Source organism: Paraburkholderia phenoliruptrix (assembly GCF_047325075.1).
Lineage (GTDB): Bacteria > Pseudomonadota > Gammaproteobacteria > Burkholderiales > Burkholderiaceae > Paraburkholderia > Paraburkholderia phenoliruptrix.
Genome location: NZ_CP168530.1, coordinates 172,338 through 227,281, shown reverse-complemented (window position 1 = coordinate 227,281; position 54,944 = coordinate 172,338). Strand labels below are relative to the sequence as shown.

Genomic DNA, 54,944 nt, shown 5'->3' with positions numbered 1-54,944 from the left:
GCATTGCAGAACGACGTGTTCCGGTGCCGTGTCGCCGAGCAGCGCATGGAACTCGTCGCGCAGCGTATGGGCCGGCTTGAAGCGGCCGTCGGCAGTGAGGTTGTCCTTGAAGAAGCGATTGAGCGCGCCCGGAATATGGCCGCCGACGCGATCCAGGGTCTCGTTTTCGCCGCGGTAGCGGTCGGCGGCACGCGCGTCGACGACCACGCGCTCTTTCGAGCCGAGATTGCGCTCGACCATCTGCGCGTCCACGGTGACGGAAAGCGGGGCGCCTGCTTTGAAGTCGCCGGTGTTTTGCGGCGGCACATCCTGCGTGAGCGGCTGGCCCGCGGCTTCCCACGCCTGCAGTCCGCCGTCGAGCAGCGCCACGGCGTCGTGGCCGAGCCAGCGCAGCAGCCACCAGGCGCGCGCGGCGTACATGCCGCCTTGCGCGTCATAGGCGACGACTTGCTGACCTTGCTTCAGCCCGCGCGACTCCAGTGTTTCGACGAGCCGCGCGCGATCCGGCAACGGATGACGCCCGTTGCTGCCGTTCTTCGGCCCCGACAGATCGCGGTCGAGATGCAGATAATGCGCGCCGGGCAGATGTCCGGCGAGATAGGCCTTTTCGCCGGCTTCAGGGTCGGCCAGATCGAAACGGCAGTCGATGACGAACACGCTGCCCGGCGCATCGGCGAGCCGTTCCGCGAGGTTCGTCGCGGAGATCAACGTGGTGTAGTGAGTGTGGGGCATGACGTCTCCTCGATGCGGGCGATGGCGGCCCGGTTGCCGGCGGCCTCGTGACGCGGCCGGATGGCCGGCCTACCTTGTAAGTCTAAACAAAAAAGACGGGCCGAAGCCCGTCTTTCGATGTTGATGCAAACGCGAGTGAAGTTGCGTGAGCGCGCGGCGCCTCAGAGGGTGCCCAGCTCGCGCCGCAGAAACTCGTGAAAGTGCTGCATGCCGTCTTCCATCGGGCTCTGGTACGGACCCACCTGCGACTCGCCGCGTTCCATCAGCGCGCGGCGGCCCGCGTCCATGCGCTCGGCGATTTCGTCGTCTTCGCGAGCCGTTTCCATATAGGCGGCGCGCTCGGCTTCGACGAACTCGCGCTCGAAAAGCGCAATTTCTTCAGGGTAATAGAACTCCACGACGTTGGTGGTTTTCTGCGGACCGCGCGGAAGCAGCCATGACACGACGAGCACGTGCGGATACCACTCGATCATGATGCCCGGGTAGTACACCATCCAGATCGCGCCGAACTCGGGCGGATTGCCGCCGCGAAAGCGCAGCACCTCGTCATGCCATTTGCGGTACGTGGGGCTGCCCGGCTGCTCCAGGTCCTTGTGCACGCCGACGGTTTGCACGCTGTACCAGTCGCCGAATTCCCACGTGAGGTCGTCGCAATTGACGAAGCTGCCGAGGCCCGGATGGAACGGCGCGACGTGGTAGTCCTCCAGATAGACCTCGATGAAGGTCTTCCAGTTGTAGTTGCACTCGTGCACTTCGACGTGGTCGAACATGAAGCCCGAGAAGTCGAAATGTTGCCGGGTGCCGAGGTTGGCCAGATCGCGCGCGACGTTGCGGCCCTGTGCTTCGAACAGCAGCCCCTGCCAGTTCTGCAGCGAGGTGGCGCCGAGATTCAGGCACGGGTTGTCCGCGAAATGCGGAGCGCCGAGAAGTTCGCCTTTGAGGTCGTACGTCCAGCGATGCAGCGGGCAGACGATATTCTCCGCATGGCCACGGCCGTTCAGCATGATGGCCTGGCGGTGACGGCACACGTTGGAGAGCAGCTCGACTTGCGATTGCTGGTTGCGAACGAGCACCCGCCCCTCGCGCTCGCTCGGCAAGGCAAAATAATTCCCCACCTCCGGCACCATGAGATCGTGCCCGACGTAACGGGGACCTTTCTTGAAAAGGGTTTCGATTTCGCGCGTTAGAAGCGCTTCGTCAAAGTAAGCCGTGACTGGCAGCTGGCTGTGAACAGACCGCAACTGCAATGCATTGCTCAGATTGGACATTCCCACTCCCGATGAAGACGTGAAAGCAGTGAACAACCCAACCATCGAAGATTCGATTTAGGGAGCCCGAGATTATACCTGTTTCCCCTTCCTTGGGGCGGTTAAGTCACTGATTTGGGTCAAAAATGTCGGGAAAGTTCGGCTTTTCGGCACAGACCGATCGATTTTTTTCTGCGAGACTGGCGGGGCGCCCGCGGGCGGCCGACCGGGCAGAAGGCGGGCTGGCAAATCCCATTTGTCGCTTTTGCCGTAGAATGTCCGACTTGTTTTAATTTTTGCGACCATTCATGGCGAAGACCGCGTCGAACGATGCCGCTGCGGGCCCGGCCGAGGGCGTCGACAACACGCCCCTGCCCGACAATTACGAGGCGGCGCAGGCAGAGCTGGAAGGGCTCGTCGCGCGCATGGAAAGCGGCAATCTGAGCCTCGAGGAGTCGCTCTCCGCCTATCGGCGCGGCGCGGCTCTCGTGGCGTTTTGCCAGCAGCAGCTCGAGAAGGTCGAGCAGCAGGTGCGCGTGCTCGACGGCGAGACGCTCAAGCCCTTGCCCGTGAATACAGCAGGAACAGCCGCTACTGAGAGCGGGGACGACCTATGACATTCGAACAATGGATGCGCTCGGTGCTCGGGCGCGTGGAAGCGGCACTCGAACATTATTTGCCGGCTGAAATTATCGAGCCCGCCAAACTGCACGAGGCCATGCGCTACGCGGTGCTGGGCGGCGGCAAGCGGGTCCGCCCGTTGCTGTGCCATGCAGCAGGCGAGCTGACCGGTGCGCGCGCCGAGTGCCTCGACGCGGCCGCCGCGGCGCTCGAAATGATCCACGTGTATTCGCTCGTGCACGACGACATGCCCTGTATGGACGACGACGCGCTGCGTCGCGGCAAGCCCACGGTGCACGTCAAGTATGACGAAGCCACGGCGCTGCTGGTCGGCGACGCGCTGCAATCGCAGGCATTCGTCGCGCTGACGTCGGACGTTCTTGCGCCGGCGCAACAGGCCGCGCTCGTGCGCGAGCTGGCTCTTGCGAGCGGTTCGATCGGCATGTGCGGCGGTCAGGCCATCGACCTGGCGAGCGTCGGCCACACACTCACGCGCGAGCAACTCGAAACCATGCACCGCATGAAGACCGGCGCGCTGCTGCGCGCCGCGGTGCGCATGGGCGCGCTGGCGGGCGAAGCGCCGGACGCGAACGCCATGCGTTCGCTCGACGCTTACTCGGCCGCGGTCGGCCTCGCGTTTCAGGTCGTCGACGACATTCTCGACGTCACGACCGACTCCGCGACGCTCGGCAAGACAGCAGGCAAGGACGCGAAGGACGGCAAGCCGACCTACGTGTCGATTATTGGGCTCGACGCTTCGCGTGCGCTCGCCGCGCAGTTGCGCAGCGACGCGCACGCTGCGCTCGCGCCGTTCGGCGCGCGCGCGCAGCGTCTGGCCGAATTGGCCGACCTGGTGGTGAACCGGGTCAGCTGAACGCGAAAGCCCGCCGCCGCGCGCCGTCCCCACAAGGCGCGTGTATGAAGTGCGGGCGCGTAAGTTTTCCTACAATGGAACGACGATGTACGACTTGCTGAAAACCATCGACGACCCGGCCGCCCTGCGCCGCCTCGATCGCCGCCAATTGCAACCGCTTGCCGACGAGTTGCGCGCTTTTGTGCTCGACAGCGTGTCGCAGACGGGCGGCCATCTCTCGTCCAACCTCGGCACGGTCGAGTTGACCATTGCTCTGCATTACGTCTTCGATACGCCGCACGACCGCATCGTGTGGGACGTCGGCCATCAGACGTATCCGCACAAGATCCTGACCGGCCGCCGCGACCGCATGAGCACGCTGCGTCAGTTGGGCGGCATTTCGGGCTTTCCGAAGCGCGACGAGTCGGAATACGACACGTTCGGCACGGCGCACTCCAGCACGTCGATTTCGGCGGCGCTCGGCATGGCGATCGCGAGCAAGCTGCAGGGCGACAACCGCATGGGCATTGCGGTGATCGGCGACGGTGCGATGACGGCGGGCATGGCTTTCGAGGCGATGAACAACGCCGGCGTCGAAGACGACGTGCCGCTGCTCGTCATCCTCAACGACAACGACATGTCGATCTCGCCGCCGGTCGGCGCGCTCAACCGCCATCTGGCGCGGCTCATGTCGGGCCGCTTCTACGCGGCCGCGCGCGCGGGCGTCGAGCGCGTGCTGCGCGTCGCTCCGCCCATGCTCGATCTGGCCCGCAAGCTGGAGGAGCACGCGAAGGGCATGATCGTGCCGGCTACGCTGTTCGAGGAATTCGGCTTCAACTACATCGGGCCGATCGACGGTCACGACCTGGATTCGCTCATTCCCACGCTGCAGAACATCAAGGAACTGCGCGGTCCGCAATTCCTGCACGTGGTGACGAAGAAGGGCCAGGGCTACAAGCTTGCCGAGGCCGATCCGGTGCTGTACCACGGCCCGGGCAAGTTCAACCCGGCCGAGGGCATCAAGCCGGCTGTCTCGCCGTCGAAGAAAACCTACACGCAGGTGTTCGGCGAGTGGCTGTGCGACGCCGCCGAGCTGGACTCGCGCGTAGTCGGCATCACGCCGGCCATGCGTGAAGGCTCGGGCATGGTCGAGTTCGAGAAGCGCTTCCCGGATCGCTACTTCGACGTCGGCATCGCGGAGCAGCATGCGGTTACGTTCGCGGGCGGCCTCGCCGCCGAGGGCATGAAGCCGGTCGTCGCGATCTACTCCACGTTCCTGCAACGCGCCTATGACCAGCTGATTCACGACGTCGCGCTGCAGAACCTGCCGGTGGTGTTCGCCATCGACCGTGCGGGTCTGGTCGGCGCGGACGGCGCGACGCACGCGGGCGCGTACGACCTCGCGTTCATGCGCTGCATCCCGAACATGATGGTGATGGTGCCGTCGGACGAAAACGAGTCTCGCCAGATGCTGTACACGGCGCTGCAGCAGTCTTGCCCGACGGCGGTTCGCTATCCGCGCGGCGCCGGGACCGGCGTCGCGACGGTCAAGCAAATGGCCGCGCTGCCGGTCGGCAAGGGCGAAGTGCGCCGCGAAACCTCGCAGCCTGCGGGCAAGCGCATTGCGATCCTCGCGTTCGGCACGATGGTCGCGCCGTCACTCGCCGCGGCTGAACAGCTGGACGCCACGGTGGCCAACATGCGTTTCGTCAAGCCGCTCGACGCCGAACTCGTGCGCGAACTGGCAGAGACGCACGACGCCATTGTCACTGTCGAAGAAGGCTGCGTGATGGGCGGCGCCGGCTCGGCATGCGTCGAAGCCCTGCTCGAGAGTGGGGTTATGCGGCCCGTACTACAATTGGGCCTCCCTGACCGCTTCATCGACCATGGTGATCCGGCCAAGCTGCTTGCCGCATGCGGGCTGGACGCCGCGGGCATCGCCAAGTCGATTCGCGAGCGCTTTCTGTCGAGCGGTGCGGTCGGCGGTCAATCGTCGGTGAAGCGGGTCGCTTAAGCACGTTGCTTAGCCTCCTGGTTAAGCAACCGGTTAGCGCCTCGATCTGCCACGCGGCGCGGCTCGCGATAAACGGCGCGGGCGGCGAGGGAAATCACAAGTGACCCGGTGGGCTGTGCCCACCATGGAACGCCGGCAGGGGCCGGCGTTTGCCGTTGCGATTTCTGCTTCGCGCGGCAACTGGCGCCTCCCGAACCCGTCGCTTCGCGAACGCCGTCAATCGGGCGTTCGTCTAACGGGGCAAGTTTCCTCTTTCAACGAAACTCCCGTGAAGCGAACCACTGGGGAGCGGGCCGGCGTCTTCCTGAAAGGACAACAACATGAATCAGATGAATCCCGCCTTTGTGATGCCCGACGTGCAAAGCACGCCCGATACCCGACAGATTCCGATTCAGCGGGTTGGCGTCAAGGCGGTGCGCCATCCGCTGACGGTGCGTACATCCAGTGGCGACGTGCAGCCGACGGTCGGCACGTGGAATCTCGACGTGCATTTGCCTGCCGATCAGAAAGGCACGCACATGTCGCGCTTCGTTGCGTTGCTCGAAGAAAACAAGGCGCCGCTCGAACCGGCCACCTTCCGCGCGATGCTCGCGGCGATGCTCGAAAAACTCGAGGCCGAGGCGGGCCGCATCGAAGTGTCGTTCCCCTACTTCGTGAACAAGACGGCGCCCGTGTCGGGCGTGCAAAGCCTGCTCGACTACGAAGTCACGCTGAGCGGCGAGACGCGCAATGGCGCGACGCGCCTGTTCCTCAAAGTGATGGTGCCGGTCACGAGCCTCTGCCCGTGTTCGAAGAAGATTTCGCAGTACGGCGCGCACAACCAGCGCTCGCACGTCACCATCAACGCGGAACTGGCGGGCGAGATCGCGGTGGAAGACCTGATCCGTATCGCCGAGGAAGAAGCGTCGTGCGAACTGTGGGGCCTGCTCAAGCGTCCGGATGAGAAGTTCGTGACCGAGCGCGCCTACGAAAATCCGAAATTCGTGGAGGACCTGGTGCGCGACGTCGCACAGCGTCTGAATGCGGACGAGCGGATCGTCGCGTATGTGCTGGAAGCGGAAAACTTCGAGTCGATCCACAATCACAGCGCCTATGCCGTGATCGAGCGTGACAAGCGCGTGGTCTGAAGCCGGCAGTCGGTTCTCTGCAGCGACAGATCCGATCTCGAACGTCAGAATGACCTCATGAAAAAGCCGCTCTTTCGAGCGGCTTTTGTATGTTCGGCTGTCAGATCGTGGCGCGTAATCCGACGCCTAATCCGACGCCTAGCGCGCAAGCGACGTCAGATCCCAGCGCGGCTTAACCGTAAAAGCGTAGTCTTTGCCCGATTGCTCGGGCCAACGCTGCAGCCGCAATGCGCCGGCTAGCGCGATCATGGCGCCGTTGTCCGTGCACAGCGACAGATCGGGGTAGTGCACATAGAAGTTGCGCTTGTGCGCCGCCGCCGAAAGCGCCTCGCGCAATTGCCGGTTCGCGCCCACACCGCCCGCGACCACGAGCCGGTTCAGCTTCGTGCGCTTGAGCGCGGCCAGCGACTTCGTGGCCAGCACGTCGACGGCGGCGTCGACGAAACCGCGTGCCAGATCCGCCTTCGCCTGCTCGCAGATGTTGGCGCCGCCGAGCTTTTTGGCGTGCGTGAGCACGGCGGTCTTCAGGCCGCTGAAGCTGAAATCGAGGTCGCCGGAATGCAGCATGGGCCGCGGCAGGACCACCGCGCCCGGCGTGCCGAACTCCGCCATGCGCGAAACTTCCGGCCCGCCCGGATAGCCGAGGCCGAGCAGCTTGGCGGTTTTGTCGAAAGCTTCGCCGGCGGCGTCGTCGAGCGTTTCGCCGAGCGTTTCGTACACGCCCACGTCGGTTACGCGCATGAGCTGCGTATGGCCGCCCGACACCAGCAGCGCCACGAACGGAAACGGCGGTGGCTCGTTGACGAGCAGCGGCGACAGCAAGTGCCCTTCCAGATGATGGATGCCGATGGTCGGCTTGTCCCACGCCATGGCGAGCGAATTCGCCACGCTCGCGCCGACCAGCAGCGCGCCCGCGAGCCCCGGGCCTTGCGTATAGGCAATGGCGTCGATGTCGCCGCGTGCGGCGCCCGCGCGCTGCATCACCTCTTCGAGCAAGGGCAGCGCGCGCCGGATATGGTCGCGCGAGGCCAGTTCGGGCACGACGCCGCCGTACTCGCGGTGCATGGCGATCTGCGAATGCAGCGCGTGCGCGAGCAGGCCACGCTCCGTGTCGTAGAGCGCGAGGCCGGTTTCGTCGCAGGAGCTTTCGATGCCGAGAACGAGCATGTGAGATGGGTTTGGCAGGCTCTGCCGAGCAGCCCGAAAACGCAAAAAGATAAGCCTGAAAGTATAGCAGCGCGGCCAAGCCCTCGCAGACGCGCAGGTACAATGCGGCCCCATGGAATCCTTCGATATCGCGGTGATCGGCGCAGGCGCGGCCGGCATGATGTGCGCGGCGGTGGCCGGGCAATTGGGCCGGCGCGTGGTGCTGATCGATCACTCGCAGCGTCTCGCGGAAAAGATCCGCATTTCCGGCGGCGGCCGCTGCAACTTCACGAATCTGTATGCGGGGCCCGGCAATTATTTGTCGGCGAATCCGCATTTTTGCCGCTCGGCGCTCGCCCGCTACACGCCGCGCGACTTCATGGCCTTGCTCAAGCGCCATCATGTGACCTGGCATGAGAAGCACAAGGGGCAGCTGTTTTGCAACGAATCGAGCGACGCGGTCATCAATGTGCTGAAGAACGAGTGCGACGCGGGGCGCGTCGCCTGGCGCACGCCGTTGTCCGTCCAGGAGGTGAGGCAGGACGCGGAAGGCCGCTTTACGCTCGACACGAACGCCGGTGCGATTGCGGCGCGGGCGCTCGTCGTGGCCACCGGCGGCTTGTCGATTCCGAAAATCGGCGCGACGGATTTCGCGTTCCGTCTCGCGAAGCAGTTCGGCCACAAGCTGATCGACACGCGCCCGGCGCTCGTCCCGCTGACGTTTGCCGCCGCCGACTGGGAGCCCTTTTCGGCGCTCTCGGGTGTGTCGCTGGAGGTGCGGATCGCGACCGGCAACAAAAAGACCGGCGCCGAATTCGAAGAAGATCTGCTGCTCACCCACCGCGGCCTGTCCGGGCCCGGCGTGTTGCAGATATCGAGCTACTGGCAGCCGGGCGAGCCGATTCACATCGATTTGCTGCCGAACCGGGACGCCGCTGCCGCGCTGCTCGAAGCGAAGACCGGAACGCGCCGGCAGATCGCGAATCTGTTGTCGGAATGGGTGCCGCAGCGGCTCGCGCACGTGTGGCTCGAGACCCACCAGATTCCCGCGGAGGCGCGCGTCGCCGATCTGCCGGACAAGTCGCTGCGGCGTATCGGCGAGGCGCTGTCGCGCTGGACGCTCACGCCGAACGGCACGGAAGGCTACCGCAAGGCCGAAGTGACGCGCGGCGGCGTGGACACGCGCGATCTTTCGTCGGCGACCATGATGAGCGCCCGCGCGCCGGGCCTGTACTTTATCGGCGAGGCGGTGGACGTGACCGGCTGGCTCGGCGGCTACAATTTTCAGTGGGCCTGGGCGTCGGGCGTGGCGGCCGGCCAGGCCGCCGCCGAGTATGTTCGTGGGGCTTGACGGCGCGGTGGCTTTGTGTAAAAGCTCTGCTATACTCCTGAACCTTTACAAAGTTCCGTTATTGAAAAATGACGACCATCCGCGTAAAAGACAACGAGCCGTTTGAAGTCGCCATGCGCCGTTTCAAGCGCACCATGGAGAAAAACGGCTTGCTGACTGAACTTCGTGCGCGCGAGTTTTACGAAAAGCCTACAGCTGAGCGCAAGCGCAAGAAGGCAGCCGCGGTCAAGCGTCATTTCAAGCGTCTGCGCAGTCAGATGCTGCCAAAGAAGTTCTACTAATTCTGGTGTTGCCGCCGTTCCGGGCCAACGGGCAGCGGCATCCAACCGGTGACGGTACAACGGGTACTGTCACCGAAAACACGGTCTCTTCAGACCAGCCGGCAGGGTCGCATCCACTACGCATATTGCGCCAACCCGCTTGAGGAAGCCGTCCCAAGCGGGTGTTTGTGTTCATGCGCATGCTGATGTGTGGGCCGACGCGGCCGGTTCTCAACTTTCAACGCATTCAGGTGAGTGATGAGCCTCAAAGACCGGATCAACGACGATATGAAAGCCGCCATGCGCGCACGCGAGACTGAGCGTCTTGGCACGATCCGGCTCTTGCTCGCCGCGATCAAGCAACGTGAAGTCGACGAGCGCGTCACCCTCGACGACGCCGCGGTGACCGCCGTCGTCGACAAGATGATCAAGCAGCGCAAGGACTCGATCAGCCAGTTCGAAGGCGCGGGCCGCATGGATCTCGCGGACAAGGAAAAGGCCGAGCTGGCGATTCTTTCCACGTATATGCCCGAGCAGATGTCGGAGGCGGAAATCTTGGCCGAGGTGCAGGCCGCCGTCGCGCAAACCGGCGCCGCCGGTCCGCAGGACATGGGCAAGGTGATGGGCGTGCTGAAGCCGAAACTCGCCGGTCGCGCCGACATGACGGCGGTTTCCGCGCAGGTCAAAGCCGCGCTCGCCAAATAGCGCGCGATTCGTCCGTCTGGTCCGCGTGCCCGCCATAGACGGCGGCGCGCGGCGTTGAGTCCTTCAGGCAGCGTCATTTACCGTGATTCCTCCGTCATTCCTGCAGGACCTGCTCAACCGCGTCGATATCGTCGACGTGGTGGGCCGGTATGTGCAGTTGAAGAAGGGCGGCGCGAACTTCATGGGGCTCTGCCCGTTCCATAACGAGAAAAGCCCGTCGTTCACGGTGAGTCCGACCAAGCAGTTCTATCACTGCTTCGGCTGCGGCGCCCATGGGACGGCGATCGGCTTCCTGATGGAACACGTCGGCGCGTCATTCCCCGAGGCCGTCAACGAACTCGCGCAGTCAGTCGGCCTGACGGTGCCGAACGAGCCTTCGCCCGGCTATGGAGGCGGAGGAGTCGGCGGCTATTCCCCGGCGGCTTCGAAGGCGGTCACCACGGCGCTCTCCGACGTGATGCAGACGGCCTGCGACTACTATCGCAAGCAGCTGCGCGGCGCGCCGGTCGCGATCCAGTACCTGAAAAAACGCGGCCTGACCGGCGAGATCGCGGCGCGTTTCGGCCTCGGCTACGCGCCCGACGGCTGGCAGAACCTCGAGGCCGCTTTTCCGAACTATCGGGACGACTCGCTGGTCGAATCAGGTCTTGTGATCGTCAGCGAAAAATCGGACGGGCAGGGCCAGAACCGCCGCTACGACCGCTTTCGCGAGCGGATCATGTTCCCGATACGCAACGTAAAGGGACAGGTCATCGGCTTCGGCGGCCGCGTGCTGGACGGCGGCGAGCCGAAGTATTTGAATTCGCCGGAAACGCCGCTATTTAACAAAGGCAGCGAACTGTACGGGCTCTTCGAGGCGCGGCTCGCGATTCGGGAACAGGGCTACGTGCTCGTCGTCGAAGGCTATATGGACGTGGTCGCGCTGGCCCAATTGGGGTTCCAGAACGCGGTCGCCACGCTCGGCACGGCCTGCACGCCGGTCCATGTGCAGAAACTGATGCGCCAGACCGACACGGTCATTTTCAGTTTCGACGGCGACTCGGCCGGCCGGCGCGCCGCGCGGCGCGCGTTGGACGCCTGTTTGCCGCACGCGGCGGACAACCGGACCATCCGCTTCCTGTTTCTGCCCGCGGAGCACGACCCGGACAGCTACGTGCGCGAATTCGGCACCGAGGCGTTCGCCGAGCAGGTCGAGCGCGCCATGCCGCTGTCGCAGTTCATGCTGAACGAGGTGCTCGCCGGCAAGGAGCTGGACCAGCCGGAAGGCAAGGCCCGCGCGCTGTTCGACGCCAAGCCGCTCTTGCAGGCGCTACCGGCCAACGCACTGCGCGCGCAGATCATGCATATGTTCGCCGACCGGCTCGACGTGCCGTTTGACGAGGTGGCCGCGCTCTGCGAGGTCGATGCGCGCATTGCGGCGGCCGCGCGCTCGGCCCCGGCGCGCAAGGACCGGCGCAGCGTGACCGGCATCGAGGAAAAGACGCTGCGCAATCTTGTGATGTATCCGCGCACCGTCGCCGTGCTGGACGAAGAAGCGGAACAGGCGCTCCTCACCGTGACGCGGCACGGCGAACTGTTCGAGGAAGTGACCACGCACGCGCGCGCACTTGGCGAGTCGGCGGAGTTCCAGTTGCTCTCCGACCTATTGCGAAACGGGGCAAACGCCCCAACTTTCGAGGAAATCTTTCGCAAAATTCTGGACTATGATGAAAATGTCCGGGATTTGTTGCTGAAGGACCCGGAAGATGCGACCGTCATCGAGGAGCGGCGCGAGCAGGAAAGGATTGTCGGAGAGGAACTGAAAGCGGCGATTCTGAAGATGCGTTATGACGCTTATTGCGATCGTCTCGAGCAGCTTTCGCGGCAATCCCGGCACACGCCGGAGGAGTTCGCGGAACTCGCGGAGCTCAATCGGAAGCGGGCTGACATGAAGCGCCAGCTCGGCTTGTAGACGGAGGCGCAGAAACCTGAGTGGTATAATAAAAGGTTTCCAGCGGTTTGTTTTTCAAAGGGTTTTCCTAGCAAAGGCGAAAAGGCGATGCGATGGCAAAGACGACAGGCGGAAAGAGCAAAACAGGCCCACGCTCCACGGAGCAGACCGGAAAGGTCACCTCGGCCAAGTTAGTTTCTTCCGCCCGGAAAGCGTCTGCTGCCAGCGTTACCCCGGCTGCCGGGAAGAAGTCCTCGACCACTTCGGCCGCGCGAGCGGCGCCAACAGGAGTGGCAAAGGCGGTGGAGAAGTCGGCGCAAGCCGTACCACCTCCGGCTGAGAGGCGGCCGGGTGTCAGAAGCGCAAGGGAAGCGGCTGTCGCGCAGGACGATGCGGCAGTGCGCGAGACTCCAGTATCCACGGTTCAACCGGCTGTTGTCCACCAGCCGCGAGTCGAGACTACAGCCGGTACGGCGAACTCCATGACGAAAAAGCTGAATGAAGTACCCGTCGATGACGACGCAACCCAGAGCGAAGAAACCCCTGTGGCCGCTTCCGGCAAAGTGGAAAAGGCCAGGGCACGCGACCGTCGCGCCAAGGAAAAGGCGCTGCTGAAAGACGCGTTTTCGTCGTCGCAGCCCGGCACGGTCGAGGAACTCGAGGAGCGCCGTTCGAAACTCCGCGCGCTCATCAAGCTCGGCAAGGAGCGCGGCTTCCTCACGTACGCTGAAATCAACGATCACCTGCCGGACAACTTTACCGAGACCGAGGCGATCGAAGGCATTATCAGCACGTTCAACGACATGGGCGTGGCGGTCTACGAGCAGGCCCCGGACGCCGAAACGCTGCTGCTGAACGACAACGCGCCCGCCGCTTCGTCCGACGACGAAGTGGAAGAGGAAGCCGAAGTCGCGCTGTCCACCGTCGACTCCGAATTCGGCCGCACGACCGACCCGGTGCGCATGTACATGCGCGAAATGGGCACGGTCGAGCTGCTCACGCGCGAAGGCGAAATCGAAATCGCCAAGCGGATTGAAGACGGCCTGAAGCACATGGTCATGGCCATCTCCGCGTGCCCGACCACGATCGCCGACATTCTGGCCATGGCCGAGCGCGTCGCGAACGAGGAAATCCGCATCGACGAACTGGTCGACGGGCTGATCGACGCCGACGCGGAAGACGCCGACGGCTTCTCCGTGCAGGAAGCGGAAGCGATCGAAAGCGAAGACGAGGAAGAAGAGGAAGAGGACGAAGAGGACGAGGAAGAAGACGACGGCACGGCGCAGGCCACGGCCAACGCGGCGCAAATGGAAGCGCTCAAGCGTGCGTCCCTCGAAAAATTCGCCCTGATCAGCGAATGGTTCGACAAGATGCGTCGCGCGTTCGAGAAGGAAGGCTACAAGTCCAAGTCGTATCTGAAGGCGCAGGAAACCATCCAGAACGAGCTGATGACCATTCGCTTCACCGCGCGCACCGTCGAGCGTCTGTGCGACACGCTGCGTGCGCAAGTGGACGAAGTGCGTCAGGTCGAGCGTCAGATTCTGCATACGGTGGTCGACAAGTGCGGCATGCCGCGCGCGGAATTCATCGCGCGTTTTCCGGGTAGCGAAACGGACCTGGAGTGGGCCGACAAGATCGTCGCCGAAGGTCATTCGTACAGCGCGATCCTCACGCGGAACATTCCGGCCATTCGCGAGCAGCAACAGCGTCTGCTGGATTTGCAGGCGCGCGTGGTGCTGCCGCTGAAGGACCTGAAGGAAACCAACCGTCAGATGGCGGCCGGCGAACTGAAGGCGCGTCAGGCCAAGCGCGAAATGACCGAGGCGAACCTGCGTCTCGTGATTTCGATTGCGAAGAAGTACACGAACCGCGGTCTGCAGTTCCTCGACCTGATTCAGGAAGGCAACATCGGCCTGATGAAGGCGGTGGACAAGTTCGAATACCGTCGCGGCTACAAGTTCTCCACGTATGCAACGTGGTGGATCCGCCAGGCCATTACGCGTTCGATCGCGGACCAGGCGCGCACCATCCGTATTCCGGTTCACATGATCGAAACGATCAACAAGATGAACCGCATCTCGCGTCAGATTCTGCAGGAAACCGGCCTTGAGCCGGATCCGGCCACGCTCGCCGAGAAGATGGAAATGCCGGAAGACAAGATCCGCAAGATCATGAAGATCGCGAAGGAGCCGATCTCCATGGAAACGCCGATCGGCGACGACGACGATTCGCATCTCGGCGACTTCATCGAAGACACGAATACGGTGGCGCCCGCAGACGCCGCGTTGCACGCGAGCATGCGCGACGTCGTGAAGGACGTGCTCGATTCGTTGACGCCGCGCGAAGCGAAGGTGTTGCGCATGCGCTTCGGTATCGAAATGAGCACCGATCACACGCTTGAAGAAGTCGGCAAGCAGTTTGACGTGACGCGTGAGCGGATCCGCCAGATCGAGGCGAAGGCGCTGCGCAAGCTGCGTCATCCGAGCCGCTCGGACAAGCTGAAGTCGTTCCTCGAAGGGAACTGATCGGTGCGGTAACCCGAGCGCTTTCGGCGGCACGTGAAGCAGCGTCCGCCGGCAGCGATTCAAAGGGGCCTCCGGCCGTTTCGCCAAGAAGGCGAAGCGGTTGCGGAGGCCCCTTTTTCGTGTAGTATGGCGGCCACTCGGCGAAGCGGTCCGCTCTGCGCAGGTCCTTTCGCTGATCGTCTTGAATTAATCGTGTTGAGATACGGTAAAATCTCAAGTTCTCAGGGCCTCTAGCTCATGCCTGGTTAGAGCAGCGGACTTAGCAAAGACTCACCTAAACCATGCGGCTCGGCATGGTGAGTCATGAATGGGTTGCCTTGGGGTAAGTTAGCTCTGCCCCCTGGTAGAACTGCTCAAATTCGGGGAAACCTCTGCTGTCATGCAGCGTGGCAATCCCGAGCGAAGCTCTCTTCGAGAGAACGTGTAGAGACTGAACGGGCAGGTCGTAAAGACAAGAGACAGTCCAGACCACAAACCCGAAAGGGGCGGCGAAAGCCGTAGCTGGTTAGCATAATCCGTTGGTGCCGTGTTCGACTCACGGGAGGCCCACCAAATATCTGAAAGCCACTCCTTGCGAGTGGCTTTTTTTCGCCTGTGAAGCGAAGCACAACGGGCTACGCGTTGAAGAGTTCGCTGCGCGCGGCGTCGATGATCATCGCCACAGCCGGATGGCTGATGCGCCGTTCGATCGAGATTGCGAAGAACTCCTCAACAATCGTGTTGATCTGGCCGACGGTCGTCAGTTTGTGCTCTGCGTGGAGCTGATTTTCCAGCACGGTCGGCGCGAACAGCAGGCCGCGTCCTTCGCGGCCGAACGCAAGCGCCATCGCACTGTCGTCGAATTCGCCGACGATGCGCGGTGAAATGGCGCGCGACGCGAGCCAGTGGTCCAGCTTGCGGCGCACCGCCGACTCGGTGCCCGGCAACAGCAGCGGCAACTGCCCGAGCGACATCGGGAAGCGCTTGCGCACGCCCTGCAGCAGCGACGCCGCGCCGAAGCAGCTCAGCGTGGAACGGCCGAGCCGGTGATTGAACGCCTTGATGTTGACGTCCGCGGGAATGGGCGCATCCGCGATGATCAGGTCGAGGCGATGCACCGCCAGTTGTGCGAGCAGCGCGTGCAGCTTGCCCTCGTGGCAGATCACGCGCAGTGAAACCGGCGCGCTCAGCGCAGGCTCCAGCAGCCGGTACGCAATCGCCTTCGGCACCGAGTCGGCAATACCCACGCGAAACCGCGATTGCGTGCCGACCTCCTGCTCCCGGCGCACTGCGCTTTCCAGTTCTGAGCCGAGGGAAAAAATCTCGTCCGCGTAGTCGAGCGCGAGCCGCCCGGCATCGGTGAGTTCGAGCGTGCGGCCGCTCTTTTTGAAGAGCTTTTTATCCAGCGCTTCCTCAAGCAGCTTGATCTGACCGCTCAGCGTTTGCGGCGTGACGTGCAGTTGCTCGCCCGCGCGCACAATCCCGCCCGCGTGCGCCGCGACCCAGAAGTAATAGAGATGCTTGAAATTCACGCGTCCTCCGTCGATTCATCAACGTTACGGTTTTTACGAAGGATCAGCAATAAAAATACGAATTTTCCGTCGTCGAGAGTTCGGCTAGATTGAAGGCTCACAGGTCGGACATTGAAATTGGCCGGCAGACCAGCGGCAGCGTCGATGACCGAAGAAAATTACCGTCCGTAAGGCATTCGCGCGCGAAACATGACGCGCGCGGCGGGCGCCCTGATTCATACGGAGAGGTTGATATGCATACCCAAGCCATCACTCAGTTCCGGCGTGTCGCCAGCAGGTTGACGCGCGGTACGGCGGCACTCGGTCTCGCGGCAGTGCTCGCGCTCGGTGCGCTCTCGGCCAACGACGCCGAAGCGAAGCGCGTGGGCGGCAGCCAGAGCATCGGGCGACAGTCGCAGATGGCGTCGCCATCCGCGCCCGCGCAGCGCAGCCAACAAGCTCAGCCGACGCAGCAGGCCGCGCAGGCGCCGGCCGCCGCACCCGCGCGCAACCGCTGGCTCGGCCCCCTCGCCGGTCTTGCTGCCGGCTTCGGCATTGCCGCACTGCTGTCGTCGCTCGGCCTCGGCGCCGGGCTCGCGCAAATGCTGTCGAACCTGCTGCTGATCGGCCTCGTCGTCATGGCCGGCGTGATGCTGTTCCGCTTTATCGCGAATCGGCGTCGTCCGGACCTGGCTTATGGTCACGGTACCGCGAACCGCTCGCAGGGCAACGGCTCGCCGTTCATGAACCAGACGGGTCACGCGCAGTCCGACAGTCACTTCTTCGGCACGCAGCGCGCTGCGACCAATCCGACGGGCGCGGCGGGCGCAGCGGGTACATTCAATGCGCCGGTGCAGCCGCTCGGGCTCGACCAGGCGGAGCTGGTCGCGTCGGCGAAAAGCCTGTTCATGCGTCTTCAGGCGGCCTGGGACCGCAACGAGCAAGGCGACCTGTTCGAGCTGACCACGCCCGAGATGTTCGCGCAGCTCAAGCGCGACCTGGAAGACCGCGGCAGCCAGCCGAATCGCACCGAGGTGCCGCAACTGGAGGCCGAAGTGCTCGGCGTGGAAAGCACGGCGGATGAAACATTCGTCAGCGTGCGCTTCTACGGCCAGATGCGCGAAGACGATGCGCCGACCGCCCAGCCGTTCCAGGAAGTGTGGAGCATGGTCCGCAGCGCGCGCGGCGGTGACGCCTGGCGACTCGCCGGCATTCAGCAGCTCGACCACTGAGCAAGCCGGGCGATGGGATTGCGCGCGACCGATGCGATCGGTCGCGCGTGTCCGCGAGGGCGTGCATCAAGACATGCGCGCGGTTTTCATCGGCAGTTCCTTCCAGCCGGCATGCGCCAACCGACGCATGCTTCCCTGGAGAGGCAGCAACGCTGCCTGTCGCCGGCTTGGCGCCAAGTCGCACCGGAGCGCCAGCTTCGTCCGTCTCACGCTTCAGCTCACCTCCACCTCGTCACCGACCGTGACCGCGCCCGCGGCCCTCTGCGGCGCGCGCGGATGAGGCACCGCCGCCTCGGCTCGCGCGAGTAACCGAGGCGCTGCCAGCACGGTCAGGCCGTCTCCGGCCGTCCCGCACCGTCAGCTTCACCGACCGCCTCCGACGGTGTATACCCCATTGCCATCATTTTTTTCCCATGAAACACTGGGCGCTATCTGCTGCATCGGACACAAGTCCGATATATCAGACAGTCGGGCTCCACCGCGCAATTGCTTCCGTCCGTGAGACCGTGCATGCCGCGCAGGCCATGCTGATTGTCGTTCCTTCCACGCACGAAGCTCCATCACCAGATTGGGATCGAAAATGAGATTTGTCAGGGAAAGCACAAAATTCGCCTCTTTGTTCGCCGTGGCGGCGTTGCTCGCGCTCGTGGGCTGTACCAAGGTGGCGCAGCCGGAGCAGAGCGCCGGCACGGATTCGACGCTCAAGCAGGTCTTGCAGCGCGGCACGCTGCGAGTCGGCGACTGTCTCACGTTCGCGCCGTTCGGCTTCTACAACAAGGACGGCCAGCCTGACGGTTACGACGTCGATCTCGCGAAAGAACTGGCCAAGCAGATGGGCGTCAAGCTCGAAGTCGTGAATACGACGAGCGCGAACCGCATCCCGAACCTGCAGACCAGCAAGGTCGACGTGGTGTTCTGCAACTTCACGCGCAACCTGGAACGCGCGAAGGAAATTGCGTTCACCAATCCCTACGTGGTGGCGAGCGAGGCGCTGCTGGTCAAGAAGAGCAGCGGTATCAAATCGATCAACGACATGGCCAATCGCACCATTGCGACCGTCAAGGGTTCGACGAACGGCGACGAAGTGCGTTCGCTGAACATGCAGGTGAAGATTCAGGAATTCGACAGCTCGCAGGCGGCGATCCTCGCAGTCAAGCAGGGCCAGGCTGACGCAATGATCGAGGACAACAACTTCCTCGCGTATCAGGCGTCGCTCGATCCGGATCTCACTGTCACGAATGAGGCGCTGGTTCCCCTCGAATACAACGCCTTCGGCGTGAAGGCGGGCGACCAGGTGTGGCTCAATTACCTGAACCTGTTCCTCTTCAACATCAACGCGTCGAAGCAGAACGCGCAGCTTTACAAAAAGTGGTTCGGTGCCGAGCCGCGTTTTCCGCTTAATCCGCAGTACTAACTGCATGCACGCGCCGTGATGCGCGACGGACGGAGGAACCATGAGCTATGAATGGGTCACCCTCGCGGGTTATCTGAACGATTTCGTTCGCGCGTCGTGGCTGACGCTTCAGGTTACGCTGCTGGCCTTCGTCCTCGCGATGCTGCTCGGCTTGCTCACCGCATTGGCGAGTGCGTCCCGCGTGAGGCTGCTGCGCGGCATGGCGAGTGTTTATATCGAGGCGATCCGCAATACGCCGGTGCTGTTGCAGATTTTTATCGTGTTCTTCGGTTTGCCGTCGCTCGGCGTCACGCTCAATGCTTACACAGCGGGTGTGATTGCGTTGGGTGTGAATGTCGGCGCCTATCTGGCCGAGGTGTTTCGCGCGGGCATCCAGTCGGTACCGCGCGGGCAAGTCGAGGCAGCGTCCATTCTAGGTCTCGAGCGCTCGCAGATTTTTATGGAAGTCGTGTTGCCGCAGGCCGCGCGTGCGGTTTATCCGGCAATCGTCAATAACCTGATCCAGTTGCTGCTGGGCACGTCGTTGTTGTCGGCGATTGCGCTGCCTGAATTGAGCGGAACCGCAACGGTCATCAACGCGCGCACGCTGCTCTATATCCAGACGTTCACCATCACGCTGATCGCCTATCTGTTCCTCAGCAACGTGCTTTCGTGGGTCGCAGGCCAGATTGGGGCGCGCATGTTTCATCCGCCGCTCGAGGTGAAAAAACGCACGCGGCGGCTCTTCCTTGTCGCACGCCAGGCCGACCGCACCTGAGCGCCGAAACCGGAGATTGAACATGTCGAGCGAATTGTTGATGACGAGCCTCGCGATCCTGTTTCAGGGACTGCTGGCAACACTGCTACTGTCGGCGGCGGCGATCGTCGGCGGAACACTGATCGGCCTGCTTGCGGCCGTGCTGCGGTCATTTGGGCCGTGGGGCACGCCGACCTTGGCGCGGCTTTATACCGAACTCTTTCGCGGCACGCCGGTGCTCATCACGCTGATGTTCATCTACTTCGGCGTGTCGTATTTCGGCTATGCAATCGACGTGTTCGCAGCGGGCGTCGTCGGTTTGAGCGTCTATCAGGGCGCCTATATCGCAGAGGTGTTCCGCTCGGGTATCGAGGCGGTGCCGAAAGGCCAATGGGAAGTCTCGCAGATTCTCGGCCTCAGCAAGACGCAGACGTTCTTCTCCGTGATCCTGCCGCAGACCGGCAAGATCGTGATGCCGCCGCTTATCGGCCAGTACCTGTCGCTGATCAAGGACACGTCGATTGTCAGCATGATCGGCATGTCGGAATTGATGCACGGCGGGCAGGCCATTGTCGACCGGGTCGGCAAACCGGTCGAGATTTATGGACTCGTTGCCGTGCTTTATTTCATCGTGTGCTTTCCACTGTCGCAGTGGGTGCGCCACCATGACCGAAGAAGGAGCCTGCTGTCATGACCACTGTCACTACGTCGAAGCCGATCATCAAACTCACCCGCGTCGGCAAATCATTTGGCGCTACTCAAGTGCTGAAGGAAATCGATCTCGACGTGCGGCCGGGCGAAGTGCTCGTGCTGATCGGCGCGTCGGGCTCCGGCAAGAGCACGGTGCTGCGCATCATGAGCGGCCTCGAAACCGCCGACGCCGGCGAGGTGTGGGTCAACGACGTCCCGCTTCACGATGCGCGCCGTGCGAAGGAAATTCGCGGACACGTCGGCATGGTGTTCCAGCAGTTCAATCTGTTTCCGCACAAGACCGCGCTCGGCAACGTGACGCTCGCATTGATCAAGGCTCGCAAGATGAGTGCTGCCGACGCGCGCAAGCGAGGCATGGAGGCGCTCGACAGAGTCGGTCTGGCCGATCGCGCGGAACACTATCCGAGCCAGCTCTCCGGCGGCCAGCAGCAGCGCGTGGCCATTGCAAGAGCGCTCGCCGTCGAGCCGGGCATCATGTTCTTCGACGAAGCTACGTCCGCGCTCGACCCGGAACTCGTCGGCGAAGTGACGGAAGTGATGCGCGGACTGGCGCGCGACGGGATGACGATGGTCGTCGTCACACACGAAATGGGCTTCGCGCGCAAGACCGCCGACCGCGTCGTGTTCATGGATAAAGGCGTGATCGCGGAGCAGGGCGCGCCGGAGCAGATCTTCGTGAATCCGCAGAACGAGCGCACGCGGCAGTTTCTGCATCGCGTGCTCGATCATTGATTGAGGCCGCGGCGGAACCTCGCACCGTCTTTGAACCAGCGTTGATGGCGCACCGCTCGCCGCACGCCGGACTCGCGTCACACAACAGTTACACTGCGAACCCTATCGCTGACGGAGTTCAATGAATGTCTGCACCGGAATCAACAAGGGCCAGGGGGGTCGACCGCGTCATCGGCATTCTCAAGCAATTGCATATCGCGCGGCGGCCAATGACGATGCGCGAGTTGATCGAAGCCACAGGCGCGCCGCGTTCCAGCATTTACGAACTGGTCACCATGCTGACGGAAGCAGGCTGGCTCGAAACTACCGCCGACGGAAGCGTGTTCTTCGGCCGTGAGATGCATTACTACGGCGCCGACTACGCGGTTCACAACGATCTGATCAGCCGCGCGCATCAGGCCATTCTCGCGCTCGTGCGAACGCATGACGAAACCGCGCAGTTGTGCATGCTCGAAGGCAACAAGTACACGGTGGTGTTGTCGGAGAACAGCTCGCGGCCGTTCAACATCAGTTCCGACATTGGCGTGAAGGTGCCGATTCCGTGGACGGCGTCGGGTCGTTTGCTGCTCGCGCATTTGCGCGCGGACGAAATCCGCAACCTGATTCCGGACGAGGACTTCGTTCTCGACAACGGCAGGCGTATTGAATTCGACGATTTCGTTCGCGACGTGCAACGCGCCGCGGACGAGGGTTACTGCTGCACGGAAGGCCTGTCGCACACTTTCCGGCTGTGCATGGCGGCGCCGATACGCGACCGCACGGGTCTTCCGGTCGCGGCGCTGTGCTTCATGACGAGCCGCGATACCGAACCCGAGAAACGCGCGGCGATGCTGGAAGATCTCCTCAAGTCAGCGAAGGCTTTGTCGCAGCCGTATGGTCGCTTGTAGGTGCCGCCTCGCGCTCGAAGCGCAACGACATATGGATCTCGTCGTACGGCTTTCCATCGACAACCATGGAGGCCGGTTCAAGCGCGAACTGTTTGAAGCCGAGCGACGTATAGAGCCGGATGGCAATGTGGTTGCATGCGTTGACGTTCAAGTTGATTTGCGTGATGCCCGGCACTGACTGGGCAAAGCCGACTACCTCGCTGACGAGCATCCTGCTCACGCCACGGCCTCTTTTATCGGCCGCGACGTAGACGCCCCATACAAACGCTTTGTGGCGCAGCTTCGCAACGTTCTCGCGCCCGAGTCCCGCCATTCCAATGAGACGCGTGCCCTCGAATGCGCCGAAAACGCCGCGGTCGTCTCTCGCAGCTAAACGGTCTGCTATGTCATCAGGAGAACGGTGCATTTCCTCCTCATAGCTCGACGCGAATGAAGTTGGCGTCTCCTTCAGGCCTGCAAGGCGCAACGTCTGAAAGGACGGCGCATCGGACGGGGTGAGTCGGCGAATAAGCAATTGGCAACTCCAGCGCGCGGCAAGTGAAAGATAGGGATTCAGACTGCGTCGCGGCGAGGCGTCCCAGACGCCTGCTCTTTGTCGCAGAGGCGATACTTGGTTTCCTTCGCAGGTTAGCAGAGCTCGTTCCCCTCGACGGCCCGATCAAGCGGATTTTCTGCGCGCCCTAAAGGATCGCGCGCAATTTGCCGATAGCCAATGCATGGCTTGCCATCTGATCCCTTGCACAGGATAACCACTTGACCATGCAGATCCAGAACACGCTTTCGGGCGATTACGCCGCCGGCAACGCGCAGACAACATCGACCGCCGCGGGTACTTCCGCCGACGCCGTCGGCAACAACGCCAACGCGGACACCAACCCGAGCGGCAGCGCTTCGAGCACGAGCGCGTCCTTTACTGGCGCGAGTAGTTCGGCAATCCAGGCCGGCGGGGCACAAGGCGGCAGTAGTAGCTCAACAGAAAGCACCGCCATCACGAGGCTCAAGCAGCTGATCAGGTCGTTGCAGCAACAACTCGCGCAAGCCGAGGAGCAGATGGCGCGCGCGTCGAAGCAGTCGCAATTGGGCACCGACGGCGTCTCGTCCGATTCCGCGGCGAGCGCGGCCGCCCAGGTCAATCAGATTTCCGCAGCGCTTCAGATGGCCACCGCGGAGCTGGCGCAACTGATGCTCCAGTCCGGGCAGACCACGGGCATGATCGATACACAGGCATAACGTTTCTATGGCGTGGCGTGGCGTGGCCGGCGACGGCGCGGCTGCCCGCCTGTCTGCGCCACGCGCCTACGCAGTGTCGATCTGCGACAACGCCGCTTCTGCAGCGCGGCGCCCATTCGCCCAATGCTCGTCGATGGCGGTCTTGCCGAACTGACTGTCCTTGAAGTGCGCCTCGCACTGCGAGCGCTCGTAGTCGATGCCGACGACGCGCAAGTTTTTCGGTTGCGCGAGCGCAGCCGCTTCGATCAATTGCGGATCCGTCTGTCTTTGCGAACTGTCGATACGACTCAGCGCGTAGGCGAGCAGCGATTCCAGATTCTGCGATTCTTGCAACGCGTCGTTGAAAAGAGCCGCGCGGCTTGCGTGCTCGATGTTTTTCATCCGAATGTCGACGTCGACGAGATTGTCCGCGAGCGGGCCGTCACAGCTCCACAAGTCGGCGCGCAAAATCGTCGTGCGTGTAGCAGCGGGCGCATTGGCCACGAGATGGCGCATCGGCGCTGCCGTGGCGAGCGATCCGTCCCAGTACCACGCGCCGTCTATTTCCACTGCGGGAAACCAGGGCGGTAAGGCGCCCGAGGCCATGATCCTCGCCGCGTCGAGCCCGCCGTCATGATTGCTGAAGTAGTGGGCCGCGCCGCTGGCCGCATTCGCAGCGACCACGCTCACTTGAACGGAACTGCGGTTGAGCAGTTCGAAATCGCAGAGGTCTGAGAGCGTGCGCGACAACGGGCGCGTGTCGAACACACTGGCGTCGCCCGGATTGCCGGTGCCGATCACCCAGGGGATGTCGGCACGGCGTACGAAAAATCCAGGCAACCCGAGGTGCAACGCGTAAGTTTGATCCGCTTCGGCAAGCATGCGCCGCAGGGTTCGCGAGTGCAGGCCGCCCGTCGGCGGCCAGAGCGTGTGCAGCGCCTCTTCGCGCCACGCGGAGCCGGGCACCGACACGCCATGCCAGAACGCCCGCAGCCGCTCGATCCGGCGAGCCGGTTCGTTGCCAAAATAAAGCGCTGCATTGATCGCGCCGATGGACGACCCGCAGCAGGCGTCGATCCTGATGCCGGCCTCATGCAAGGCTTGGAGCACGCCGGCCTGAAAGGCGCCGAATGCGCCGCCTCCTTGCAGGGCTAGTGTGATGCGCTCGGAAGTCCGCTGCTTCGGTGTTGTCGACTGCGGCATAGGGGCTCCAGTGCTGTCCGCTTGCAAGGGAGCAGCGAGACGAAAGATTGAAGCCGCGCATTTTGCGTTCCTGAATTCGCTTCAGACTGGCTGCAGCCGCAGTCAAGCCGGTTGCTGGCAATCGTTACAATACGCGGATCGTTCGTCCTGCAGACGGTGCAAACGCTGCAACTGCTGCAAACGCTGCACCGGTTCCAAACGCTCTGAAAGCGCGCCACATGCTGATTTCCTATTTCTCCACCGGCGAGGCCTTGCGCAGTCGAAGCGTGAGCGACGTCGTGCTGTCACATGTCGTCGATATACCCGTGCCTCCACGTCACGTGCTCACCGACTGGGAGAGAGAAACATCGTCGCGGATGGATCTCGAAGCCGGCGACGTCGAGGCCATGCCTTTCGCCAGAACGCGCGTGCGCTGGGCGGATTACACCCGCTGCGTGCAGTCGATGTCCGACTGGACGCGCTCTCTCGGACTCGCCGATGTGCTGGCCTCCAGCGATGTCGCGTTGATGGCCTGCCGCGGCGCGAGGTATCACCACGACGCCGCGCAGTATGGCGGCGCGGCCTTCTGCAACCTCTTCCTTACCGAGGACCAGGGCTTCGACGTGCATTTCCCGTCGACGGGTCAGCGCATTCCGTTGACGCGCGGCACGGCCGTGATATTCGACACGGGCCAGCCCCATGGCGTCATTCGACGCCACAGCAGCGGCTTCAATGCGGACGACTTCACACTGGCCCCGGATTGCGTGCAGATATTCCTGACGTGGGAGCTGCCGATCGACAATACGGAGGTCGCCCGCGTGCTTCAGATCGATTTCGACGTTGCGCCCTTACCCGCATCGCAACTGCAAGAAGAGCAGGTCCTGCTGAATGGCGAACCGGTCATCGTGTGCCCGGCTTCCGGACGCTGGCGCCCGGCCGGCTGAGCGCCGCACTAGCACCGAGGTCGTTGCACGCCCGCGCTCGCCTGTATGATGGCGAGCTTGGGCCTGACCGCAAGCTGCCCGGGACGGTCGGCGCAAACCTCGAACAGCAAGGCAGCCGCCGCGCGGCGCCACACATCCCTTCACGACGACTCACAGGAACACCGCCATGACGGCCGCAACGCAATTCGACCAGGTTTCCGTTATCAAACGCGCCAACGTGTATTTCGACGGCAAGTGCGTCTCTCATACCGTGCTTTTCGCCGACGGCACGCGCAAGACGCTCGGCGTCATTCTGCCGGGCACGCTCAATTTCGGCACGGACGCGCCGGAGCTGATGGAAGTCCAGGCCGGTCAATGCCGCATCCGCCTGGAAGGCAGCGACGAGTGGACAACCTACACCGCCGGCGAATCGTTTTCGGTGCCCGGCAAGAGCCGCTTTGATATCGACGTCGTCGAAACGCTCGACTACGTCTGCAGCTATCTGTAAGCGCCATTCAGCGTGCCTTGCCTGATCGCCAGAGGCTTCCCGGCGATCAGGCCGCGCCGGCGGCGCGATTTTCGACGACTAGGGTGCAGCGAACACGTCCGTGCGATTTAACGTGTTACCCGAGTTGGTCTGCACGAACAGCGGCACGAATGACGTTCCGCGCGCATCCAATCCCTGGTAGTCGCCTACGAAGAAGCCCTCGGCATTCGGCGCGGTCTTCAGATCGAACGAGCCCGCCAGATGCAGCTCTCCGCCGAAAGTTTTGCCGCCGTCCGTCGAGGTGGTTCGCCAATAGTCGGTGGGCAACGTGGCCGTATTGCCGGCCTGGAGGGTGCGGAAGTCGTAGTAGGTGATCGCAACCGTTCCCGCCGCGTTGACACGCACGCTCGGATTGAACGCCGGCCTTCCAGAGGGTGTGTTGACGCGCACGGGTGCGCTCCAGCTCTGGCCGCCGTCCGTCGAGGTAGACAGCGCAATCTCGTCGTACTGGCCGCCGTTAAAGCGCGAATCCTGCCACACCACGTAGAGCTGGCCGGTCGCTGGATCGATTGCAGGCTCGGGAATGATGTCTCCCGTACGCACCGGTTCGCCTGTGTTCGGATCCGTGACGGAGACGGTCTGCAGTCCGGAGATGATTTGCGGCTTGGTCCACGTGGCGCCGTCATCGGTCGATTTGATGAACGCGACCTTGCCCGCCGCTTTCGAGAAGGGCGGACTGATCAGGTCGAAGAAGTCATACAGCGTTCCGTCCTGCGAGTTGACGACGATCTGATTGCCGATGGTCTGCTGGCGCGACGGCACGTTCACGATGACTGACGGCGCGCTCCACGTGAGGCCGCCGTCCACGGTCTTCGAGAATAGGGATGGTCCGCGGTAAGCCGCGGTATGCAGGTTCGCGTAGGGATTGCCGTTCGGCAGTTCGAGGCGGTCCCAGACCGCATAAGCGACGCCTGCCTTGATCGGATTCGCGGTCACCGACTCCTTGTCGTTGAAGAATTGCAACGACGGTTCGTTATCCGCAATCAGAATGCTCAGGTTGCTCCACGTTTGGCCCCCGTCCTTCGACACGGCGGCGCCGACGGCGTTGCTGTTGTTCGACTGGTTGAACGAGATCGACACGGAGTAGGCGGTGCCGTCCGGTCCAAACGAAACCCACGGGTCGGACGCGCGTTCATACGGTAGTCCATTCGCGCACAGGCTGAAAGGCTGGGGCGTTTCAGCCCACGTATGGCCGCCGTCGAACGAAGACGCTGCCACGAGACCATGTGAGCCGCCGTTCGACCAGCGGTCCTGCTGCCACACGGCAATCAGATTTGAAGGATTGGCCGGATTCACGGCCAGCCACGGCTCGACCTCCGCATTCACATAGACGGTGCCCGGCCCGCCGATGTTGCAGCTGGCAAACGGACTCGGACCCGACGCCAAAACCGGCGCGGCCGAGGCCGACGCGCTGGCCGTCAAGGCGAGGGCGAGCGGAATGCCGAACACAAGTAGACCATGCTTGTTGCAGGACATAGAAGACTCCTCCTCCATAAGCGACCTGCGACGGGCAGACCGGTAGCACGCTGGCGGCTGCTAAGCAACGTGGGGAGATTGCGCCTCTTTGCATGAGTCATAACGACAGCATCGGCGCTTCTTGTTCAGCATCTTTTACTCGCCAACTCACTACCGCGTGGACCATTGCAGGCCGCGAGCGCTGGAGACCGCCAGCGCGTCGGCTACGACTTGCTTAACGCTGGCGGCGGGCACCGGCAGCATGAATGCAATGGAATTTAGGTCTTACGAAATGCGTCGGCGGGAATTTTTTGTAACAGCGTATGCGTCGTGGCTGCTTGTGCCGCCAATGTCGCGCGGGGATGGACCCCGGCGATTCGGATTGGCTCACGTCGTGAGGTATTGCGGCGCGCGAAAACTAATTAAGCGAATCAGAAAATCGCGGACAGGTGAGGTAAGGGGGATGCTGGAGTCCCAGAACAGGACTCCAGCCGAAGCAGCGACGATGCGCGTCAGACAGTGCGGCGAACCATCAATTCCTTGATCTTGCCAATCGCCTTGGTCGGGTTCAGCCCCTTCGGGCAGACGTCGACGCAGTTCATGATGGTGTGGCAGCGGAACAGCCGGTACGGATCTTCCAGGTTATCGAGCCGCTCGCCCGTGGCCTGATCGCGGCTGTCCGCGATGAAGCGGTACGCCTGCAACAGACCCGCCGGGCCCACGAACTTGTCCGGGTTCCACCAGAAGCTCGGGCACGACGTCGAGCAGCTCGCGCACAGAATGCACTCGTAGAGCCCGTCGAGCTCGTCGCGTTCCTCCGGCGACTGCAGACGCTCCTTCTCCGGCGGCGGCGTGTCGTTGATCAGGTACGGCCTGATCGAGTGATACTGGTTGAAGAACTGCGTGAAGTCGCAGATCAGGTCGCGCACCACCGGCAGCCCCGGCAGCGGACGCAGCACGATCTTCTGCGGCAGGTCGTTCAGGTTCGTCAGGCACGCCAGACCGTTCTTGCCGTTGATGTTCATCGCGTCCGAGCCGCACACGCCCTCGCGGCACGAGCGGCGGAACGACAGCGTCTCGTCCAGCGCCTTGAGCTTCACCAGCGCGTCGAGCAGCATGCGCTCGTGCGAGTCGATCTCGATCTCGTACGTCTGCATGCGCGGTGCCGCGTCCCGGTCCGGATCGTAGCGGTAGATTTCAAATGTACGCTTGGCCATTTCTCTGGATTCCTTGTCTGTGCCTTAGAAGGTCCGCGCCTTGGGCGGCACCGATTCGACCGTCAGCGGCTGCATGTGCACCGGCTTGTAGTCGAGGCGGTCGCCCTCGCTGAACCACAACGTATGGCGCAGCCAGTTCTCGTCGTCGCGATGCTCGAAGTCGTTCTGCGCGTGCGCGCCGCGGCTTTCCTTGCGCGCCTCGGCCGAGACCATCGTCGCGCGCGCCACCTCGATCAGGTTCGCCACCTCCAGCGCCTCGACCCGCGCGGTGTTGAACACCTTCGACTTGTCCTTCAGGTGGATGTTCTCCACCCGCGCCGCCACTTCGCGGATCGCCTCGACACCTTCGGCGAGCAGCGCCGACGTGCGGAACACGCCCGCGTGCTTCTGCATCGTGCCGCGGATGTCGTTGGCCACGCTCTGCGCGTACTCGCCCGAGGACGAGCTCTCCAGCTTCGCCAGACGCGAGAGCGCGAAGTCCGCCGCATCCGCCGGCAGCGGCTTGTGCTCCTTCAGCTCCTTCACGTGCTTGACGATGTGGTTGCCCGCCGCGCGGCCGAACACCACCAGATCGAGCAGCGAGTTCGTGCCCAGACGGTTCGCGCCGTGCACCGACACGCACGAGCATTCGCCCACCGCGTAGAAGCCGTTGACCACTTCTTCGTGCCCGCGCGGCGTGCCCACCACCTGGCCGTTGATGTTCGTCGGAATGCCGCCCATCTGGTAGTGGATGGTCGGCACGACCGGAATCGGCTCCTTGATGCAGTCGACGTTCGCGAACTTCAGCGCGATCTCGCGGATCGACGGCAGCCGCTTCATGATGGTCTCGGCGCCGATGTGCGACAGATCGAGCAGCACGTGGTCCTTGTTCGGACCCACGCCGCGGCCTTCCTTGATTTCCTGGTCCATCGAGCGCGAGACGAAGTCGCGCGGCGCCAGATCCTTCAGCGTGGGCGCATAGCGCTCCATGAAGCGCTCGCCGTTCGAATTGCGCAGAATGCCGCCTTCGCCGCGCACGCCTTCGGTGATCAGCACGCCCGCGCCAGCCACGCCCGTCGGGTGGAACTGCCAGAACTCCATGTCCTGCAGCGCGATGCCCGAGCGCGCGGCCATGCCCAGGCCGTCGCCGGTATTGATGAACGCGTTGGTCGAGGCCGCGAAGATGCGGCCCGCGCCGCCCGTGGCGAACAGCGTGGTCTTGCCTTCGAGAATGTAGACGTCGCCCGTTTCCATTTCGAGCGCGGTCACGCCGAGCACGTCGCCGTCGGCGTCGCGGATCAGATCGAGCGCCATCCATTCGACGAAGAACTGCGTCTTCGCTGCGACGTTCTGCTGGTAGAGCGTGTGCAGCAGCGCGTGACCGGTGCGGTCAGCGGCGGCGCAGGCGCGCTGCACGGGCTTTTCGCCATAGTTGGCCGTGTGGCCGCCGAACGGGCGCTGGTAGATCGTGCCGTCGGCGTTGCGGTCGAACGGCATGCCGAAGTGTTCGAGCTCGTACACGGCGTTCGGCGCTTCGCGGCACATGAATTCGATCGCGTCCTGGTCGCCGAGCCAGTCGGAGCCCTTGATCGTGTCGTAGAAGTGGTAGTGCCAGTTGTCCTCGCTCATGTTGCCAAGCGAGGCGCCGATGCCGCCTTGCGCGGCCACCGTATGCGAGCGCGTGGGAAACACTTTCGAGAGCACGCACACCGACAGACCCGCACGCGCCAGTTGCAGCGACGCGCGCATCCCCGAGCCGCCCGCGCCGACGATGACCACGTCGAACTTGCGACGCGGCAGGGCATTCTTGATTGCAGCCATTCTTTTACACTCTCCAGAGAATCTGCGCAGCGTAGCCCGCGCACGCGAGCAGCCAGACGATGGTCAGCGCCTGCAGCAGCAGACGCACGCCCACGGGCTTCACATAGTCCATCCAGATGTCGCGGATGCCGACCCACGCGTGATAGAAGAGCGAGAGCAGCGTGACGAAGGTGGCGAGCTTCATCCACTGGGTGGCGAAGATCGAGGCCCAGCCTTCGTAGGAGAAGTCGCGCGCGCCGAAGAACCACGCGAGCAGGATCACCGTGTAGAGGGCCATCACGCAGGCGGTGATGCGCTGCGCGAGCCAGTCGCGCAGACCGTAGTGCGCGCCCACCACCAGACGCTTCGAGCCGATTCGGTTATTGGCTGCCATTTTTTAGAATGCTCCGAAGAGTTTGGCCGCGAAGGCGAGCGTCAGCAGCGAGGAGACGACGAACACCACGATCGAGGTCTGCTTGCCCTTTTCTTTCGTGACGGCCTCATGGTTGGTGTCCATCAGCAGGTGCCGCACGCCGGCGCAGAAATGGAACATGTAGGCCCACGCGAGCACCAGCACGATGAGCTTGACGATGAGGTTGGAGAAAAAGCCCTTGAAGCCTTCGAAGCTCAGCTCCGAGGTCAGGCTCTGGTCGAAGAGGTAAAGCAGGAACGGCAGCGCCACGAACAGCAGCCCCCCGCTCACGCGATGCAGGATCGACACCCGCCCGGCAAGCGGCAGCCGGTACGCCGTCAATATCTGCCCGATACCGATGTTCCGGAATTCCGGCCTCGGTTTTCTCAATGTCTCAGCCACGATAGACCCCTTCACCTCATTAGATAAAACACAACGGCGCAAACCGCCGCGCGCCCCGATCGGCGCGGCTCGTCCTGCCTTCGTCATCTAACGTAAAAGGCGATGTTTTGCGGGAACACTTATAGGACGCGGACTGCGCGATGGCGATATTTTGTCGCACCGCTGATATACTGTCCAATATCTATCGCGTCTTCCTGAAATAGTTTTCTCATATATCGCATGGAATTGCGCCATATCCGCTACTTTCTGGCGGTCGCCGAGGAGCGCAACGTCACGCGTGCGGCCGAAAGACTGGGCATCGGTCAGCCGCCGCTCAGCCAGCAGATTCATGCGCTGGAAGACGAAATGGGCGTGCGGCTCTTTCGCCGCACCGGCCACGGCGTGGTGCTGACGGAGGCAGGCGAGGCCTTTGCCGCCGACGCGCAGCGCATCCTGCACGACACCCGGCTCGCGGTCGAAAAGGCGCAGAGCGCAGGGCGCGGCGAGATCGGGCAGTTCAATATCGGTTTTACCGGCTCGGCCGCGTTCAATCCCGTGGTCTCCAAGCTGATTCGCGCGTATCGGCAGGATTATCCGAACGTCACGCTCACGCTTGCGGAGGGCAACACGGCGCAGTTGCTCGCCTATCTCGGCGACGGACGTGTCGACGTCGCTTTCGTGCGGCTTGGCAGCCAGTCGCCGGCGGGCGTGCAGTTCCATCACATTGCCATCGAGCCGATGAGGGTCGTGTTGCCGGCCACGCATCGTCTCGCGAAAAAGCGCAGGATCCCGCTGGCAGCGTTGGCCGAAGATCCCTTCGTGATGCTGCCGCGAGAGGCGAGCCCCACACTGCACGACGTCATCGTCGGCGCGTGCCGGGAGGCGGGCTTCGAGCCGATCGCAGGACAGCAGGCGCCGCAGCTGTCGTCCGTGGTGAATCTGGTGGCCGCGGAGTTCGGCGTGTCGCTCGTGCCGGCTTCCGTGTGTCAGATTCGCGTGGAAGGCGTCGCTTACACCGACGTGCTCGGCAACGCCATTTCGATCCGGCTGTCGCTCGCCTCGCGCATGGAGGCCGCGCCGGCCAAGACGGCGAATTTCCTGCAGAAGGCGTTTGCGCTCGGGGCGTCGATTACCTGAAGGCTCGACGTGCTCGGCGGACGCAGCGACGACGCGCTCGCCTCTGGCCACGTGCCGCTGTCTTGTTTAGCAACACATCGGCGCTGAACTGCGTCAGCGTGCAACAGCCTTCATCACGTCGGCCGGCGGGCTGATCCGTCGCATTGTCCCGTCTCTCCCGGCCTGGCGCGCCTTGCGCCGCAGCGCTGCCCCAATGGCATGTGACTTGCCTAACAGGGCTCGCAGCCAGACTGCGTTCCCCAGACGATGGCGTCGCCACCCGGCTTCCCGTCGATAACTCAACAGCGAACATGTGGTGTGGGATCGACGTGGCGCGCCTTGCGGTGCGCCACTGAAGCGACAACTCACGTCGAGCGCAACCCATGTTGCATGGGACCCGAGTAAGCAGCGTTGCATGCGGTGGGAGTCGATGCTGGAAGCACCGACTCGCACAGACAGCTGACATTGCCGCTCGGGTCTACACAGGAGACAAGGATGAAAGCACGTTCCATTTCGGCGCTGCGGCCGAGAGCGCTTGCGATAGGCGTCGCCGCGGCCGTCAGTCTGTCATGCGGGACCGCCGCCGTGGCCGACGACTATCCCGCCGTCACCTATGAACGGCTGGCCGCTGCGCAAAGCGATCCCGGCTGGCTCACCTACTACCGCACCTACAACGGCCAGGCCCATTCGCCGCTCAAGCAGATCGACACGTCGAATGTGAAGCAGTTAAAGCAGGTGTGGAGCTACAAGTTTCCCGCGGATCTGCAGCAGGGTTTCGAAGCGACGCCGATCGTCAATGGCCGCTATCTCTTCGTGACCACGCCGAAAGACAACGTCTATGCATTCGATGCCGCGAGCGGCAAGCAACTGTGGAAGTTCGAACCGAAGCTCGGCGCCGAGTCGTTCAAGACGGCATGCTGCGACGTGATCAATCGCGGCGTCGCCCTCTACGGCAAGAACGTCTATGTGGCGATGCTCAACGGCGAGGTCGTCGCGCTCGATGCGCAAACCGGGTCGCTTGCGTGGCGCAAGACGATGTTCGAACCGGGACTCGGCTACGCGTTTTCGCTTGCGCCGCTCGCGCTCGACGGCGCGCTGGTGGTGGGCAGTGCGGGCGGCGAATATGGCGCGCGCGGTTTTATCGCGGCGTTGAATCCCGACAACGGCAACATACTGTGGAAGCGCTTCACCGTGCCCGCGGCCGGCGAGAAAGGCGCCAGTACCTGGCCCGACGGCATGCAGGAACACGGCGGCGCGCCTGCGTGGCTGACGGGCACGTATGACGCGGCATCGAAAACGCTGTACTGGGGCGTCGGCAATCCGGGACCGTGGCTCGCGGATCTGCGGCCGGGCGACAACCTCTACTCCGACTCGCTGCTCGCGCTCGACCCGAAGACCGGCGATCTCAAATGGCACTACCAGTACACGAAACACGATACCTGGGACTATGACGGCGTCAACACGCCGGTGCTCGCCAACATCAAGTACCAGGATAAGGACTACGATGCAATTATCCATGCCGACCGCAACGGCTACTTTCACGCCATCGACCGCGGCACGGGCAAGCTGATCTATGCGAAGCCGTTCGTCAAGGCGACTTCCGTCACCGGCTACACGGCGGACGGCGCGCCGATTCAGGATCCCTCCAAATATCCGAAGACCGGCACGACCATCGAAACGTGTCCGAGCTTCCTCGGCGGCAAGAACTGGTGGTCGGTTTCGTACGATCCGGACAAGCAGGTCGCGATTGTTCCCGCGCTGCATGCGTGCATGTCGCTGTCCGGCAAGTCGGTCACCTACATGGAAGGACTGCCGTACCTCGGCGAAGGCTTCGAGATCAAGCCTGAGCCGGGCAGCAAGGGCTACGGCGAACTGCAGGCTATCGACGTCAGCACGGGCAAGAAGCTGTGGAGTTTCTGGAGCAAGCTGCCTTGGAACGGCGGCGTGGCGACGACCGCGGGCGGGCTCGCGTTTAGCGGCTCGCTGGACGGCCATCTGTACGCATTCGATTCAGCGACCGGCAAGGTGCTCTGGAAGAGCCCGAAACTCGCGAGCGGCATCGTGGCGCAGCCGTCGGTATTCGAAGTCGACGGTAAGGAGTACGTGGCGATTCTCGCCGGCTACGGCGGCGCCAATCCTATCTGGGGCGGTCCGATGGCGAAGGCCGCGGAGAAGATCCCACGCGGCGGCACGCTGTACGTGTTCGCACTCAACCACGGCTGATGTCCATGCGGCCGCAGCGCCCACCTGCTCGATGCGGATGCGCGCGAGCAGTGAGCGCGCGGCAGCCCCGCCTTTCCCCGGAAGCAAGATCATGAAGACTCGACTCAACTCAATCGCTATGGCCGGCGCGTTGCTCGCAAGCGGCGCGCTGATGCCAGGCCACGCGAGCGCGGGCGTGCGCGTGTGCACGTTTCCAGGCAGTCCGTCGACGGTGCTCGACGAAGCGGTGACGCGCGAAGCGTTCCGCACGGCAGGCGTGGCCCTTACGCTCGCGCCGGGCGGCTTTGCCGGCAGCGACGACGACGGCGTGTCGCTCAAGGAACTCGACAAGGCGCTCGCGCGCAAGTGCGATGTGATCGCCGGTTTTCCGCGCTCGTCTGTCGCGGACGGCTCCAATAGCAAGCTCACATTTTCGCGTGCTTATCTGCACTCGGGTTACGTGAGCGTGACGATGCACGAATCGGCGGCGCAAACAAGCGGTGCCGAGATTGTTGCCGCCACCTATGCGAGCCCCGCGCAGTTGATCGCCGTGCAGCAGCCCAACGTGAAGCTCGACCTGGAAAACACCGCAGAACAGACCGTCGATGCCGTCGCAAACGGACATGCGCAACGCGCGATTGTCTGGTATCCGGCTGTCGTCGCTTATACGAAGACGCATCCCGAGCAGCGTTTTCGTATCGCGCAAGCGGAGTCGGCGTATGCGGACTGGCATCTGGTGTTTGCCTTCGGCAAAAACGGTGCAGCGTTGCAGCCGCGTATCGACGCCGCATTGGCAAAGATGGAGTCCAATGGCAGGCTTGCCGCGTTGACGCGCGGCTGGACACTTCCTCGCCTAGCGCAGGCGAGCGTGCCCGAGGCAGCGGAGTTTGCCTATCGCGACGGTCCTCGCCGTGCCGACTTCAAGTGGCCCATCATGCGAGCCGGTGGCCGTGACATCGGGCAGGGACGTTTCATCAAGGTCGATGCAGCAGTGTCCGCGGACGCGCCCGCGTTCGACCGCGCGCAGGTCGCGCACGGCAAGACCTTGTATTCGAGCGCGTGCGCGAAGTGCCACGGTCCCGAACTGCAGGGGCTCAACGCGCCGGCGTTGCGCGGGCCGTCGTTCGCACCGACGGCGAATGCGAAGCTGACCATCGGCGGCGTGTATGGCTACATGGCGAACAACATGCCGGCGGATCGTCCGGGCAAGATGAAGCCGCAGGACTACGCGGACATCATGGCGTTTTTGCTGTACTCGAACGGCTACAGCGCCGGCAAGAGCAAGTTGACGGACGAGAGCGCGAGAGCGTCGTCGAAACCGTTGAACGCGGGCAGTTCGCTGAACGCGGGGACTTCGCCATAGCGTCAGGCGTCGATAGAACGCATCGCGCCAGGCAGCTGCATAAGCGAAAGCGCCCGGCGATTCTCTGTTATTCGGGAGAATCGCCGGGCGCTTTCAACACGTGCGTCTGGAGCGCAACGCGACATACGCGACATACGCGACATGCAGCTCCACACGCGGACTGGATCACTCCACCCAGCCGCGCTGCCGCGCGTGTTCGATAAAACGGTAGACGTCCGTGGCGAGATCGGACGCGTTGAAAAGATCCTCGAGCTCGCCGATGATGTCGTCGAGTTCGCGCGTGCCGTCGCAACGGCTCAGAATTTCGCCTGCGCTCGGATTCAATCTGACGGCGCCTTCGGGAGAGAGCAGCACATAGCCGTCTCCGGCGACTTCCCATTGCAGCCTGAAAAGCGGGCGCAAATACGGCCGCGGACCGATGCAGCGTTCAGTATCCGGAGCGTTCATACCAGGCACACCTAATTGATTTCGTTGCGGCAAGCCGCCGCCCGCGCGTCCCATTCAACGACGCGCGCGGCGGCGTTCCATCGGTGCTGTTAGCGTGTGGCGATATACATCGTGACTTCAAAACCGAAACGCAGATCGGTGTAGGCGGGGGTGGTCCACTGCATGGCTGTCTCCTTGGGTTGGGCGATTGATTGAGAAACCGCATCGTTGAAGCGGTCCCCTCTTCAAACGCAAGGTCCATGCCGAACGTATCGCGAGGCGAGGTCGGTCCATGCGAAACGCGAGCCGGCCGCTGCAGCGCAGCCGAGGGCTGGCTTGTGGGCCGATGGGTCTTGTGACGGGCGCGTGCAGTGTGCCGCGCGCGGCCCTGACGCCCGCGCGCTGTTCAATTGCAGCACAGGCCTGTTGCAAAATGGAGCAGTGCGGTGCGTTGCGCCCGGTCCGCTGCGCGCAAATCACGCCGCGTCTTCGCTGTGGTTCGCGCCGTGCGCCGGCAGTTTCCGATAAATCGTATTGCGCGAAATGCCGAGCATGCGCGCCGCGGCCGATACGTTGCCGCCGTGCTGCGCGACGGCGTTCGCGATCACGCTCGCGGCCACGTCGTGAAGCCGCCCGGTGGGTAGCGGCAACACATCCATTCCCTGCGCGGACGACGGGCCGACGGCGCGCAGATCGTCGAAGAAGTCATCAGGCAGATGCTCGCGACGAATTTCGCCGTCCGGATCCACCATGACCGATGCGGTGCGCAGTAGATTGCCGAGCTGGCGGAAGTTGCCGGGCCACGCACATTGCTCGAAAAGCGCCATGACGTCGTCGGCGATGCTAAGCGGCTGGCCGCCGGCGTTCTCGGCCGACGCGCAATCCAGCATCTTTTTGATCACCGCCGACAAATCGGTGCGCTCGCGCAACGGCGGCAATTTGACGACGAGTCCATTGAGCCGGTAGTACAAATCCTCGCGGAAACGGCCTTGCGCGATCATTTCGCGCAGATCGCGATGGGTGGCGCAAATGATCGCGACGTCCACGGGAATCGACTTTGCTGAGCCGAGCGGATTCACGAGACGCTCCTGCAGCACGCGCAGGAGCCGCACCTGCAACGGGTAGGGCATGTCGCCGATTTCGTCGAGAAATAGCGTACCGCCGTTGGCCTGCAGCAGTTTGCCGACCGCGCCTTTGCGCCGCGCGCCGGTGAAGGCGCCTTCTTCATAGCCGAACAGTTCCGATTCGATCAACGTTTCCGGGATCGACGCGCAGTTCACCGCGACGAACGGCCCCGCGCGGCGCGGCGAATCGTTATGAATGGCCTGGGCGAGCAGTTCCTTGCCGGTGCCGGTTTCGCCGGTGATCAGGATCGGGATGTTCTTGCCGATCACCTTGCGCACCTTCGCGATGACCGACGCAATCTGCGGGTCGCCGGTGTCCAGATAGCTGAGCCTCGACAGCGGATTGGCGGGCGGCGCCGATGGCTCGCTGCGCTGCGCCGGCGCCGTCTGGCCGGGCGCGTGAAAGCGTGCGGGCTCGTCGGCGAGCGTGCTGCGGCGGAACTGCACATTTGCGCAGACCACTGCGCCGTTGCTCAGATTCAGCGACAGGTGACGGTCGCGGTGCGTGCGCAGACGGTCGATCAACTGCGCGCTCGTGAGGCCGAACAGCGACGACAGCGTATGCGCCCGCAATCCCGCGAGCGGCAGGCCGAGCTGGAACTGCGCGCTGCGATTGGCCGACAGGAAGCGGCCGTCGCAGGTAAAGGCGGCGATGCCTTCCATCAACGTGCCGAGAAATTCGGCGCGGCCGTGAAAGGCGATCTGCAAGGTTTCGCGAAAGGTGTTCGCAAACAGATGATTCTCGATCATCTGCACCGACATTTTCGCAAGCGCCATGGTGTGCTGGTGATAGCTGCGATGATCGCCCGTCACGTCCAGCACGCCGATGAGATCGCCGTACGGATCGAGAATCGGCACGCTCGAGCAGGTGAGAAAGCGGTTCGCGGCCAGATAGTGCTGCTCGCCGTGGACGACGGTTGCGCTGCGCTCGGCGAGCGCCGTGCCGATTGCATTGGTGCCTTGCCGGTTTTCCGCCCAGTTCGCGCCGGGCCGCAGGGCGACTTTCTCGGCGCGCCGCAGGAAATCGTCGTCGCCGATGGAATGAAGAATCAGGCCTTCCGCGTCGGTCAGGACGATCATGCTCTGGGTGTTCACAATCTGATCATGGAGGGTTTCCATGACCGGCGTGGCGTGCGCGCAGAGAATGCGGTTCTGTTCCAGTTTCAATGCCAGTTCGCCGGCAGGCAGCACGTCGTAGTCAGGGCGCATGGACTCGCTCAGGCCGAATATTTCCGAGCGTTCATGCGACTTCTGAATGGACGGCGTCAGCCAGCACGCGTCGCGAGGGGCGAGCGGGGTTACGGCGTGATGCATGTCGTCGCGCATTGTCTCCTCCTGATCTGGCCCCGGTCGTTCTGCCGGCGCCCGTGTGATGCCACACGACGCAAATAGCGCGCCAGGCGGTTCCGGGTCACGTCGCAGGCATCGTTGACATCAATCAATTGCGGCTCCGCTAAAGCACGGATCATGGGCCTGGGTGAATCACGCCCGCCTCACAGCCTGTCGATGCAGCTGCCGCGCGAGCGGCCGGGAGAAAGTCATGGTACGCGCCGAATACCGGATCGTCGTTGCAGTGGTCGCCGTGTTTGCGTCTCTTGCCGGTTTGTCCGTGGCAATCGACGGGTTGCTGTTCGATAAGAGCGGACTCGTGAGATACGGATTCGCCGCCATGGTGGTCGGCGTCGCGGCGTTCGTGCTGCTGCTCAACCCGGCATCGGCGGGCGACGAGTAGAGCAGCCGGGCAACCGGGCCGAGTCGTCTGCGCGTGGCCCACGCGGCTCGCCGGGCACACCCGGCCCACCCGTCCAGCGCTGCTACGATTCCTCGCCGGCTGCGAACAGGCCGTGCTCCGCCTGCGCCTCCTGGTTGTCGATACATTGCACGTGCCAATGGCCCGTCATGAGCGCGCGTCCGCGTTCGGCGCACCACTGCGCGCGCCCGGTTTCGCCTTCGAAGCGCCTGTTGCAATTGTTCAGATCGAGCCCTTCGAGCACGCAGACAGGCGCGCAGTCCCCGGGCGCGGACACGACGGTATTGCCGCAGTCCATCTGCAAGGTGCCCCATTCAGGCAGCTCGAGACCGAGATGACCCTCGCGCGACCATTGCCGCGTGTCCATGTCGAGCCAGAGAATGGCGAAGGCCATCGGGTGGACACGGTCGAACGTGTCGAGGTGGATAGTGAGGCGCATCATGATTCTCCTAACGGAATCCCCCGCCGGAACGAATAAAGCTGGTCGCAGCTCGTTGCTATTGCGGCCGCGTCGCGCGCGGCTTCATTGAGTCAATACCCATTGCACGAGCGTATGCGCGTCTTCCGGCGATATCGGGCCGCCGCGATCGGCGGGCAGCGGCATTGCCATATCTCCCCAATGTGCCTTGCCGCCGAGCCGCAGCTTGTGTTCGAGCATGAACTGCGCGTTCGGCACGTTGCGATAGCGTTCAGCGATCTGCTGGAAGGACGGAGCGAGAAACGGCGCGTCGCGCGTATGGCAGAACATGCAGTGGTGCTGATCGACGAGCGCGCTGGGCTCGGAGGACTGCCCATGCGCCGAGCCGGCGGCCAGCATGACTGCGGCGCATGCAACAAGGCATCGGCGGAATGGGGCGTTCACGATGCAGCTCCTGTGCGAGGGTTGAACTCAGTGTAAGGGCGGCGACCCGGCTGCCGTTGACCTCGATCAAGCGCGACACACCGGGCGCCGGCCTCACACCTGCATCAAACCTTCGTGATTGAGAATCCGGATGTTCTTGCCGCGCGTATCGAGAAGCCCCTCGCGCTGGAATCGCGACAGCATCCGGCTCACCGTTTCGAGCTTGATGCCGAGATAGCTGCCGATTTCCTCACGGGTCATGCGCAGATGAAATTCGGCCGGCGAATAGCCGCGTTTTCTCAAGCGATCCGACAGATTCAGCAGGAAAGTCGCCACGCGCTGTTCGGCGGACATCGTGCCGAGCAGCATCATCTGCGACGATTCGCGCACGATCTCGCCGCCCATCATCCGATGCACGTGTTGCTGCAGGGCCTTCACTTCGCGGCACATCGCCTCGAGCTGATGAAACGGGATGATGCAGACCTTGCTGTCTTCGAGCGCGACGGCATCGCAGCTATGGCGGCCGAAGCAGACGCCGTCGAGTCCGAGCGAATCGCCGGCGAGATGAAACCCCGTCACATGCTCGCGGCCGTCGCGGTGCATGACGACCGTTTTGAACGAGCCCGCGCGCACCGCATAGATGTTCTGGAAGGCGTCGTCGGCGCGATAGATGGTCTCGCCCTGCCTGATGGTGCGCGACGGGCAGATCAGCGCTTCGATCCGCTGCAATTCGTCGGCCGTGAGGCCTTGCGGCATGCAGATCGCGCGCATCGAGCAGGACGTGCAGCGCAGCGGATCCTTGGTGCGCGCGCGCTCGGCGCCGGGCCGTTGCGTCGGCGCGGGCGACGCGTGCAGCGGAATGAATGCGCGCGAGGTGATCGGATAGGCGGCAACGTCAGACATGATGGGCTCCTGATTGAGGAACGGCGGCGCGTGCCCGATGCTGGCCGGCGATCCGCTGGACCGTGGCTCGCGCGAGTTCGAATTCGCGGGTCTTATCGAAAAAATAGTGCGCGCCGCCCGTCAGGCAGGCATGCCGGAACCCGGCGCCGGAACGGTTGGTGAGCACCATCGCGATCACGTGCGGCATGCGTTGCGCGAGCGACGCCAGCAACTCCAGGCCGGTGCCGCCGTTCAGACCCAGCTCGGTGACGACGAGATCGGCGGCGCAGGCCTCGATGCCGGCCAATGCGGCACCGGGCTCCTCGGCTTCGCCGACGATCTCCACGCCCTCCAGGGCGCCGAACAGAGCGGCCATGCGGCGCCGGACCGGATAAGCATCGTCGACGAGAAAAACACGCAGCGCGGGGTGATTGAGTCTTGAGTTCATGGCTCGAAGTATCGGCCGCGCTGTCTCGAAATAAAATCGGCGCGCAGCGAACTTCGAGTAGGTGAGCAAGAAGGGCTGTAGGGGATTTCCTACATCATGCCTCGCAGCCCGGGGGCGGGGCTGCAGAAACGGTCAGATCTCGTCTTCCTCGTCGCCGACCAGTTTGTGGCGCATCGCATAGCGCACCAGCGCGGCCTCGTGCGGCATCTGCATTTTTTCGAGGATGCGCGTCTTGTACGTGCTGACCGTCTTCGCGCTGACACACAGTTCGGCCGCGATCTCGGTGATGGTCTGGCCGGCGGCAATGCGTTTGAGCACGTCGAATTCGCGGTCGGACAGACGCTGATGCGGCAGCAGGTCGGTGGGCTCGTTCAGGCTTTGCGCGAACCGCTCGGCCATCGCGAGGCTCACGTAAACGCCGCCCGCCGCGACCTTCGTCACGGCCGCGACGAGTTCCGCGCTCGCGCTCTCCTTCGTCAGATAGCCGGATGCGCCGGCCTTGAAGGCGCGCACCGCGTATTGCTGTTCGGCGTGCATGGTCAGCACGAGAATGCGCAGCGCCGGCTTTTCGTCCTTGATCTGCTTGATGAGCTCCACGCCGTTGCGGCCGGGCATCGACAGATCGAGCACCAGCACCTCGGCCGGACAGGCGCGGATCAGCGCGACGGTGGTGACGCTGTCGCTTGCTTCGCCCACGACCTCGAAGCCGCTCGCGCTCTTCAGAATATGACGCAGACCGTCGCGCACGAGCGCATGGTCGTCGGCCAGCAGCACTCGGGTCATGATTGCAACTCCTGCATTTGCACGGCCTCCGCCGGAATGGTGACGCGCAACGCAAAACCCTTGCCTTGCGCGGTTTGAATGTCGACGGCGCCGCCGAGCATGTGCGCGCGCTCGCGAATGCCGAGCAGGCCAAACGATTTGCCGGCCGGCTCACCGCCGTGAGACGAGCCGAGGCCGTTGTCGGCGATGCGCAGCACGAAGCCTTCGTTCGCGACGCGCAGGCTGAGCGTGACCAGGGTGGCGTCGGCGTGGCGCGCCACGTTCGTCAACGCCTCCTGCACGATGCGAAAGAGCGCGGTGGCGCCTGTCGGGGAAAAACGCGCGTCGCCGGTTTCGATGTCGCGCTCCACCTCGATGCCGTAGCGGTTCGTGAAGTCGTTGGCGAGCCATTCGACGGCGGGAATCAGGCCGAGGTCGTCGAGCATCACCGGGCGCAGATCGGCGGCAATACGGCGAACGGATGCCACGGTCACGTCGATCAGGCGGCGCATGCCTTGCAATTGCTCGCGCACCAGGGTGCTCGCCGAGGCGCCCAGTGTCTCTTCCACCGAGGAGATGTCCATTTTGAGCGCGGTGAGCTGCTGGCCGAGGTCGTCGTGCAGTTCCCGGGCGATGCGCGTCTTCTCGTCTTCACGAATCTTCTGCAGATTGGCTGACAGCTCGCGCAGTTCCTCGCGCGCCCGCTGCTGCGCCTGCTCGGCCCGGACCCGTTCCGTGACGTCGCGCAGCATGACGGTGTAAAGCCGCGTGTCGCCGTCGCGGATCTGCGAGATGGAGGCCTCTATCGGAAATTCTTCGCCGTTCGCGCGCAAGCCCGACAGCACGCGCTGCCGGCCCATCTGCCGGTCGGACACGCCTGTCACGCCGAACTGTTCGACATGCCGCGCATGGGCCGCGCGAAACCGCTCGGGGATGAAGCGCGCGAGCGGGGCGCCGATCGCGTCCATGGCGGAGCAGCCGAACACCTGTTCGGCCATGGGATTGAAGAGGACGACACGCTGCTGTTCGTCGATGGTGATGATGGCTTCCATCGACGAACGGATGATCGCCATCATGCGCGCTTCGTTGACGCCCGACTGAGTGATTGCCGCGCTGGCTTCGCTATGCGCGGAAGACGCTTCGCGACGCGCGCGCACGAGCATGAAGGCGCTCGTGGCGACGAGCAACGCAGCGGCGACGCAGATGAACAGCACGGGATCGAACCAGCGCCGCGCGGCCAGCATGACGGCGAGCGTTACCACGAACGCCGCCGCTGCCGCCAATGCAGGGCGTGCCGCGAACCAGCTCGACGGCTCCTGCGATGCCGCGCTGCGCGGCGTGGGCGTCTTACCGCTGACGGGCATGTGCGCCTCTTTTGAATGATTGCGGACGGATTCAACTTGCGCTGCGGAGAGCTCGGCATGGCCTGCAGGCAAGTGCTGTGGCTGCCGGCAGCTGCGCGGCTTGCCTCACGGGCGCCGCGAATCTTCCGAGCGCACAGCAGATCTTTCTTCTCATTGTCCGCGAAACGCCGGGATCATGCCAGTGCCGTGCCACCCGTGCGGGGGAAGTGGGTGGGTCAAGGCGGCGCGGGTCTGCCGCGCAACGCCGTGTTACGAGCGACGCGGACAGGAGCCGCGAGCGGCGCCGGGCGACAGGCTCCGGCGCATGAACAGGTATGGCCGCCTTGCACACGCTATGCACGCCATGCACGTCGATGCAAAGTCAGCGAGCGGCGCCGGGCGGCGAGATCCGGCGCATAGCCGGTCTGGCCGTCCCCATGCGTTATGCACCCGTTGCGGGCTGCGCCTGGAAGTTGCGCAAACGGCACACCGCCGTCTACGACGGCTCTTTGAGCGCCTGCTCCGCGACCGTGGCCGCGCCGGCAGCGGGCGCGCAGCGGGCGGAAATCAGCAGCACCGGGCAGGTGGCGATCCGCAAGAAGCGCTCGGCGACGCTGCCGAGCACGAGCCGCTCCACGCCGCGCCGGCCATGCGTGCCCATGACGACGACGTCGGCCTCGAACTCCTCGGCGGCGAGCTGGATGCGATGCGCGATGTCGTCGCCGGTCAGGTCGGTTTCGACCATGCGCGACGGCCCTTTCACGCCTGCCGCGGCCAATTGCGCGGTGGCGTCGGCGAGCACCTGCTTGCCTTCCTCGACGAGCGCATCGCGCACATACGAGGGGTCGTAGCCGGGCACGTCGTAAGAGAGCAACGGCACGTCCACCACGAAGAGCGGCTGCAGCCTCGCGCCCGACTCGCGCGCCAGATCCACCGCGGCGGCCAGCGCGCGCGACGAGGTTTCGCTGCCGTCGACGGCAACCAGAATCTTGTACATGGTGAACACTCCTGAATGAGAAGAGAAGGTCGGCGCTCAGTGGGACATCAGCACCGGCACGGTCATCGACTTGAGAATGGTGCGCGTGGCGCCGCCCATGACGAGTTCGCGCCAGCGCGAGTGCCCGTACCCGCCCATGACCAGCAGATCGGCGCCGCTGTCGGCGACCTGGGACAGCAGCGTCTCGCCGACCGGCGCGTCCGCTCCCGTCTCGATATCGGCGACCTCAACGGGCACGCCGTGCCGCGCGATCAGCGCAGCGATATCCGCGCCGCGCACGCGGTCCTGCCCGCCTTCACGCATACCGTTGATGGTCAGAACCGTGGTCTTTTCCGCCGCGCGTATGAACGGCAGCGCGTCGTGCACGGCGCGCGCGGCCTCGCGGCTGCCGTCCCACGCGACGAGAATGCGGCGGCCCGTCGAGCGTTCGTTGCGCGCATACGGCACCAGCAACACCGGGCGTCCGCTCGTCAGGATCAGGTTCTCGGGAAACAGATCGCCGACATACGATTCCGCGTCGCCGGGATTGTCCTGGCCCGCCACGATCAGATCGGCGCAGCGGCCGAGGCGCGGCACGGCAAAACTGGCGGGTTCGTCGACGGCGAGCCATTCGCCCTGCACTTCCGCGCGTCGAAGCTCCGCGTGAAAGAGCCGCTTGAGCGCGGCGCGCCGTTCGGCGCGAAGCTCTTCGTGCTGGCGGTAGTACTCGGCCGTGCCGGCCATCACATACAGAGAGCGCGGATCCGGCGAAAACACGGCGAATACGCCCGTCAGATGCGCGCCGAACTGTTTCGCGACGCCGAGCGCGGTTTCGAGCCGGGGATGCGCGTTCGGGCTCGTGTCGAGGTGAACAACGATGGTCTTGAAGCTCATGGCGAATGCTCCCGGAGAGAAGTGACGCACTGGCGGATGAGCTTGAGTCTACGAACCACGCCGCTTGCCTCGTTGATGCAGATCAACGGCGGCAAAGGGTGGCAGAGGACGGCAGAGGACGAAAAGGGGCGGGGCGCCTCGCAGCGGTATTTGACCTGCGTCATGAAGCGCCGAGCGCTGCCGCTTAAGCTCCGGACATGCATGCATGGCGCTGATACGCGTGCCCATGCGCTATCCATGGAAGGAGCGAGTCATGTCCGAGTCCCGCGTTCTCATTGTCTTTTTCTCGCGTACCGGCACGACGCACATGCTCGCCAGCACGCTCGCGAGCATGTTGTCCGCTGACGTCGAGGAAATCTGCGATTACACCGAGCGTCGCGGCGCGTCCGGCTATCTGCGCTGCGTGATGGACTCATGGCGCAAGCGGCCGGCCGAGATCGTGCCCGCGGGGCTCGATCCGTCGCAATACGATCTGGTGGTGGTGGGCACGCCCATCTGGGCGGGCGCAGTGTCCTCGCCGGTGCGTGCGTACCTGCTGCAAAACCGCACGAAGTTCCGGCACATCGGCTTCTTTTGCAGCCTGGGCGGTCTCGGCGCCGAAGCGGCTTTCGACGAAATGCGCGCGCTGGCCGGCAAGGCGCCCGTCGCGCAATGCAAGGTGCGCGCCGCCCAGGTGCAAGGCGTCGCGGCGGCGTCACTCGAACGGTTGCTCGAACCGTTTGTCGGCGAATTGAAGCGGCACCTCGCGCATTATCAGACGCTCGAATGGAGCTGCTGACGGCGCGCCGATGACGCGGCTTGCCTAGCGCGGCAGCAGCATCATCAAAGCGGCGGCGCCCATGACCGCCGTGGCGATCCAGCCGAGCGCAATGACCGGCCGGCTCGCGGTGAATGGCCCCATCACGGCGCGTTTGGACACCAGCAGCAGAATCACCACCATCAGCGGGACGGCGACCACGCCGTTGATCACGGCGCTGAAAAGCAGCGCTTTCATCGGACTGATCGACGAAAACTGGATGGCCAGCGCGGCCAGCACGCTGACCGCGATGATGCCGTAAAAGCCGAGCGCGTCGCGCGGCTTGCGCTCGAGCCCTTCGGGCCAGCCGAGCGCTTCGGCCAACGCATAGGCGCCGGAACCGGCCAGCACCGGCACGCCGATGAATCCCACGCCGAGTATGCCGAGCGCGAACAGCAGATAAGCGAAGTCCCCGGCAAGAGGCCGCAGCGCGCTGGCCGCCTGGGCCGCCGTGGCGATATCCGTGACGCCGGCCGCGTGCAGCGTCACGGCAGTCGCGAGCATGATGAACCAGGCGGTCAGGTCCGAATACAGCATGCCGCTCCAGGTGTCCCAGCCGATGCGCTGCAGTTCGGCGGGCGCTTCGCGGGCGTCGTCGACGAGCGGCGCACTGCCGGCGTGGGTATGCAGATCCTCGACCTCTTCCGACGCCTGCCAGAAAAACAGATACGGGCTGATCGTCGTGCCGAACACGGCGACGACCATGGCCGCCGCATCCGCATTCAGGTCGAGGCGCGGCCACACCGTGCGCACCGCCACCTCGCGCCACGGCACATGCACGACGAAGAGCACCGCCGCGTAGGCCAGCAGCGAAACGGTCAGCCACTTGAGAAAGAACACGTAGCGATGGTAGGGCACGAAAATCTGCAGGACCAACGTGGCGAACACGAAACAGACGGTGCTCACGTGACGGTCGATGCCGCTCACCAGTTGCGCAGCCTCGCCCATGGCGGCGACGTCGGCGGCGATATTCAGCGTGTTGGCGACGAGCAGCAGCGCCACGACGCCGTACAGCACCGCGGGCGGGAACACTTCCTTGATGTTGGCGGCGAGGCCCTTGCCGGTGACGCGGCCGAGCTTCGCACACATGGACTGCACGGCGGCCATGAGCGGAAAGGCGAGCGGCATCGTCCACAACATGTTGAGGCCGAATTGTGCGCCGGCCTGCGAATAGGTGGCGATGCCGCTCGGGTCGTCGTCGGCGACGCCGGTAATCAGGCCGGGCCCGATGCGCGCGAGCGGATGTTCGCGCAGGCGCGCAAGCGACGCGCGCAACCCGGCGAGAACGAGCGGGGCGGGCGGGGCGGGCGGGCGTTCAGGCTGGCTTGCGTCGGGCTCCACGGCGTTTCCCCAAAAGGCTTGCGCGTTGCCGCGCTTTGCACCGCGCTTCGCGGCGCGGCGGTTGTGGTGTCCTCAGTGCCATCAGCGGTCCCTTCCGGACCGGTCAGCGCTTCGTTCCGTGGCCAGTCAGTGGCCTGCGAGCGCCGAAGCCGCGCCGTACACCACCCGCGGATCGTGTTGACCTTTGTACACAGCCGGAGCCGACCTGTCGAGGCCAAGCAGCGTGTACACGGCAGTCTGCGCCGAGCGCACCGAATATTCGACGGTGAACACCACGTCGTTCGGCAATTCGCAGAACTGTCCGATGAACGCGAGGTTCGCCCAGCCCTCGGGCACCACGTGCGGCCGGTCGCCATGCCGGCGCCGCAGGAACTGGCTCGTGATGAAGGGCATCAGGCAGGGAATGCAGATGGCGTCGTCGAGAATACGCTCGGCCTGCGCCTCGATATGCAAATGGCCGAGCAGCTCGGTCATGATCTCGCGGCCCGTGCATTCGACCATCGGCTTGGCGACGAAATTGCCCGGCCGGTCGATAAAGAGCCCGTAGCCCCAGAACACCTGCACGTCTTTCGGCTGTCCGATGAAATGCGGCTGATGCGGCAGCACGATCGAAGCCCGCCAGTTCGATTGCGCGAACGTGATCAGGCCGCCTTCGCCTGGCACGTTGCCGGTGAGATCGCGGATCAGACGGAAGAGCGTCGGATCGTGCAGCGTCGCCGTGAAGGATAGCCAGCGCGATTCGTCCACGTGATCGGCGAAGACCGACGGATGACCGAACTCCCCGCGGCCCGCGGCGATGGTCTTCCACAGCGCCCAGGCGCCGCTGCTGTCGTCGCGATTGAAGACGGCCGCGCGATCCGTCGCGCCGAGGCTCGAGCCCGCGGTCATCGAGCCGAGCGTGATCATCACCTTGTCGTGCGGGCCGAGGGCGATTTCATCGCGGCGCCCGTCGTGTTCGCAGAGAACCGCCGCGACGCGGTTCAACTCGCCGCTTTCGTCGTACCGAAGATCGACCACCCGCGTATTGTTGAGGAACACTACGCCGTGTTCGTCGAGCCATTTGCGCAGCGGCCGTACCATCGAGTCATACTGGTTGTAGACCGTGCGCATGATGCCGTGCAGCTGGTTGAAGCCCGGCGTCATATGCGCGAACCGCAGCAGGTAGCGGCGGAACTCGGCGGCGCTATGCCAGGGCTGGAAGGCGAACGTCGTGCACCACATGATCCAGAAGTTGGTCTCGAAGAAGTCCGCTTCGAAATGATCCGAGATGCGGCTGTCGCCGAGCAGCGCTTCCGGTTCGAGCGAAAGCCGGCCGAGCGTCAGCAGATGCGCTTCGCCGAGACCGTACGCCGGCGCGTCCTCGCGTTTGCCGTCGCGTACGAGCCGTGACTTCGATGAAGTGCGGATCGTCTCGTTCCAGTCGAAGATCTCCTTCGTCACGCTGCTGCGGCCGTCCAGCGTCGGGATCGAGTCGAACAGGTCGTAGGTGCACAGGTACTTGCTTTCCAGCATGCGGCCGCCGCGCACGACGTAGCCGTCTTGCGGCGTGCCTGCGCCGTCCAGGCTGCCGCCGGCTTTGCCGAGCGCTTCGAGAATCGTGATGCGGCAGCCGGGCACATCGGCGTCTCGAATCAGAAACGCGGCCGCCGCGAGCGACGCAATGCCGCCGCCGACCAGATAGAAATGGCCGGATTCGATCGCTTCATTGCGGGCGGCCGCCGTAAGCGGGCGCGTGCCGGCGTATTCGTCATGGTTCATTTGAGGGTCCCCGCAGGTGATGGCCGTGAATGTATAGACCATACCCGCGCGGCCGGGACGCTCGTTGCGCTGGATCAACGGCGCCCCGGGCGCGGCCACTGCGACGCCGTTGATACAGGTCAATCGTCGCCTGCCCATGCGCGTCCATGATGAATTCATTGACTCGCCGATGCACGCCGCTTTCGCAGCGCGAACGGTCGATGCGAAACACGGCGCGCGGAGGTTGTATGGGAATCGACATGCAGATCGTGTACCTCGGGTTTGCCGGCTCCGCGCAAATCGAGTCCGAAGCGGCCGCGCAACTGGTGCGCCTCGAGCGGTTCAGCCGATCCATTTCCGGCTGCCATCTCGCGCTGGAAGCCATCCGCGAGCGCGCTCCACAGGATGGAATGCGCGCCGTTCGCACGACGGCCGAGAACGAGTCTGACCGGCGCCTGTTCGACGCGCGCCTCGACCTCGTGCTGCGCACCGGCGAGCTATTGCCGGTCGAGCATCGGCAAAGTCACGATCCGGATCGAGCGGTGCATGAGGCATTCGATGCCGCCGAACGGCTGCTCGAGCGTCATGTCGCGCGATCCGTGACGTGACGCGTCGGGCGCGACGCTACTACTCAACTTTTAGGAGTCCGTTATGTATGCAAATATTGTGGTGGCTCTGGACGGCAGCGACGCCGCGAAACGCGCGCTTTCGGAAGCGATCCAGCTCGCCAGGCTCTCGCGCGGCAGGCTGACGGCGGTGTATGTGGTGGATCAGTCGGCCGCGTTTACGTATGCGGGCGCCTGCGATCCGCATCTGCTGACGGATGCCGCGCGGCAGGTCGGTCTGACGCTGCTGCATGCTGCGCGCGAGCAGATGCGTGAACTGAACGTGGTCGGTGAGACGGAGATCGTCGAGACGCAAGGCATCTCCGAAGATGTCGCCGGCGCGTTGCTGCGCTGCGCCGACCAGCGCGACGCGGATCTCGTCGTGATGGGCACGCATGGGCGGCGCGGCTTGCGGCGCATGGTGATCGGCAGCGTGGCCGAGCGCTTTGTGCGCCTGGCGACGTGCCCGGTGCTGCTGGTTCGCGAGCCGGCGGACAACGGCCAACGGGAGCAGCGTGCGTCCGTGTAAGGCCGCATGATGCCCTCGGCTGAAGTGCTCACGGGCGCGAGAGCGGTGTATGAGCGGCGTGTGAGCCGTGAGCCCTTCAGCGCTTGAGTTCTATCAATTCAGCTCTATCAAGAGTCCGCCGAGTCCGCCGGATCGAAGTGCCCGACGGTTTGCGCAAGGACAGGCACGCTGTCTCGCGACAGCCGCATCTCGGCGCCCAGCGTGCCGCGATTGAGCCAGCTGCGCGCGGTCACCGCGAGACCGGCCGCTGCGCAAAACAGATAGACGTTCTGCACAATGGCGCCCGCGCTTGCATACGCGAACGGCTCGCGCTGCGAGGCCGCAATGTCCTGCATGCGCGCGAGGTCCGCCACATACACCAGTTCGACGGGCGCCTCGCCGACGAAGTCCTGATAGCCGGTCAGCGCCCGCAGATCCGCCGCAATCACCAGGTCGAGGCAGTGCGCGCGCGGATCGTAGCGATACATGCCGCGCGCCAGCGCCGCATACACCTCGATTTCATGCAAGGCGAGAACGGACGGCGCCGTACGCCTGTCGGCGCCGTCGGGCTCGGTCCCCGCGTGTCTGCGATTCACGCCGTTGGCTGCCCACAGCAACTGGCCGAGCGTCGCGTCGTCGAGTTCGGTCGGCGCGAAACGGCGGGTCGTGCGCCGTTTCGAGAGGGCGTCGAGGATCGGCATGCCGCCGCTCACCACAGGCGGCGGCAAGACGATGCGTGGTAGCGACTCGCCGTGCACCGGGCGGGCGCCCGTTGCTGCGGGCGTCGTCGTGCCGAGTCTGAAAAAATGCTTCATGGCAGCCTCAACGGACAAACGTGGGTCCTTCAGGACACGAGCTCGGTCAACGGCCGGCGCGGCGAATGGATCGCCGGCCCCGGCCGTTTCGCGCGGCCGACGCGTAACACGAGTTGCGGAACCGCGTCGATCACGAGCAGCGTACGCAGCCGCTCGCGCAGCGCGCCGACCTCGATCGGCTGATTCAGATACGACGCGGTGATGCCGGCATTCGCCGCGACCAGCAACAGCCGCTCGAGCGCCTGGCCGGCTGCGAGCCACGCGGGCGCGTCGTCGGTCGATGTCGCGAGGCAAACGAGCAGCGGCGAGCCTTCGGCGAGCGCATGGTGCGCGGCGGCAAGACCGCCGCCCAGATCGAACGTGCGCACTACCGACGCCAGCAGCGGCGCCGCAAGATCGAGCAGCGCGGTCATGCCGGCCGACAACGCGGGCATGCCGTCCTCGCGGCGTCGCGGGTGAATCCAGCTGGCGAGCTCGCGGCGAAAACGCGGGTCGTCGAACTGGATGCGGTCCGCTTCGGCGACGAGCTCGGCAACTTTCTCCCGCACCGGGGCGCTCGAGATGCAGACGGCGTCCGCGCCTTCGGCCTCGACGGCGTCGACGAGCTGCTGCAGGACGCCTGAAGGCAGCGGCTCGTCCCTGAAGATTTCTCGCGTGGTCACGCGGCGGCGAACCGCCGGAAGGAGCGAGGCGAGCGCCGCGTCGCAATGACCGTCGGAAACGATCCGCACCTGGGCAAGCACGTCCGGGTCGAAGCGGGACGGCAGCAGGGTGATCGCGTAGGCGAGTCCGAAGTAGCTGAGCGCGACGCGCAGATTCAAGAGCGCGGCGCCGCAACTGATCATCAGCTCGCGATCGAACGGATCGACCACCGGCAAGGCGCGCAGCCGGTCGGCGCACAGCGTGACGCTGTCGCCGTCCACGATGAAGTGCCAGGGCTGCGTGTTGTGGTTGGACGGCGCGAGCACCGCATAGCGCAGCGCGAAGCGCAGCTTTTCTTCCGTGCTCGCGGTGCTGTCCAGTTCATGTTCGTCGACGGACCAGGCGGCCGTCTGCGGCAGTGCGCTCATGTCGTGGTCTCCTGCGCGATTTCATCTCGTCACTGTGTCAGCCCGGGCCGTCCGCGGATTGATCTGGATCATCCGGCGTGCAACGTACGAATTCGGGGCTCCGGTTGGCGGCGGCACTGTCCGCGGCGCCCGGCAGCTCGACCGTTTGAAGGTACTCCGGCACTTCGCAAGGCCAGTGCAGGGTCTCTTCGATATGACGCCGCATCGCGTCGGCGGCGGCCGGTTCGCCGTGCGTGACGAAGGTGCGCTGCGGCGCCTCCGGAAGCGAATGCAGCCATGCGAGCAGCTCGCCATAGTCGGCGTGAGCGGACAGCGACGAGAGGCTCGCGACCGTGGCGCGCACCCGCACATACTCGCCGTGAATCTTGATTTCTGGCACCCCGGCGGCGAGTGCCGCACCGCGTGTGCCCGCCGCCTGATAGCCGACGAGCGCGATCGTGTTGCGATGGTCGGGCGCGAACGCTTTCAGGTGATGCACGACGCGCCCGCCGGTCGCCATGCCGCTGCCCGCAATGATCACCATCGGGCCATGCCGCCCGAGGATCGCTTTGGATTCGTCGACCGTGCGCACCATCTGCGCGGCGTGGCTGATCGCGTTGGCCTCGGTCGAACTCACGCGATGCTCGCCCACGTGATGCCGGTAAAGCTGCGTGACGCTCGTCGCCATCGGGCTGTCGAGAAACACCGGCACGTTCGCCATGCGGCCGGTCGCTTTGAGTTGCGCGATGTAATGAAGGATGGTTTGCGCCCGCCCGACTGCGAAGCACGGAATCACCACCACGCCGCCGCGCCGGAATGTATTCGCGAAGATCTCCGCGAGTTCGGTGGCCGGATCGGTCTTCGCGTGCAGCCGGTCGCCGTAAGTGGATTCGACGACGAGATAGTCCGCGTGGGCAAGCGGCATGGGCGCGCGCATGATCGGATCGTCGGGCCGGCCGATATCGCCCGAAAAGGCAATGACCTTGCCCTCGACGCACAGCACGACGCTCGCCGCGCCGAGGATGTGCCCCGCGGGCAGGAAGCGAAAACATGCCTGCTCGTTCAGTTGCCGCGGCATGTCGAAATCGCGGGCTTCCAGCAATTGGAGCGCGTGTTCCGCGTCGTCGAGGGTGTAGAGCGGCAGCGCCGGATGATGCTTCGACAAACCGTGCCGGTTCGCATAGGCCGCCTCTTCTTCCTGCAGCCGCGCGCTGTCGCGCAGCATGATCTCGCACAGATCGCGCGTGCCGCGCGTGCAGTACACCGGCCCTCGATAGCCCATGCGGGCAAGCACCGGCAGATAGCCGCTGTGATCCAGGTGCGCGTGCGTGAGAATCACGGCATCCAGCGTGTGGACGTCGATCGGCAAAGGGTTCCAGTTGCGCAGCCGCAGGTTCTTGGTCCCCTGAAAAAGCCCGCAGTCGATCAGAATCCGCAGCCCCGCGCCTTCCAGCAGGTACCTGGAACCCGTGACGGTTTCTGCCGCCCCGAGAAACGTCAGCTTCATGTCTCATCCCTCCCGGCCACGCCGTGGTTGGGCGTTGTGAGGCGCAGATTCAGCGCACCGGCGCTTGCACGGAGGCGTCGCACAGCGCTTGCGCGAAACGCCGAAACGCGTGGAGCGAGCCCGCGATGCTCTGGTACTTCTGCCGGCCGATCTGACCGTCCAGCGTGACGAGCATGCCGGCTTCGCGGGCGAGCGCGAGGATCCGGGCGAAGTCGTCGGCGGTGTCGGGCGTCTCGCGCGGCTGGCCGTCGGCAGGCGTCGATGCGGTTTGAAAGGAGGTCGTAGGCATGATGGTCTCCTGCTGACAGTGGCGCTTTCCGGTGATTTCAGTAAAGACCATGGTCCACGCCACATAAATCAGGTGCCGCCGAGAGTCGAGTCAGTATTCGTGCAGCCGTGTCAGCAATTCCCTACACGGAGGGCCCTCAAGGATGTCAGGGAAAGTCGGCATCAGGCTAAAGGCGAGCCTCGGCAGGCATGGCTGCGTGCGGTGCGTCGCGCTTGACACACGTCAACCGGCGCTTCATGCGCGAGCCTAAAGTCAGTGGTACAGAGTGCCCGATGCGCTCCCGCGCAGGCGGCGATGGCCGCGGATCGAAGCACGCTGGAGCACGCGTTTTGCGAAGGGCGGATCGTGCGTCGAACCGTGTATTAAAACGCGTGCAATGCCATGTGTTTTGTGAAATCACCGATCATCCGAGGAGCACGACGATGAGCAATTTGAGCCGATTTGATCCGTTCCAGATGGACCCCATGTCCGAGCTGTTTCAGGGGCTGTTCCGGCCGCTGCGCGGCGCAGGCAGCGAACCGCTCGCCGATATCAAGCTCGACGTGACCGAGAGCGACAGCGCCTACACCGTGAAGGCCGAACTGCCGGGCGTGGAAAAGAAAGATATCGACGTGAAGATCGACGGCACGCTCGTGTCGATCAGCGCCAAGGTGGAACGCAATCAGGAAATGAAAGACGGTGAGCGGGTGATTCGCCGGGAGCGGTATGCGGGGGCGGTCAGCCGCGCATTTTCGTTGGCAAGTGAAGTCGACGAGGCGTCCGCAGCGGCGGAGTACAAGGACGGCGTGCTCTCCCTGACGCTGCCGAAGAAAGCGCCGTCAGAGCGCAAACGTCTGCAGATCAACTGAGCGCGATGTCGCGCGCGCGCGGCCGCATGTTGCGCCGCGCGCGCCGCGACACGAGGCGAAAGCCCACGAGGAGCATGCAATGAAATCGGACTTCGAATTGAAGCGCCAGGTGGAGGACGAATTGGCCTGGGATCCGGCAGTCGACAGCACGGATATCGGCGTCGAAGTGCGCGATCGTGTCGTGACGCTGTCGGGTCATCCGACGAGTTATGCGGAAAAGGTCGCGGCGGAAAAAGCCGCGCAGCGCGTGGCCGGCGTGAAAGCCGTGGTGGTCGAGATGAGCGTTCGCATCGCGCATACCGATGTGCGCACCGACGAAGAAATCGCCAACGCCGTACGGACCATGCTGCGCTGGACCGTGGGCTTGAGCGAAGAGGCGGTCAAGGTGCAGGTCGAGAAAGGCTGGGTGACCTTGCGCGGCGAAGTGGACCGTGCGTATCAGAGCCATGTCGCGATGCGCACCATCTCGCATATGCGCGGGGTCACGGGCGTTTCTAATCTCAT

At 64.1% G+C, this 54,944-nt stretch carries 55 protein-coding genes (2 of these 55 cut by a window edge); 27 read left to right on the top strand and 28 right to left on the bottom strand.

Features of this window, described 5'->3' with window-relative positions; all coding sequences use genetic code 11:
* On the bottom strand, nt 1–732 hold the 5' portion of the coding sequence (locus ACEN8U_RS01040) for a sulfurtransferase (RefSeq protein WP_310112110.1). Its footprint begins 138 nt before the window's first position; only the first 732 of its 870 coding nucleotides appear in the window; its start codon is at nt 730–732; the stop codon falls past the left edge of the window.
* Nucleotides 733–893: 161 nt separating this feature from the next.
* The gene (locus ACEN8U_RS01035) at nt 894–2,000 is read right to left on the bottom strand and encodes an aromatic ring-hydroxylating dioxygenase subunit alpha (protein ID WP_310112107.1); all 1,107 of its coding nucleotides are present in this window, start codon (nt 1,998–2,000) and stop codon (nt 894–896) included.
* Nucleotides 2,001–2,287: 287 nt separating this feature from the next.
* On the opposite strand from ACEN8U_RS01035, the gene ACEN8U_RS01030 reads away from it, so the two are divergent.
* From ACEN8U_RS01030 to folE2, 4 genes are all read left to right on the top strand, one after another.
* Entirely contained in the window at nt 2,288–2,596 is a 309-nt protein-coding gene (locus ACEN8U_RS01030; protein ID WP_310112102.1) for an exodeoxyribonuclease VII small subunit, read from the top strand.
* The gene (locus ACEN8U_RS01025) at nt 2,593–3,474 is read left to right on the top strand and encodes a farnesyl diphosphate synthase (protein ID WP_310112099.1); all 882 of its coding nucleotides are present in this window, start codon (nt 2,593–2,595) and stop codon (nt 3,472–3,474) included. Before ACEN8U_RS01030 ends, ACEN8U_RS01025 begins: the two co-directional genes overlap by 4 nt.
* An 85-nt stretch (nt 3,475–3,559) precedes the next feature.
* On the top strand, nt 3,560–5,467 hold the full coding sequence (gene dxs / locus ACEN8U_RS01020) for a 1-deoxy-D-xylulose-5-phosphate synthase (RefSeq protein ID WP_014972786.1): 1,908 nt from the start codon (nt 3,560–3,562) through the stop codon (nt 5,465–5,467).
* Nucleotides 5,468–5,787: 320 nt separating this feature from the next.
* On the top strand, nt 5,788–6,594 hold the full coding sequence (gene folE2 / locus ACEN8U_RS01015; protein WP_013591430.1) for a GTP cyclohydrolase FolE2: 807 nt from the start codon (nt 5,788–5,790) through the stop codon (nt 6,592–6,594).
* A 138-nt stretch (nt 6,595–6,732) separates the two neighbouring features.
* Here the strand turns inward: folE2 and tsaD are convergent, their stop codons facing one another.
* The gene (gene tsaD, locus ACEN8U_RS01010; RefSeq protein WP_310112096.1) at nt 6,733–7,761 is read right to left on the bottom strand and encodes a tRNA (adenosine(37)-N6)-threonylcarbamoyltransferase complex transferase subunit TsaD; all 1,029 of its coding nucleotides are present in this window, start codon (nt 7,759–7,761) and stop codon (nt 6,733–6,735) included.
* Between the two features lie 112 nt (nt 7,762–7,873).
* On the opposite strand from tsaD, the gene ACEN8U_RS01005 reads away from it, so the two are divergent.
* The 5 genes from ACEN8U_RS01005 to rpoD all read left to right on the top strand — a co-directional run bounded on the left by ACEN8U_RS01005 (nt 7,874) and on the right by rpoD (nt 14,511).
* Nucleotides 7,874–9,091: an NAD(P)/FAD-dependent oxidoreductase gene (locus tag ACEN8U_RS01005; protein WP_310112093.1), complete on the top strand. Its 1,218-nt coding sequence runs from the start codon at nt 7,874–7,876 to the stop codon at nt 9,089–9,091.
* A gap of 68 nt (nt 9,092–9,159) precedes the next feature.
* Nucleotides 9,160–9,372 carry a 30S ribosomal protein S21 gene (gene rpsU, locus ACEN8U_RS01000; RefSeq protein WP_013342001.1) on the top strand — a complete coding sequence of 71 codons (213 nt, stop codon included), beginning with the start codon at nt 9,160–9,162 and terminating at the stop codon, nt 9,370–9,372.
* Nucleotides 9,373–9,609: 237 nt separating this feature from the next.
* Nucleotides 9,610–10,056, top strand: coding sequence for a GatB/YqeY domain-containing protein (locus tag ACEN8U_RS00995; RefSeq protein WP_310112090.1), 447 nt, complete (start codon nt 9,610–9,612; stop codon nt 10,054–10,056).
* Nucleotides 10,057–10,138: 82 nt separating this feature from the next.
* Nucleotides 10,139–12,007: a DNA primase gene (dnaG, locus tag ACEN8U_RS00990; protein ID WP_310112088.1), complete on the top strand. Its 1,869-nt coding sequence runs from the start codon at nt 10,139–10,141 to the stop codon at nt 12,005–12,007.
* 92 nt (nt 12,008–12,099) lie between these two features.
* Nucleotides 12,100–14,511, top strand: a complete 2,412-nt coding sequence (rpoD, locus tag ACEN8U_RS00985) for an RNA polymerase sigma factor RpoD (RefSeq protein ID WP_081588258.1) — start codon at nt 12,100–12,102, stop codon at nt 14,509–14,511.
* Between the two features lie 614 nt (nt 14,512–15,125).
* On the opposite strand, the gene nhaR is transcribed toward rpoD, so the two are convergent.
* On the bottom strand, nt 15,126–16,022 hold the full coding sequence (gene nhaR, locus ACEN8U_RS00980) for a transcriptional activator NhaR (RefSeq protein WP_310112085.1): 897 nt from the start codon (nt 16,020–16,022) through the stop codon (nt 15,126–15,128).
* A 233-nt stretch (nt 16,023–16,255) separates the two neighbouring features.
* Between nhaR and ACEN8U_RS00975 the strand changes: the two genes are divergently transcribed.
* The 6 genes from ACEN8U_RS00975 (at nt 16,256) to ACEN8U_RS00950 (ending at nt 21,713) form a co-directional block, all read left to right on the top strand.
* On the top strand, nt 16,256–17,233 hold the full coding sequence (locus tag ACEN8U_RS00975; protein WP_310112083.1) for a Tim44 domain-containing protein: 978 nt from the start codon (nt 16,256–16,258) through the stop codon (nt 17,231–17,233).
* 580 nt (nt 17,234–17,813) lie between these two features.
* Nucleotides 17,814–18,647 carry a transporter substrate-binding domain-containing protein gene (locus ACEN8U_RS00970; protein WP_028362115.1) on the top strand — a complete coding sequence of 278 codons (834 nt, stop codon included), beginning with the start codon at nt 17,814–17,816 and terminating at the stop codon, nt 18,645–18,647.
* Nucleotides 18,648–18,687: 40 nt separating this feature from the next.
* Nucleotides 18,688–19,404: an amino acid ABC transporter permease gene (locus tag ACEN8U_RS00965; RefSeq protein ID WP_310112081.1), complete on the top strand. Its 717-nt coding sequence runs from the start codon at nt 18,688–18,690 to the stop codon at nt 19,402–19,404.
* 22 nt (nt 19,405–19,426) lie between these two features.
* Nucleotides 19,427–20,077 (top strand): amino acid ABC transporter permease, encoded by a 651-nt coding sequence (locus ACEN8U_RS00960; RefSeq protein WP_310112079.1) that lies wholly within the window; start codon nt 19,427–19,429, stop codon nt 20,075–20,077.
* Nucleotides 20,074–20,826, top strand: coding sequence for an amino acid ABC transporter ATP-binding protein (locus ACEN8U_RS00955; RefSeq protein ID WP_013591441.1), 753 nt, complete (start codon nt 20,074–20,076; stop codon nt 20,824–20,826). The genes ACEN8U_RS00960 and ACEN8U_RS00955 overlap by 4 nt, the downstream gene beginning before the upstream one ends.
* A 125-nt stretch (nt 20,827–20,951) precedes the next feature.
* Nucleotides 20,952–21,713: an IclR family transcriptional regulator gene (locus ACEN8U_RS00950; protein ID WP_310112076.1), complete on the top strand. Its 762-nt coding sequence runs from the start codon at nt 20,952–20,954 to the stop codon at nt 21,711–21,713.
* Here the strand turns inward: ACEN8U_RS00950 and ACEN8U_RS00945 are convergent.
* Nucleotides 21,670–22,227 (bottom strand): GNAT family N-acetyltransferase, encoded by a 558-nt coding sequence (locus ACEN8U_RS00945; RefSeq protein WP_310112072.1) that lies wholly within the window; start codon nt 22,225–22,227, stop codon nt 21,670–21,672. The genes ACEN8U_RS00950 and ACEN8U_RS00945 overlap by 44 nt on opposite strands.
* A gap of 245 nt (nt 22,228–22,472) precedes the next feature.
* On the opposite strand from ACEN8U_RS00945, the gene ACEN8U_RS00940 reads away from it, so the two are divergent.
* Nucleotides 22,473–22,943, top strand: coding sequence for a hypothetical protein (locus ACEN8U_RS00940; protein ID WP_310112206.1), 471 nt, complete (start codon nt 22,473–22,475; stop codon nt 22,941–22,943).
* A gap of 66 nt (nt 22,944–23,009) precedes the next feature.
* On the opposite strand, the gene ACEN8U_RS00935 is transcribed toward ACEN8U_RS00940, so the two are convergent.
* Entirely contained in the window at nt 23,010–24,125 is a 1,116-nt protein-coding gene (locus tag ACEN8U_RS00935) for a patatin-like phospholipase family protein (protein WP_310112069.1), read from the bottom strand.
* 218 nt (nt 24,126–24,343) lie between these two features.
* On the opposite strand from ACEN8U_RS00935, the gene ACEN8U_RS00930 reads away from it, so the two are divergent.
* Entirely contained in the window at nt 24,344–25,048 is a 705-nt protein-coding gene (locus ACEN8U_RS00930) for a hypothetical protein (protein WP_310112065.1), read from the top strand.
* Nucleotides 25,049–25,214: 166 nt separating this feature from the next.
* The gene (locus tag ACEN8U_RS00925; RefSeq protein ID WP_310112062.1) at nt 25,215–25,535 is read left to right on the top strand and encodes a pyrimidine/purine nucleoside phosphorylase; all 321 of its coding nucleotides are present in this window, start codon (nt 25,215–25,217) and stop codon (nt 25,533–25,535) included.
* A gap of 78 nt (nt 25,536–25,613) precedes the next feature.
* Here ACEN8U_RS00925 and ACEN8U_RS00920 read toward each other — a convergent pair whose 3' ends face one another.
* The 5 genes from ACEN8U_RS00920 to sdhC form a co-directional block, all read right to left on the bottom strand.
* Nucleotides 25,614–27,050 carry a sialidase family protein gene (locus ACEN8U_RS00920; protein WP_310112060.1) on the bottom strand — a complete coding sequence of 479 codons (1,437 nt, stop codon included), beginning with the start codon at nt 27,048–27,050 and terminating at the stop codon, nt 25,614–25,616.
* Nucleotides 27,051–27,541: 491 nt separating this feature from the next.
* Nucleotides 27,542–28,246 carry a succinate dehydrogenase iron-sulfur subunit gene (locus ACEN8U_RS00915; protein ID WP_013591370.1) on the bottom strand — a complete coding sequence of 235 codons (705 nt, stop codon included), beginning with the start codon at nt 28,244–28,246 and terminating at the stop codon, nt 27,542–27,544.
* A 24-nt stretch (nt 28,247–28,270) separates the two neighbouring features.
* Nucleotides 28,271–30,046 carry a succinate dehydrogenase flavoprotein subunit gene (gene sdhA / locus ACEN8U_RS00910; protein ID WP_368610027.1) on the bottom strand — a complete coding sequence of 592 codons (1,776 nt, stop codon included), beginning with the start codon at nt 30,044–30,046 and terminating at the stop codon, nt 28,271–28,273.
* Nucleotides 30,047–30,050: 4 nt separating this feature from the next.
* A complete protein-coding gene (sdhD, locus tag ACEN8U_RS00905) occupies nt 30,051–30,419 on the bottom strand; it encodes a succinate dehydrogenase, hydrophobic membrane anchor protein (protein ID WP_006047558.1) in 369 nt (122 codons plus the stop codon).
* 3 nt (nt 30,420–30,422) lie between these two features.
* Complete coding sequence (gene sdhC, locus ACEN8U_RS00900; protein WP_368580119.1) at nt 30,423–30,839, bottom strand: succinate dehydrogenase, cytochrome b556 subunit; 417 nt, start codon at nt 30,837–30,839, stop codon at nt 30,423–30,425.
* Nucleotides 30,840–31,058: 219 nt separating this feature from the next.
* Here sdhC and ACEN8U_RS00895 point away from each other — a divergent pair, with 219 nt between their 5' ends.
* From ACEN8U_RS00895 to ACEN8U_RS00885, 3 genes are all read left to right on the top strand, one after another.
* Nucleotides 31,059–31,955, top strand: coding sequence for a LysR family transcriptional regulator (locus ACEN8U_RS00895; protein WP_013591449.1), 897 nt, complete (start codon nt 31,059–31,061; stop codon nt 31,953–31,955).
* Nucleotides 31,956–32,429: 474 nt separating this feature from the next.
* Nucleotides 32,430–34,157, top strand: coding sequence for a methanol/ethanol family PQQ-dependent dehydrogenase (locus ACEN8U_RS00890; RefSeq protein ID WP_310111657.1), 1,728 nt, complete (start codon nt 32,430–32,432; stop codon nt 34,155–34,157).
* Nucleotides 34,158–34,248: 91 nt separating this feature from the next.
* Nucleotides 34,249–35,499, top strand: coding sequence for a c-type cytochrome (locus ACEN8U_RS00885; protein WP_310111660.1), 1,251 nt, complete (start codon nt 34,249–34,251; stop codon nt 35,497–35,499).
* Between the two features lie 165 nt (nt 35,500–35,664).
* Here ACEN8U_RS00885 and pqqD read toward each other — a convergent pair whose 3' ends face one another.
* The 3 genes from pqqD to ACEN8U_RS00870 form a co-directional block, all read right to left on the bottom strand.
* Complete coding sequence (pqqD, locus tag ACEN8U_RS00880) at nt 35,665–35,946, bottom strand: pyrroloquinoline quinone biosynthesis peptide chaperone PqqD (protein WP_013591452.1); 282 nt, start codon at nt 35,944–35,946, stop codon at nt 35,665–35,667.
* 89 nt (nt 35,947–36,035) lie between these two features.
* Nucleotides 36,036–36,110: a pyrroloquinoline quinone precursor peptide PqqA gene (gene pqqA, locus ACEN8U_RS00875; RefSeq protein WP_013341955.1), complete on the bottom strand. Its 75-nt coding sequence runs from the start codon at nt 36,108–36,110 to the stop codon at nt 36,036–36,038.
* Between the two features lie 291 nt (nt 36,111–36,401).
* Entirely contained in the window at nt 36,402–38,375 is a 1,974-nt protein-coding gene (locus ACEN8U_RS00870) for a sigma-54-dependent Fis family transcriptional regulator (RefSeq protein WP_310111661.1), read from the bottom strand.
* 214 nt (nt 38,376–38,589) lie between these two features.
* Here ACEN8U_RS00870 and ACEN8U_RS00865 point away from each other — a divergent pair, with 214 nt between their 5' ends.
* Nucleotides 38,590–38,781, top strand: coding sequence for a DUF2964 family protein (locus tag ACEN8U_RS00865; protein ID WP_310111663.1), 192 nt, complete (start codon nt 38,590–38,592; stop codon nt 38,779–38,781).
* Nucleotides 38,782–38,863: 82 nt separating this feature from the next.
* Here the strand turns inward: ACEN8U_RS00865 and ACEN8U_RS00860 are convergent, their stop codons facing one another.
* From ACEN8U_RS00860 to ACEN8U_RS00825, 8 genes are all read right to left on the bottom strand, one after another.
* On the bottom strand, nt 38,864–39,238 hold the full coding sequence (locus ACEN8U_RS00860; RefSeq protein ID WP_310111832.1) for a DUF3564 domain-containing protein: 375 nt from the start codon (nt 39,236–39,238) through the stop codon (nt 38,864–38,866).
* A gap of 84 nt (nt 39,239–39,322) precedes the next feature.
* Nucleotides 39,323–39,616 (bottom strand): c-type cytochrome, encoded by a 294-nt coding sequence (locus ACEN8U_RS00855; RefSeq protein ID WP_014972808.1) that lies wholly within the window; start codon nt 39,614–39,616, stop codon nt 39,323–39,325.
* A 138-nt stretch (nt 39,617–39,754) separates the two neighbouring features.
* On the bottom strand, nt 39,755–40,543 hold the full coding sequence (gene fnr / locus ACEN8U_RS00850) for a fumarate/nitrate reduction transcriptional regulator Fnr (RefSeq protein WP_310111664.1): 789 nt from the start codon (nt 40,541–40,543) through the stop codon (nt 39,755–39,757).
* Nucleotides 40,536–40,970 carry a response regulator gene (locus ACEN8U_RS00845; RefSeq protein WP_310111835.1) on the bottom strand — a complete coding sequence of 145 codons (435 nt, stop codon included), beginning with the start codon at nt 40,968–40,970 and terminating at the stop codon, nt 40,536–40,538. The genes fnr and ACEN8U_RS00845 overlap by 8 nt, the downstream gene beginning before the upstream one ends.
* Before the next feature lie 132 nt (nt 40,971–41,102).
* Nucleotides 41,103–41,753, bottom strand: a complete 651-nt coding sequence (locus ACEN8U_RS00840; RefSeq protein WP_013591459.1) for a response regulator transcription factor — start codon at nt 41,751–41,753, stop codon at nt 41,103–41,105.
* Nucleotides 41,750–43,096 (bottom strand): PAS domain-containing sensor histidine kinase, encoded by a 1,347-nt coding sequence (locus tag ACEN8U_RS00835; RefSeq protein WP_310111666.1) that lies wholly within the window; start codon nt 43,094–43,096, stop codon nt 41,750–41,752. The genes ACEN8U_RS00840 and ACEN8U_RS00835 overlap by 4 nt, the downstream gene beginning before the upstream one ends.
* Before the next feature lie 475 nt (nt 43,097–43,571).
* Complete coding sequence (locus ACEN8U_RS00830) at nt 43,572–44,072, bottom strand: universal stress protein (RefSeq protein WP_310111669.1); 501 nt, start codon at nt 44,070–44,072, stop codon at nt 43,572–43,574.
* A gap of 36 nt (nt 44,073–44,108) precedes the next feature.
* On the bottom strand, nt 44,109–44,945 hold the full coding sequence (locus tag ACEN8U_RS00825; protein WP_013591462.1) for a universal stress protein: 837 nt from the start codon (nt 44,943–44,945) through the stop codon (nt 44,109–44,111).
* Nucleotides 44,946–45,198: 253 nt separating this feature from the next.
* Between ACEN8U_RS00825 and ACEN8U_RS00820 the strand changes: the two genes are divergently transcribed.
* Nucleotides 45,199–45,723, top strand: coding sequence for a flavodoxin family protein (locus tag ACEN8U_RS00820; RefSeq protein ID WP_310111672.1), 525 nt, complete (start codon nt 45,199–45,201; stop codon nt 45,721–45,723).
* Nucleotides 45,724–45,747: 24 nt separating this feature from the next.
* Here ACEN8U_RS00820 and ACEN8U_RS00815 read toward each other — a convergent pair whose 3' ends face one another.
* Entirely contained in the window at nt 45,748–47,082 is a 1,335-nt protein-coding gene (locus tag ACEN8U_RS00815) for a divalent metal cation transporter (protein WP_310111675.1), read from the bottom strand.
* Between the two features lie 126 nt (nt 47,083–47,208).
* Nucleotides 47,209–48,978 (bottom strand): oleate hydratase, encoded by a 1,770-nt coding sequence (locus tag ACEN8U_RS00810; RefSeq protein WP_310111838.1) that lies wholly within the window; start codon nt 48,976–48,978, stop codon nt 47,209–47,211.
* An 89-nt stretch (nt 48,979–49,067) separates the two neighbouring features.
* On the opposite strand from ACEN8U_RS00810, the gene ACEN8U_RS00805 reads away from it, so the two are divergent.
* Nucleotides 49,068–49,427 (top strand): hypothetical protein, encoded by a 360-nt coding sequence (locus ACEN8U_RS00805; protein ID WP_310111677.1) that lies wholly within the window; start codon nt 49,068–49,070, stop codon nt 49,425–49,427.
* A 43-nt stretch (nt 49,428–49,470) separates the two neighbouring features.
* Nucleotides 49,471–49,953 carry a universal stress protein gene (locus tag ACEN8U_RS00800; protein ID WP_310111680.1) on the top strand — a complete coding sequence of 161 codons (483 nt, stop codon included), beginning with the start codon at nt 49,471–49,473 and terminating at the stop codon, nt 49,951–49,953.
* A gap of 107 nt (nt 49,954–50,060) precedes the next feature.
* Here the strand turns inward: ACEN8U_RS00800 and ACEN8U_RS00795 are convergent, their stop codons facing one another.
* From ACEN8U_RS00795 to ACEN8U_RS00780, 4 genes are read right to left on the bottom strand one after another with little or no spacing between them, the layout of a single operon-like run.
* Nucleotides 50,061–50,747, bottom strand: a complete 687-nt coding sequence (locus tag ACEN8U_RS00795) for a nitroreductase family protein (RefSeq protein WP_310111683.1) — start codon at nt 50,745–50,747, stop codon at nt 50,061–50,063.
* Nucleotides 50,748–50,776: 29 nt separating this feature from the next.
* Nucleotides 50,777–51,817 (bottom strand): Acg family FMN-binding oxidoreductase, encoded by a 1,041-nt coding sequence (locus ACEN8U_RS00790; RefSeq protein ID WP_310111685.1) that lies wholly within the window; start codon nt 51,815–51,817, stop codon nt 50,777–50,779.
* Nucleotides 51,818–51,854: 37 nt separating this feature from the next.
* Nucleotides 51,855–53,303 (bottom strand): MBL fold metallo-hydrolase, encoded by a 1,449-nt coding sequence (locus ACEN8U_RS00785; RefSeq protein WP_310111687.1) that lies wholly within the window; start codon nt 53,301–53,303, stop codon nt 51,855–51,857.
* A 49-nt stretch (nt 53,304–53,352) separates the two neighbouring features.
* Complete coding sequence (locus ACEN8U_RS00780; protein WP_310111689.1) at nt 53,353–53,592, bottom strand: hypothetical protein; 240 nt, start codon at nt 53,590–53,592, stop codon at nt 53,353–53,355.
* Nucleotides 53,593–54,014: 422 nt separating this feature from the next.
* Here ACEN8U_RS00780 and ACEN8U_RS00775 point away from each other — a divergent pair, with 422 nt between their 5' ends.
* Together ACEN8U_RS00775 and ACEN8U_RS00770 are read left to right on the top strand one after the other, a co-directional pair.
* Entirely contained in the window at nt 54,015–54,440 is a 426-nt protein-coding gene (locus ACEN8U_RS00775; RefSeq protein WP_310111841.1) for an Hsp20/alpha crystallin family protein, read from the top strand.
* 79 nt (nt 54,441–54,519) lie between these two features.
* On the top strand, nt 54,520–54,944 hold the 5' portion of the coding sequence (locus ACEN8U_RS00770) for a BON domain-containing protein (RefSeq protein ID WP_013591473.1). 226 nt of this gene lie beyond the right edge of the window; only the first 425 of its 651 coding nucleotides appear in the window; it begins with the start codon at nt 54,520–54,522; its stop codon lies off the right edge, out of view.

Bases quoted from the DNA above. Each gene is read 5' to 3' on its own strand.
- ACEN8U_RS00870 (WP_310111661.1), bottom strand. From the start codon at position 38,375: ATGCGCGACGACATGCATCACGCCGTAACCCCGCTCGCCCCTCGCGAC.
- ACEN8U_RS00805 (WP_310111677.1), top strand. From the start codon at position 49,068: ATGGGAATCGACATGCAGATCGTGTACCTCGGGTTTGCCGGCTCCGCG.
- folE2 (WP_013591430.1), top strand. From the start codon at position 5,788: ATGAATCAGATGAATCCCGCCTTTGTGATGCCCGACGTGCAAAGCACG.
- ACEN8U_RS01035 (WP_310112107.1), bottom strand. From the start codon at position 2,000: ATGTCCAATCTGAGCAATGCATTGCAGTTGCGGTCTGTTCACAGCCAG.
- ACEN8U_RS00915 (WP_013591370.1), bottom strand. From the start codon at position 28,246: ATGGCCAAGCGTACATTTGAAATCTACCGCTACGATCCGGACCGGGAC.
- ACEN8U_RS00795 (WP_310111683.1), bottom strand. From the start codon at position 50,747: ATGAAGCATTTTTTCAGACTCGGCACGACGACGCCCGCAGCAACGGGC.
- ACEN8U_RS00935 (WP_310112069.1), bottom strand. From the start codon at position 24,125: ATGCCGCAGTCGACAACACCGAAGCAGCGGACTTCCGAGCGCATCACA.
- ACEN8U_RS00780 (WP_310111689.1), bottom strand. From the start codon at position 53,592: ATGCCTACGACCTCCTTTCAAACCGCATCGACGCCTGCCGACGGCCAG.
- pqqD (WP_013591452.1), bottom strand. From the start codon at position 35,946: ATGAACGCTCCGGATACTGAACGCTGCATCGGTCCGCGGCCGTATTTG.
- ACEN8U_RS00955 (WP_013591441.1), top strand. From the start codon at position 20,074: ATGACCACTGTCACTACGTCGAAGCCGATCATCAAACTCACCCGCGTC.
- rpoD (WP_081588258.1), top strand. From the start codon at position 12,100: ATGGCAAAGACGACAGGCGGAAAGAGCAAAACAGGCCCACGCTCCACG.
- ACEN8U_RS00845 (WP_310111835.1), bottom strand. From the start codon at position 40,970: ATGAACTCAAGACTCAATCACCCCGCGCTGCGTGTTTTTCTCGTCGAC.
- ACEN8U_RS00840 (WP_013591459.1), bottom strand. From the start codon at position 41,753: ATGACCCGAGTGCTGCTGGCCGACGACCATGCGCTCGTGCGCGACGGT.
- ACEN8U_RS00785 (WP_310111687.1), bottom strand. From the start codon at position 53,303: ATGAAGCTGACGTTTCTCGGGGCGGCAGAAACCGTCACGGGTTCCAGG.
- ACEN8U_RS00855 (WP_014972808.1), bottom strand. From the start codon at position 39,616: ATGCTGGCCGCCGGCTCGGCGCATGGGCAGTCCTCCGAGCCCAGCGCG.
- ACEN8U_RS00885 (WP_310111660.1), top strand. From the start codon at position 34,249: ATGAAGACTCGACTCAACTCAATCGCTATGGCCGGCGCGTTGCTCGCA.
- ACEN8U_RS00830 (WP_310111669.1), bottom strand. From the start codon at position 44,072: ATGTACAAGATTCTGGTTGCCGTCGACGGCAGCGAAACCTCGTCGCGC.
- ACEN8U_RS00940 (WP_310112206.1), top strand. From the start codon at position 22,473: ATGCAGATCCAGAACACGCTTTCGGGCGATTACGCCGCCGGCAACGCG.
- ACEN8U_RS00930 (WP_310112065.1), top strand. From the start codon at position 24,344: ATGCTGATTTCCTATTTCTCCACCGGCGAGGCCTTGCGCAGTCGAAGC.
- ACEN8U_RS00920 (WP_310112060.1), bottom strand. From the start codon at position 27,050: ATGTCCTGCAACAAGCATGGTCTACTTGTGTTCGGCATTCCGCTCGCC.
- ACEN8U_RS00810 (WP_310111838.1), bottom strand. From the start codon at position 48,978: ATGGGCAGGCGACGATTGACCTGTATCAACGGCGTCGCAGTGGCCGCG.
- ACEN8U_RS00890 (WP_310111657.1), top strand. From the start codon at position 32,430: ATGAAAGCACGTTCCATTTCGGCGCTGCGGCCGAGAGCGCTTGCGATA.
- ACEN8U_RS00960 (WP_310112079.1), top strand. From the start codon at position 19,427: ATGTCGAGCGAATTGTTGATGACGAGCCTCGCGATCCTGTTTCAGGGA.
- ACEN8U_RS00865 (WP_310111663.1), top strand. From the start codon at position 38,590: ATGGTACGCGCCGAATACCGGATCGTCGTTGCAGTGGTCGCCGTGTTT.
- ACEN8U_RS00800 (WP_310111680.1), top strand. From the start codon at position 49,471: ATGTATGCAAATATTGTGGTGGCTCTGGACGGCAGCGACGCCGCGAAA.
- ACEN8U_RS00825 (WP_013591462.1), bottom strand. From the start codon at position 44,945: ATGAGCTTCAAGACCATCGTTGTTCACCTCGACACGAGCCCGAACGCG.
- ACEN8U_RS00975 (WP_310112083.1), top strand. From the start codon at position 16,256: ATGCATACCCAAGCCATCACTCAGTTCCGGCGTGTCGCCAGCAGGTTG.
- ACEN8U_RS00790 (WP_310111685.1), bottom strand. From the start codon at position 51,817: ATGAGCGCACTGCCGCAGACGGCCGCCTGGTCCGTCGACGAACATGAA.
- ACEN8U_RS00860 (WP_310111832.1), bottom strand. From the start codon at position 39,238: ATGCGCCTCACTATCCACCTCGACACGTTCGACCGTGTCCACCCGATG.
- ACEN8U_RS00835 (WP_310111666.1), bottom strand. From the start codon at position 43,096: ATGCCCGTCAGCGGTAAGACGCCCACGCCGCGCAGCGCGGCATCGCAG.
- ACEN8U_RS00775 (WP_310111841.1), top strand. From the start codon at position 54,015: ATGAGCAATTTGAGCCGATTTGATCCGTTCCAGATGGACCCCATGTCC.
- ACEN8U_RS00995 (WP_310112090.1), top strand. From the start codon at position 9,610: ATGAGCCTCAAAGACCGGATCAACGACGATATGAAAGCCGCCATGCGC.
- ACEN8U_RS01025 (WP_310112099.1), top strand. From the start codon at position 2,593: ATGACATTCGAACAATGGATGCGCTCGGTGCTCGGGCGCGTGGAAGCG.
- ACEN8U_RS00950 (WP_310112076.1), top strand. From the start codon at position 20,952: ATGTCTGCACCGGAATCAACAAGGGCCAGGGGGGTCGACCGCGTCATC.
- ACEN8U_RS00895 (WP_013591449.1), top strand. From the start codon at position 31,059: ATGGAATTGCGCCATATCCGCTACTTTCTGGCGGTCGCCGAGGAGCGC.
- ACEN8U_RS01005 (WP_310112093.1), top strand. From the start codon at position 7,874: ATGGAATCCTTCGATATCGCGGTGATCGGCGCAGGCGCGGCCGGCATG.
- rpsU (WP_013342001.1), top strand. From the start codon at position 9,160: ATGACGACCATCCGCGTAAAAGACAACGAGCCGTTTGAAGTCGCCATG.
- sdhA (WP_368610027.1), bottom strand. From the start codon at position 30,046: ATGGCTGCAATCAAGAATGCCCTGCCGCGTCGCAAGTTCGACGTGGTC.
- sdhD (WP_006047558.1), bottom strand. From the start codon at position 30,419: ATGGCAGCCAATAACCGAATCGGCTCGAAGCGTCTGGTGGTGGGCGCG.
- ACEN8U_RS00925 (WP_310112062.1), top strand. From the start codon at position 25,215: ATGACGGCCGCAACGCAATTCGACCAGGTTTCCGTTATCAAACGCGCC.
- ACEN8U_RS00965 (WP_310112081.1), top strand. From the start codon at position 18,688: ATGAGCTATGAATGGGTCACCCTCGCGGGTTATCTGAACGATTTCGTT.
- fnr (WP_310111664.1), bottom strand. From the start codon at position 40,543: ATGTCTGACGTTGCCGCCTATCCGATCACCTCGCGCGCATTCATTCCG.
- ACEN8U_RS00820 (WP_310111672.1), top strand. From the start codon at position 45,199: ATGTCCGAGTCCCGCGTTCTCATTGTCTTTTTCTCGCGTACCGGCACG.
- dxs (WP_014972786.1), top strand. From the start codon at position 3,560: ATGTACGACTTGCTGAAAACCATCGACGACCCGGCCGCCCTGCGCCGC.
- tsaD (WP_310112096.1), bottom strand. From the start codon at position 7,761: ATGCTCGTTCTCGGCATCGAAAGCTCCTGCGACGAAACCGGCCTCGCG.
- ACEN8U_RS00970 (WP_028362115.1), top strand. From the start codon at position 17,814: ATGAGATTTGTCAGGGAAAGCACAAAATTCGCCTCTTTGTTCGCCGTG.
- ACEN8U_RS01030 (WP_310112102.1), top strand. From the start codon at position 2,288: ATGGCGAAGACCGCGTCGAACGATGCCGCTGCGGGCCCGGCCGAGGGC.